The sequence below is a fragment of the Enterococcus sp. VV15 genome (assembly GCF_005236045.1).
GTDB classification, from domain to species: domain Bacteria; phylum Bacillota; class Bacilli; order Lactobacillales; family Enterococcaceae; genus Enterococcus_B; species Enterococcus_B durans.
In genome coordinates this window covers 57,672-115,342 of record NZ_QPTY01000002.1, presented here as the reverse complement: position 1 = coordinate 115,342, position 57,671 = coordinate 57,672, and the positions used below count along the sequence as shown (strand labels likewise).

Genomic DNA, 57,671 nt, shown 5'->3' with positions numbered 1-57,671 from the left:
ACATTTGGGATTGGTTCAGGAGATGTCGATGCCACTGTTGAAAAAGAAGAAAAGACAGAAACAAACTTTAAAGTAGCAAACGACTACTTTATGATCCCTCTTCCAGGTAGTTATAATGTGACCAATGCGCTGATTGCTTATACAGTAGGCCGCTTTTTTGGGTTATCTATTGAAGAAATCCGTCTTGGTTTAGCAAATGTCTCTGTGACACAAAACCGTACAGAATGGCTGATAGCAGGTAATGGTGCCTCCATTTTAAGTGATGTCTACAATGCCAATCCAACCGCCATGGGCTTAGTTCTGGATACTTTTGGTCAACTCCCCTCTGAAGGCAGACGAATCGCTGTGCTTGCAGACATGCTTGAGTTGGGACCAGATTCCTTGCAGATGAATGCAAGCATGAGTGAACATATCAAGCCCGATAAGTATGCTGTAGTCTTTTTGTATGGGCAACAGATGCGCGCATTGAAAGAAGCCTTAGAAAAACAATATCCCACATTATCAGTCGTTTATGTTGAAAAAGAAAAAGAAGAATTGATCAAAGCAATCAAAGAAGAATTGCACCCTGAGGATAGTATTCTATTAAAGGGGAGCAATAGTATGAAACTGAATGAAGTCGTTCAACAGCTATTGGAAATGAAATGATGAACTGTAAACTTGCAGAAAATGAAAAATCATGCTAAAATAACCTATTGCCGAAAGATGAAGAGAAATTGGACTGGTTTTATCATAATGTAAATTGCTAGAGCCAGATGTCATAATAATGATAAAGCTGAACGCGACCCGTTTGGCTTTTCTAATGCCTAAACTTCGCAAAGTGATTTTTCGGTGGTGCCACAGGGGCTAAGAATGGATAAAAACGTGCGTGGCCACTGTCAAAAAGAACCAAACACTTTGACCGAACAATCGACGGGGTAGCAAAAATTAAGCTACATCCTCAGTTAACAAACATATAGGAGGATTCATTTGAAATTTAAAGAACTAGAATTATCACCAGAATTATTGAAATCAGTAGAGCGTGCAGGCTTTGAAGAAGCAACACCAATCCAGTCAGAAACAATTCCTTTAGCATTGTCTGGAAAAGACGTGATCGGACAGGCACAAACAGGAACTGGTAAAACGGCTGCTTTTGGTTTGCCAATGTTAGAAAAAATCGATACAAATCGTAACGAACTACAAGGATTAGTTATTTCACCAACTCGTGAATTGGCAATCCAAACACAAGAAGAACTTTACCGTCTTGGCCGCGACAAACGCGTACGCGTGCAAGCTGTCTATGGTGGAGCAGATATCGGCCGTCAAATCCGTGGATTAAAAGATCGTCCACATATCGTTGTCGGTACACCAGGACGTATGTTAGACCACATCAACCGTCACACATTGAAATTAGGGACTGTTGAAACACTAGTATTAGACGAAGCAGACGAAATGCTGAATATGGGCTTCTTAGAAGATATCGAAAGTATCATCTCTAGAGTGCCTGACCAAAGACAAACATTATTGTTCTCAGCAACGATGCCTCCAGCGATCAAAAATATCGGCGTGAAATTCATGAAAGATCCAGTGCACGTGAAAATCAAAACAAAAGAAATGACTGCTGATTTGATCGATCAATACTATGTACGTGCAAAAGAATATGAAAAATTTGACATCATGACTCGTTTGTTTGATGTACAATCACCTGAATTAACGATTGTTTTCGGGCGTACAAAACGACGTGTGGATGAGTTAGCTCGTGGACTAGAAGCTCGTGGCTATCGTGCAGAGGGAATTCACGGAGATCTTTCACAACAAAAACGTATGAGTGTATTACGCTCATTCAAAGGCGGACATCTAGACATTTTAGTTGCCACAGACGTTGCGGCTCGTGGACTAGACATCTCAGGTGTGACGCACGTGTACAACTATGATATCCCTCAAGATCCAGAAAGTTATGTTCACCGTATCGGTCGTACAGGGCGTGCCGGAAAAGGCGGAATGTCAGTAACTTTTGTTACACCAAACGAGATGGATTATCTTCATGTCATTGAAAACTTAACGAAAAAACGTATGACTACATTGCGTCCTCCTACTGAAAAAGAAGCATTCAAAGGACAACTAGGCGCAGCAATCGAACAAATCGAAGCAAAATTGGAAGAAAATGGGTTAGACAAATATCTTCAAACAGCTGATAAGCTTTTAGAAGAATATTCTGCTCAAGATCTAGTAGCGTTGTTATTAAAAACAATAGCAAAAGATCCTTCAGACGCAGTCCCAGTTAAAATCACACCAGAACGTCCATTGCCTATGCAGAAAAAAGGCTACAACAAGAATGGTAAACGTGGTGGCGGTAATAACCGTAATCGCCGTGATAATGGGAATTATCGTGGAAACAAATCTAAAGGTGGATATAACAAAAACAGTAGCCACCAAAAAGATGGCGGTAAACGTCAAAACGATAAAAAACGTGGTTTTGTGATTCGTACAAATAATGATTAATAACAAAATGAAAGTTTCTCTTTTTTAAGAGAAGCTTTCATTTTTATTATTTCTATACATATTGGTGGTAAAATAGCGAGAATTTGGTAGAATGAGAGTGTTCTAGAATTTTTGAAAAGAGAAAAGTATATGATAAAAGGAATTGGTATTGACGCAGTTGAATTACCTAGGATTGCGAAGATCATCAAAGAAAAACAAAAATTTATTGACCGTGTGCTAACGTCTAACGAAATCGTTCAATTTCGTGAATTGCCTTTTCATCGGCAGGTAGAATTTTTAGGTGGGCGATATGCTTGCAAAGAAGCATTTTCCAAAGCTTGGGGAACTGGCATTGGAAAAGTGACCTTTCAAGAAATCGAAATCTTAAAAAATGATGCAGGACAGCCCGTAGTGACAAAATCACCTTATAGTGGGAAAGTTTGGGTCAGTATCACGCATACGGATGAAGTCGCCTATGCACAAATTATTTTAGAAGAGTAGAAAGAAGGAAAAAATATGGTTGTCGCTTGGCACCGTCCTACAAGAGCAGTTATACATACAAAAGCTATTACTGAAAACGTGAAAAATGAAGTAGATCGATTACCTAAAGGGAAAGAATTATTTGCTGTTGTCAAAGCAAATGGTTATGGACATGGAGCAATCCAGACAGCTGAAGCTGCTGTTGCTGGCGGAGCTACCGGTTTTTGTGTATCTAACTTGGATGAAGGAATCGAATTGAGAGAAGCCGGCTTTACACAGCCGATTCTAGTATTGAACATGATTCCAATCGATGCACTGACATTAGCTGTTGCTCACGATCTATCTATCACTGTAGGAAACCAAGAATGGTTGAATGAGGCGGCAGAGTTCCTGTCTGATCGTGGAATAAACCATCCTCTTTCACTGCACCTAAAAGTAGATACTGGGATGGGCAGAATCGGCTTTACGACTCCAAAAGATGCCGTAAGCGCTGTGACGTTCATTCACCATAGTTCTGTGCTAAACTGGGAAGGAATCTATACCCATTTCTCAACAGCTGATCAAGCTGACGATACTTATTGGAAGCTACAACAAAAGAGATTTATCGAAATGCTCGATGCAATGTCTGAATTACCGAGATATATCCATGTCAGCAATAGTGCCACAGCACTATGGCATGATGAACAAATCGGCAATATGATTCGTTTTGGGGTGGCGATGTATGGACTGAACCCTTCTGGTCATGCGTTGGCTGAAACATATCCTTTACAGCCCGCACTTGAATTAGTATCAGAGTTGATCCAAGTGAAACAATTGGCTAAAGGAGAAGGTATTGGTTATGGCAAGACCTATACGACTAGTGAAGCAGAATGGATCGGAACGATCCCTATTGGTTATGCAGACGGTTGGTTGCGAAAAATGCAAGGATTTTCAGTTTTAGTAGAAGGGAATTTTTGTGAAATCGTTGGTCGTGTCTGTATGGATCAAATTATGGTGCGTCTACCTCATGAATTTTCTATTGGAACAAAAGTAACCTTGATCGGTAAGAATCATGGACAAGAAGTAACAATGCAAGCAGTGGCGGATCATATCGATACGATCCATTATGAAGTAGCCTGTGTACTAGGAACACGGATTCCTAGAGAATATCAAGATTAAGGAGAATCCTATGGTTAAAAGAGGAGATATTTATTTTGCTGATCTTTCTCCAGTCGTGGGATCAGAACAGGGCGGGACCCGTCCCGTTTTAGTCATCCAAAATAATTTAGGCAATCACTTTAGTCCTACGATTATTGTTGCGGCAATCACGGCAAAAATGGCAAAGCCTAAATTACCTACGCATATAGGGATCAAAGCAACGGGGACAGGAATTGAACGTGATTCCGTCATTTTACTCGAGCAAATCAGAACAATCGACAAATCAAGACTGAAAGAAAAAGTCTGTCATTTAGATCGTGGGATCATGACAGATGTTGATCGTGCATTGAAAATCAGTGTAGGCATCGAAGCATTGGCGCCTGTCACTAAATAAAAGCATTACGCCTTTACATATAAAAAGATTGATGAAGCTCAGTCGTGCGTATGTTTTACCAAACGGATAAAATAAAAATAGAAGAAAAAAAAGAAATCTAGATCCAAACACACGAGAAAGTGTCCTGAATCTAGGTTTCTTTGTTTACTTACTGCAAGATTGGCTTACCAACTTGCTTTTTTTACGCCAGGGATCAATCCTTGATGCGCTAATTCACGGAATTTGATCCGAGACATGCCAAACTTACGCATGTAGCCGCGTGGACGTCCATCAATCAAGTCACGATTTTTTAAGCGTTCCGGACGAGCGTCTAAAGGAAGTTGTCTTAATCCTTCATAGTCCTTATTGGCTTTTAATTCTTGGCGTAAAGCGGCATAGCGCTCAATCGTAGCTTGTTGTTTTTTTACTTTGGCGATTTTTGATTTTTTTGCCATATTCTTTCCTCCATTTTTATAAATCGTAAAGATTTCGTTTTCGGAAATGCAACTTTAACATAAACAGTAGATAAACGCAATTTATTTGGATTTATTCAAAATAAGGCGCATTTTTTGTCAAATGGAACGAGGGAACGTAAACTAAAAGTAAAAAGGGGTGCAAAGAAGATGGAAAGATTAGGGATTACAGGGTATGGACCAGCAATAGAAGTGTTTAAACGTATCACTGCGGAACCAAGGGAATTGACCGCAAATCATATTCGGGTAAAAATGAAAGCGTTCGGAATCAACCCTTATGATATTGCTTTGCGTTCAGGTAGCATGCAAGAAGTACGCAAATTGACGTTTCCTTATGTCTTAGGAAATGATGGTGCGGGAATCGTAACGGAAGTAGCAGCGGATGTTCAATCTTTTAAAGTGGGGGACCGAGTGGCAGTTCACCCAATATCAGGAGCTTATGGAGAAGAAATCGTCTTACCAGTGGGGAAAGCGGCTAAAATCCCAGAAAAAATGAGTTGGTCAGAAGCGGCAGCAATCGTCACATCGGGGATTACCGCCTACAATCTAATCAATCACCTGCTAGATCTTCAACCAACCGATACAGTAATGATTGAAGGGGCATCGGGAGCGGTAGGAACTAGCTTGATTCAATTACTTCATATGAGAGGAATCCGAACACTCGCCAGTGCTTCTAAAAAGAATGAAGAAAAGATACGTCAACTTGGAGTTTCTGATTTTTCTGCATATGATCAAGAAAATCCTGGCATAAAATTCCAAAATCAGGCAGATACTGTGATTGATGCAACAAAAGGGAGCGTAAAAGGTGAATCTGGTATCCAAATCATGAAAGAGGGTGGGAGATACATCGCCTTGAATGATCTTCCTTCCCTAGAACTACGTCAAAAAAAGATAGGATTCTATGAACCTTTTATACCTAGAAAAGAATATCAGGACCAAGAAGCGTTTACTCACTTATTCAACGCATATCAAAATGGTGATTTTCATATTTTTGTGGGGAAAGAATTACCGGCTACGATAGAAAATGTGATTTGGGCACATCAACAATTAGAAGGGCACTCTACAACAGGCAAAATCATTTTGACTTTTGATTGAAATTTGCTGTTTTTAGGAATTTTATGAAAATTTGTTTATACCACCCTTAGACTTTTCATAATTCTAGTACTGTATTGGCGTAAAAATATCTTTCTTCTTCAATAAATGATAAAGTAAAACATGTAAAATTTAATCATTCGTTCATTTATGCAGGAGTAGAATAGGACAATTTCAGCTATGTGTCAAAATTATTGCTGTTTTTGAAAAAAGAGAATTGAAAATTACATGATTTACATGGTAAAGTAATTCAGCTGAAAAAAAGAAGAAGGGGATATTTATGCGTTCAATCAAAAATACATTGAAGTTATACCTACTTGATTGGAAAAGGATTTTTAAAAATCCAATTGCAACAATTTTGATCATTGCGATTATGATTATCCCTTCATTGTATGCATGGTTCAATATCAAAGCATTATGGGACCCATATGGAAATACAGGGGAGCTGCCAATCGCTGTCTACAGTGCAGACAAGCCGGCAGAATTCCAAGGGAAAGAAATTGCAATTGGCAAAGAAGTCATCAAGTCACTTCATGACAATAAACAACTTGGATGGCAATTCGTTGATTCAAAAAAAGAATTAGAAGACGGTGTACGTTCAGGAGAATATTATGCAGGTATCTATCTGCCAGAAGATTTCTCTGAGGACTTATTGAGTTTTACAACTGGAGACATCAATAAACCTAAAATCGAGTACACAGTGAACGAAAAGATCAATGCCATCGCTCCAAAAATCACAGATAAAGGAGCAACCGCGATCCAAACACAGATTTCAGATGAATTCATCAAGACAGCTAGTTCTACTTTGCTGAAAGTTTTCAATGAAATCGGCTATGACATTGATTCAAATCTTGTCAGCATCAACAAAGTAAAATCAATGATCCTGTCCACAGATGAAAATCTGGATACAATCGATGGGTATACGCAACAAGTGCTTGACTTGCAAAAGCAACTACCAGACATCAAAGAAAAATTGAATAAAGCCAATGAATTCATCGATTATTTACCAAAAGTCGATGAGATGGGGCAAAAAGTCGTTGAATTAAACGGCAAAATGCCTCAACTACAAGAGCAAACGAAAATCATTTTAGACTTGCAACAAAAAATTCCGGAAATCCAGAATGCTGGAAAACAATTAGCTGAAATTGATGGAGACTTTTCATCGATCCAAGAAACGATGAACCAAGGAATCAATGAAGCAAAACAAGGCTTGACGATCATTCAACAAGTCCAAGATATTTTGCCAGATGTCAAAAATCTGGAAGGGCAGGCCAATAACCTCGCTTCACAGACTAAAACTGGTGCAAATCAGCTGAAAGATGCGCTACCTGGTATTACCACAAGCGTCAAAACGACACTTGATTCGATTGGACAAGTAGCGACTACGACAAGTTCGTTAGCTTCAACAATCAATCAGGCAATTTCGGACAATCAGCTCACAGATGATGAAAAACAAAAAATTGGTGAAGTATTAACGAATTTTGCCAATAGCATTCCAGAACAACAAAATGCGATTGATCAATTAGTATCGTTCCTAACAAAATTACAAGAAAATGCTGGGAATACAAAGCTACAAAACATTATTGATGCGTTAAATAACGCAAAACCTGTGTTAAGCATTCTGCAAGAACGCGTGACAGCATTAAATCAAGCAATTCAAAGTGGGAATATCGATGATGTCAAAACATTATTAGGACAAGTTCAAGATGCTGCTAAAAACGTGAATAGTCTTGTATCGGTTATTGACCCAGCCCAAGCTAGTTCAACCGTTGAGTCTATCTTGAACCAAGTGATCAGTACGATCGAAACAGCACAAGGTGCATTAAGCAAAGCAGATCAAATCGACTTTGATTCATTGTTAAGTTCAACAAAAGCTACTGTGACGAATGCAGTAGCAATCTTAGAAAAATACCAAAAAGAAATGCCTGCTATCGGGCAAGAGATCCATGATGCCAATACCATGTTGAATGGCAATATGGCAGCAATCGTTGATGGAATCAACAAAGGCGCAGATCTATACAACAATGATCTGCCAGTATTAGCCAATAAACTAAATTTGGCTGCTGACTTCATCCAAAATGATTGGCCTACGGTGAAAAACGAAATTACCGGAACGATGTCGACAGTAAATGAAAAAATGCCTCAAGTGGAAACAGCTGTAAATGCCGCTGCTGACCTGATCACCAATGACTGGCCAAGTATCAAGGCAGGTATCCAAAAAGCCGCTGACGCGATCCGTAAAGGCGAACAAGAGGTAGATCTTGGAGAAGTAATCAAACTCTTGAAATTAGATGCAACAAAAGAGAGTGACTTCTTTACTAGTCCTGTAGAATTAAAAACCAATGCACTCTATCCAATCGCAAACAACGGTTCAGCAAGTACACCGTTTTATACAGCGTTATGTTTATGGGTCGGTGCGGTACTACTATCGAGTGTCGCTACAACAGATTATTATTTAGGGAAAAAAGATCGAAACAATTTTACAAAACGTGAACAATTCGTTGCTCGTATGTTGACATTCCTAACTATGGCGGTCGCACAAAGTTTGATCGTTACACTAGGAAATATCTTCTTATTAGGCGTAGATGTCCAAAATCCAGTTTACAGCGTCTTATTTGCTGTATTGATCGGCTTAGCCTTTATGATGATCGTCTATGTTTTAGCTGCCTTGTTCGACAATGTCGGGAAAGGATTAGCGATCATCATCTTAGTACTATCTATTTCCGGTGGTGGTGGGAACTACCCGATCCAAGTATCAGGTAAGTTCTTCCAAATGATCAATCCATTCTTGCCATTTACCCATGCGGTCAACCTATTGAGAGAATCAGCAGGCGGAATCTATTGGCCAAACGCCATCCCAGCCATTTGGATCATGATCGCACTATTCATAGTCTTTGGTATAGTAGGAACAGCCGTAGCACCATACGTACAAGAAAAAATGCTCAAATTCAAAGAAGCAGCACATAAGAGCCATATATTCCATTAGGCCGTTTCAACGCTGCTCTGCATCAAGTAATAAGCCCCACCAGACGAAAATAGTTCCTCATATTTTTGTTTGGTGGGGCTTATTATTGTAGATGCAAGCGTTGAAACACCGATTATCGGAGAAGATACAGGGACAGAGCAGATAGAAATTGTAAGCCAGACGAAAATAGTTCCTCATATTTTGAAAAACGGGGGCTTCGTTCAAAGAGTTGTTTTATGGATATTGATTATCAGAAATATGAAGAAAATTATTGGATTTCGAGCGAAGAAGACGGTATTTTTCAATTGCTTTTTCCAAGTGTGATGAATGAAGAGTAGCCTAGTCATCTGCTTATTGAAAGTTAGCCATGTTACATATTTTAACAAGAAAGGTGTAACGATGTATATCAGCTGGGCGCTTTTCACTTTAAGGTACGATTGAAAAAAACTATTGATTTTTTTCTGCTTTTTTCCAATTATTTTTAATAAACTTTATTGACTTTTATATTTTGTGAGCGTACTATAACATCTTGTTTAATATAAAACTTCGATAATAATCATTTGAAGCAAATATGTGTGTAAAGGAGTAAAAAAATTGGATTACTTAAAAAGGTTGTTAGTAGGTAAGCCGTTAAAATCAGCTGACAATGATGACCAAAAATTGACTCGATTTGCGGCGCTTGCTCTGCTTTCATCAGATGCGCTATCTTCCATTGCATATGGGACAGAACAGATCGTAGTGGTTTTAGTTGCATTGTCGACCGCAGCTATCTGGTATTCGTTACCAATCGCAGCATTTGTCATTATTCTATTGATTTCATTAACGTTATCCTATCGTCAAATTATCCATGCCTATCCCCATGGTGGAGGCGCTTATGTCGTAAGCAGTGAGAACCTTGGTAAAAACGCAGGGTTGATCGCTGGTGGGTCTTTATTGATCGACTATATGTTGACGGTCGCAGTTTCCGTTTCAGCCGGTGCAGAAGCAATTACTTCGGCGATCCCAGCTCTATATGAGCATCAAGTGGGAATTTCTGTGGCAATCGTGCTACTTTTGATGATGTTGAATTTACGCGGGTTAAGGGAGTCGGCTTCGTTCTTGCTCTTCCCAGTGTATACGTTCATTATCGTCATCACGTTATTGATTGCTGTTGGTTTGTTTAATATATTAACAGGTGCGATGCCGTTACATGCAACAGCTTTACCAGGTGCTGCTGTACCAGGTGTGTCCATTGCCTTGATTTTACGAGCATTTTCTTCTGGTTCATCTTCACTGACAGGGGTTGAAGCAATTAGTAATGCTGTACCTTTCTTCAAGAAACCACGGGCGAAAAACGCCGCTGGAACTTTGACAATGATGGCGTTGATTCTAGGATTCTTCTTTGTAGGAATTACCTTTATCAACTATTGGTACGGAATTGTCCCTGAAAAAGAAGTAACTGTATTATCTCAAATCGGCCAAGCTGTTTTTGGTCATGGGATCTTATATTACATTTTACAATTTGCTACTGCGTTGATTTTAGCTGTAGCTGCGAATACTGGTTTTTCAGCTTTTCCTGTTTTAGCTTTTAACTTGGCAAAAGATAAATTCATGCCTCATATGTACCAAGATCGTGGAGATCGTTTAGGGTACTCTAACGGGATCATGACTTTAGCATTTGGATCAATCATCTTGCTATTCATTTTCCATGGTTCAACAGAGCGCTTGATTCCATTGTATTCAATCGGCGTATTTATTCCATTTGCGTTATCACAAACAGGGATGGTCATCAAATGGAAAAAAGAAGGCAAAAAGTGGTTAGGAAAATCAATTGCAAATATCGTAGGAGCATTTATCTCATACGCCATCATTGCAATTTTGTTTGTTTATCGTCTAGGTGATATATGGCCGTTCTTTATCATTATGCCGATCGTCATTTTCATTTTCTATAAGATCCACGATCATTATAAAAAAGTAGCTGAGCAACTTCGTTTAGAAACGGATGCAAAATTACATGATTTCGATGGGAATACAGTGCTTGTATTAGTTGGAAATGTGACTCGAGTAAATATCGGTGCGTTGAATTATGCGCGTTCAATCGGTGATTATGTTGTAGCGATGCACGTTTCCTTGGATGAAGATTTGGAAAAGGAAAAAGAGATCGAAACGGAATTTAAGAAGCATTTTCCAGATGTTCGTTTCTCCGTAGTCCATTCGTCTTATCGTTCGATCGAAAATCCGATCATCCGCTATGTGGATCTTGTAAGTAAGAATGCTGCAAAACAAAACTATACAACGACTGTCTTGATTCCACAGTTTGTACCGAACCGTAGATGGCAAAATATCTTGCATAACCAAACAAGCTTACGTTTACGTCTGCGTTTGTCATGGCGAGAAAATATCGTGATCAGTACGTATAGTTATCATTTGAAAAAATAATTGAAAAAAGTGTGGGGAAAGTAAAAAATACTTTCAGCCCACACTTTTTGTTTAGAAATACTTTATCCTTGATTATTCGATGTCTTCGCAGCTGGATCAAGTCGACGTTCTAGGATTCCTAAGACCCAATCGGTAATGATAGCCATCAAAGCAGTTGGCAACGCACCGGATAGTATGATCGATGTTCCATCTGTTGCATTGGTCCCACGAATGATGATATCCCCTAAGCCACCTGCACCAACGAAGGCACCAATAGCAGTGATCCCGATGGCTACAACTAAGGCATTTCTGATTCCAGCCATGATAACAGACACAGAAAGGGGAAGTTCGACCATAAATAGCCGTTGTGTAGCTGTCATCCCCATTCCTTTTCCAACATCAAGGATCCCTTTATCTACTTGGATCATCCCAGTGTAAGTATTTTTGATGATCGGTAATAGAGAATAAAGAAAGACGGTCACGATCACTACATTGACACCTAATCCAAGGCCAATCATCAAAATAGAGATCATTGCCAATGAAGGCACCGTTTGGATGATATTTGCCAAGCGAATCACCCAGTTAGCTAATTTTCGTTTGCGAGAAACCATGATCCCAATTGGAATTCCGATGACTGCTGCAAATAATACACCGTAAATCGAAATCAGAAAGTGGCGGATGAATTGTGAAAAGACATAGGCGCCGTTTTCTTGAAAATAAACGATGAATTGTTGAAACCAGTTCATATTTTCCATTACGCTTACTTCCCTTCAAAATAGTGATTTTCTTTTAAAAATCGTTCAGCTACAACAGAAGGTTCAACAAGGTTGTTGTCTGCTTCATAGTTCAACTGCTGCATTTTTGCCGTACTGATGGTGTTGCCTAATTTATTCAATGCTTCTTCTAATCCAGGGGTATTCTTCAATACCTGATTGTCAACAACAGGAGCAGCATCATAAGGAGGGAAGAAGTTGCGATCATCTTCTAACATGACTAAGTCATAGCTTGCAATCCGTCCATCGGTGGAATATCCTAGAACGATATCCATTTTTCCGGCTTCTACAGCGTCGTAAACTAGACCGATCTGCATAGGCAGGATCGAATCAAAAGAGAAGCCATAGGTTGTTTGAAACCCATCGTATCCATCTCCTTTACGAGTGATCCAAGAGGTATCTACACCAGCGACAAGTTGGTCAGCAACATCTTTTAAATCACTGACTTTTTTTAGATTGTATTTTTCAGCCGTATCTTTTCGCACAAGAAAAACGTAGGTGTTTTCAAAACCGTAAGAAGGGAACCATGTTTGATCGTATCGTTTTTCAAATTCTTGTTTCACGATAGCAAAAGCTTTCTTAGGATCTTTTTCTGGTGGTAAGTTCAAGGTAGTTGTTAAATCTGTTCCAGTATAACGTGCTGCAGAGATAGAGGCATCGCCATTCATCATCGCTTGATGATTGATCGTAGTTGTTGCCAAGTTGTTGATGATAGCAGTATTTTTATCTGTATAGTGTTCCACCATCCCAGCAACTAAACTAGCCAAAATTTGCGCTTCAGAAGTAATTCCTCCGGTGATGGAGATCGTCTCTTCATCGGTGTTGCTGGCTAAACCAGGAAAAGAACAGCTTGCCAAAAGAAGAGCCGTGACTACAAGTAAGAGACTATTTAGTAATCGCTTCATTCGTCATTCTCCTCTCTTAAGGCAATAGGGGTAAGATGATTTTCTAATAGCCCTAGTAAGAAATCTGCCAGTAGTGCTAGGATCGTTACAGGAATTGTTCCAGCGAAGATCAAATCTGGCTGATAGTTATTCAAGCCACTAAAAATCAGATCACCTAAACCGCCAGCACCGATATAAGAGGCAAGCGTTGCCCAAGCGATGACATAAACGGCAGCTAAACGAATTCCTGCCATGATCGTTGGCATAGCAATCGGCAATTCTACAGAAATAATAGACTGGATATTTGTCATACCCATCCCTTTTGCAACGTCACGATAGTTCCAGTCAACGTTTTTCATGCCAATAAACGTATTTCGCAAAATCGGTAGTAGAGAATAAATAAATAGTGCAATAATGGCCGGTGTTTTTCCGACACCAAAGAGTGGGATCATCAAAGCTAACAAAGCAAGAGAAGGGACCGTTTGTAGCGCACTAGTGATACCGATTACGATATTGGCGATTTTAGGCAGACGAGTTAAGGCTACGCCAAGTGGCACAGCGACTGCGACCCCGAGAATCAAAGCTACAACGGAGATGTAGATGTGTTCGATACTCTTGTTTAAAATTTCAGCGCCATATTGTTGAAAAAATTCAGTCATCAGTTACTCCTCCTTTGTGTCAACGGAGGTGGATGAACCAATCGCATCGGTGATCGAGTGTTCTTCTCCCCAGATGACATCATAGACGATATCCACCAGAGAAGCTCTTGTCAAAATACCTACGACTTTGTTGTTTTCATCCACAACAGGGACGTATTTCAATCCGCGTTTCAAGATCCGTTGTAAGGTATCACGTAGATAGGCGGATTCTTTTACATAAAAAACATGTTTGTTCAAAATATCACCGACACTTGATACTTTGCCACGTTTTTTATCAAGCGTTTCAACATCGATAAATCCTTTTAGAACATTTGAATTGTCTGTAACTAATAATGTATCGACACGTTTTTCCCGCATGAGTTTGATTGCTTCTTGTAATGATTTTTCAGGCGTGATCGTAATGGCTTTATTCAACATTACTTCGCCTACTCGTGTGGTGTCGGGTTTCGCTTGGAGTAGTCGATCTTCACCGATCAATTCTTCGACAAATTCATTTGCAGGATTGCGTAGAATGTTTTGAGGGGTGTCGTATTGGATCACTTTTCCTTCACTCATGATAGCGATCCGGCTCGCTAATTTGATGGCTTCATCCATATCATGGGTAACAAAGACAATCGTTTTCCCTAAACGTTCTTGCAGATCCTTGACTAAATCTTGTAAAGAATCACGAGTAATGGGATCAAGTGCGCCAAATGGCTCGTCCATCAAGATGATATCTTGGTTAGCTGCAAGCGCTCTCACTACACCGATCCGCTGTTGTTGACCACCAGACAACTCATGAGGATAACGGTCAAGCATTTCACGTGGTAGTTCAACCAGGTCGATCATTTTTTCCGCAGTTTTATTGCGTTCTTCTTGGCTGACTTTCAGGAGTTTTTGCACGAGGGTGATATTCTCACGAATCGTCATATGAGGCATCAACCCGATACTTTGGATCACGTAACCGATTTGTCTGCGTAGCTCTACAGGATTGATATCTTGGATCGATCGACCATCGATCAATATTTTTCCTTTCGTCGGATCAGTCATTCGGTTTATCATCCGCATCGTCGTTGTTTTACCGCTTCCGCTGGTACCTATAAAGCAAATAAATTCACCTTTTTCGAACGAAAGATTGACATTATCGACGGCTATTTTTCCACCTTTGTAGATTTTTGATACATTTTGGAATTCAATCATGATGCCACCTCTTCTTCACTTTCTATAAAGACTGTTACTAATAACAGTATGCCTAAAATAACGTAGGAATACAAATGTTGCAGCTGTCATTTGTTCTTAGGTTTTTGCCAATCCGCTGGTAAAAATGGTAGAATGATGGGGCACAAGATAGAAAGTGAGTGACGATATGTTAACAACAGAAGATTTTGATTTTGACTTACCAGAAGAATTGATTGCTCAGACACCGTTAAAAGACCGTGACCAATCACGTTTACTTGTTTTAGATCGAACAACAGGTGAAATGAAGGATAAACATTTTCATGATATCATTGAAGAATTAAATCCTGGTGATGCACTAGTAATGAATAATACGCGAGTGTTGCCAGCACGTCTATACGGAGAAAAGCCAGAAACAGGCGCACACTTGGAAGTTCTTCTTTTGACAAATACAGAAGGTGATACATGGGAAACGCTGATCAAACCAGCGAAACGTGCGAAAGTAGGCACACGGATTTCTTTTGGAGATGGACGATTGCAAGCGGTGGTCAAAGAAGAATTAGAACATGGTGGCCGCATCATCACATTTGAGTACGAAGGGATTTTCTTAGAAATCCTTGAATCATTAGGTGAAATGCCTTTGCCGCCTTATATCAAGGAACGCTTAGAAGACCCAGATCGTTACCAAACCGTTTATGCTAAGGAGAACGGCTCGGCAGCAGCACCAACAGCAGGCTTGCATTTCACGAAAGAATTATTGGCTGAAATCGAAGCAAAAGGGGTAGAACTAGTCTATCTTACGTTACATGTTGGTTTAGGAACATTCAGACCTGTAAGTGTGGACAAAATCGAAGAGCATCACATGCACAGTGAATTTTATCGCCTAACGGAAGAGGCAGCTGAACGACTAAATCAAGTGCGTCAAAATGGCGGGAAAATCGTAGCCGTGGGAACAACATCTATTCGAACACTAGAAACGATCGGTACGAAATTTGATGGAGAAATCAAAGCGGATAGCGGTTGGACTGATATTTTTATTACGCCAGGTTACCAATTTAAAATCGTTGAGGCGTTCTCGACTAACTTTCATTTACCAAAATCAACATTGGTCATGTTAGTTAGTGCATTTGCTGGGAGAGAGCTGACGTTAGCGGCGTATCAACATGCAATTGCTGAACGCTATCGTTTCTTTAGCTTTGGCGATGCAATGTTCGTGAAATGATTTTAATAAAGAGCATGAAGCAAAAAAAATTGAAATAATCAAAAAACAGTGGTCACAGCAGAATTTTCCTGCTTGGATCACTGTTTTTTGCTGTTGCTCAGTTTTCTGGCTGATCAACATATCTTTTTAAAGGAATAATATTTAACACTTTTTGTGCATTAGGATAAGTTGCTTGGATAGCGGTCAAAATCGATTGATTTTTCGGATGAACAACATTTCGAACGATTTTTTTCCTCCCCACAGATTCGAAATAGATTTGATGAACATCCGCGTCAGTAAAAATGATTTTTTTTCGTAACAACTTTCTTTGAAAAGGCGGGGCGACATGTCCCCAGTCGAAGAAATCAAGTTGTGTTTGTTGCTGATCGAAATGAATCTTTCGCTTTAATTCGTTTTCCGTCACACAATCGTCTGTAAAGATGAATTGTTTGAACAGATAGTGATTCCCCAATGAATCCGTTTTTTTGTCATATTGAATATAAATTTTACAGTCTAATAAATGCATCTTGCTTCCCCCTGAAGAAAAGATAGCACAAATTAGGGTGAAGAAATATCGATATTTTAGTTAATTTAAAAATTTTTTGAACAAAAAAAGAGCCAAGCTCTCGATAAGCTCAGCTCTCTCGTATTCGGAAGGAATCGAATAAACAGAAATAAGTGTAACTTTCCATGATTCATGCAAAGTACGGTGTTGAATTTCTTCTTGATAAACAAAAAATCTTGTTTTCGTTACATCTTCAACAGTTGAAATGTTGAAACATCTCTTGTTCCTATTCAATTTTCAGACGTTCATGTTATCCATTTGTTACGTATCTTGTTACTTCTTGTTTTGGAGACTCGATCATCCAAACATCCATACGCATTCACTATTTATAAAGGTATACTTTACATGTAATCAGTGGTGAAACCTGTACTTCTAACAACTTTGTTTGCCTATTCTAATCTATCGAGAAATTCTTCTGTTTATTTGATGTTATCCTCCTTCCTTACACCTATATAATAGCATGGTTTGACAGCGTTTGCAAAAGAAAAGCATTTTTTTCTACCTATCTAATTTGGATACCATTAAGCGCTATACTTGAATGGATCAAAAAAAAGATGTTATAGTAAAATTAGTACCTTTTTTGTGCGTACAATATTAAAGGAGGAATAGGATGGACAAATACAAGCAGACGGTGAAAGAAGTAGAGCAGGAAACAAAGACAGATATTGAGCAAGGGCTGACGACGGGGGAAGCAGAAAAACGAAGTCAGCAGCAAGGAAAAAATCAATTTGATGAAGCACCAAAAGAATCGATTGCAAAAAAATTTCTGCGGAGTTTATCTGATTTTACAACGATCATTTTACTTATAGCAGCAGTCATTTCGTTTTATACAGCGTTCGCAACAGAACATGGCGATTTATTTGAAGGGCTTTTGATCATTGCTATTGTCATCATTAACTCAGTGTTAGCAATCGTGCAAGAAGGAAATGCAGAAAAAGCGTTAGAGTCATTGCAAGATATGAACAAGCAGACGGCAACAGTTATCCGCGATGGAAAAGTAGAAAAAGTTGATGCAGAAAATCTGGTAGTAGGCGATGTCTTAGTTTTAGAATCGGGTTCTGCTATTGCCGCTGATGCTCGTTTAGTTGAAACATCACAGTTGCGAGTAGAGGAATCGGCACTGACAGGTGAAAGTGAAGCGGTCGAAAAAGAGGCAGATTACATCACTAAAGAAGATGAGTCGCTTGGTGATCAGTTGAATATGGTCTTTAAAGGATGTACTGTAGCGGCTGGTCGAGGAAAAGCAATCGTTACGGCTATTGGGATGGACACAGAAATGGGTAAGATCGCTGGTCTTTTGAATGACCATACAGCCCAAAAAACACCTTTACAAATACGGTTGAATCAACTAGGAAAACGGATCAGCATGATTGCACTAGCTGCTGCTGTATTCGTTTTCATTATCGGTGAACTTCAAGGTGAACCATTGTTAGAAATGTTTATGACGTCAGTTTCTTTAGCAGTAGCCGCTGTACCGGAAACATTGACTGTTATCGTTACGCTGACATTGGCATATGGTGTGCAGAAAATGGCTAAAAAGCACGCGATTATCCGTCAATTACCAGCCGTTGAAACCTTAGGGACAGCCAATGTCATCTGTTCCGATAAAACAGGTACATTGACCCAAAATAAAATGCGCGTTCGTCGGGTTTGGAGCAAAGAAGATGAAGTAACGGATATCGAGGACTCCATGACAAACAGCGCGATGGAAATCTTGAAAATGGCGGCGCTTTGTACTGACGTTACAGTAGAAAAAGAAAACGATGATCTTATCGTGAAAGGAAATCCGACTGAAGCAGCAATTGTACGTGCTGTAGAAGAAAATTATCATACAAAAGAGGAATTAGAAGAAAAATACCCACGAATTGATGAACTTCCATTTGATTCTGATCGTAAGATGATGACGACGGTTCATCGAATGGGGGAGAAATACATCTCAATTACTAAGGGAGCCTTTGATGTTTTATCTGAGCGCTTTACTTCAGGTGATGTGGAGCAAGCGACTGCTGTCAATGATCGTTTTGGTAAAAATGCGTTACGTGTGATTGCGGTTGGCTATCGAACATATGACGAAGAGCCGCAAGAAATCACCTCCGAAGCGTTGGAAAACGATCTTCGCTTGATTGGTTTGATCGGGATGATCGATCCACCACGACCAGAAAGTAAAGGGGCAATCAAACGCGCGAAAAAAGCGGGCATCAAAACGGTGATGATCACAGGGGACCATGTCGTGACTGCCAGCGCTATTGCAAAAGAATTAGGGATCTTATCTCATCCATCGGAGGCGCTTTCCGGTTCTGAATTACAAGCATTGTCAGATGAAGAACTAGATGAACGGGTACAGGAACTTTCGGTTTATGCTCGTGTGACTCCAGAAGATAAGATTCGTATCGTAAAATCATGGCAACGAACAGGTGCTGTAGTAGCAATGACTGGAGATGGGGTCAATGATGCTCCAGCTTTAAAGGCAAGTGATGTTGGCTGTGCGATGGGCATTGCAGGGACAGATGTTGCGCAAAGTGCTTCGGATATGATTTTGACAGATGATAATTTTGCTACGATCGTTGATGCGGTAAGCCAAGGGCGCTCGGTTTATCAAAATATCCGTAAGGCAATCAATTTTCTATTGAGTTGTAATATTTCTGAGATTTTCATTGTGTTGATTGCGATGTTATTAGGTTGGGGAGCGCCATTCACGGCTGTTCAGTTGCTATTTGTCAATGTCGTAGCAGATGGATTGCCAGGATTCGCTTTAGGAAGAGAGCCTGCTGAGAAAGGGATCATGGATGAAGCACCGATTCCTAAAAATGAGGGGATATTTGCTCGTGGTCTGATGCAGAAGATCGCCATCAATGCGAGTGTTTTTACAGTCGTTACTTTATTTGGTTACTATTTAGGAACATTTGTAAATACGATCAGTCCATGGGTAGAGGCAAGTCAAGAAGTAGGGCAAACAGTTGCTTTCTTGGTATTGGCGTATTCGTCAATCTTACATGTCTTCAATGTGCGCAGTAGCCAGTCAATCTTCAAAGTGAATCTAGCAACGAATAAATCGTTACTAGAAATGGCTGTTCTATCGATTGTCATCACTACGGCTGTTGCTTTGTTACCATTTACGCAGACACTATTCAATTTAGTCCACATTAGTTTAAATCACTGGCTGTTAGTGGGATTATTATCGATCGTACCGATTGCGGTTGTCGAGTTGATCAAATTCCATCAATTACCAGAAGCAGAAGAAGAGGAAGAATGATAAATAAAAAAGGTTACTGCTTGGGGCAGTAACCTTTTTTGCTTTATCTAGAACGTTTAAACTTCTTTTGGTAGTTCATTATAAAATGCTGCTTTTGTTGCAGAGATGTAAGGATTCAACCATAGATAGCCGATTCCAAGTGTTAACATCGCTAAAATGTGCCAGCCGATAAAGGTAAGATCCAACCAGAATAATTTTCCTTTATAGCCATCCATCAATTTACGACTTGCTGTGATCGTATCTAAGACGCCAGGTTTTTCTCCAGTATCTGTGACGATATCATAATAGATAAAGTAACTTTGAGAATAAGAATAACTTTTGATGATCCCAGGAATAACCAAAAGTAACGCCCACAAGGTAGTAAAGATTGCTGTTAAAAGTGCTAATAAAATGATCCCGCCGATGAACAAACCAGAAAATCCGCGAAAAGCATCTTTAAACGGTTCGATCTGTGTCTTAGTTCCACGTAAGAGATCTAAGTATGTCCAAGAGATCCCACTCATGAACAATGCACTGATGATAGAAGAGATGATCCCGCCACCACTACTTGCCCCACCACCGGTATTGTTTGCCGCCATATCTTGGACCGCTGTAGGATCACTATAGAAATTGACAAATAGCAAAGCAGTAGGGACAGCAATGATAATGATAATAGCAATGGCAATCAATGTTGGAATCAGATTCAATAAGACTGCTTGCCCCCAACGACCTCTTAAACTGTTTTTTGCCTGTTGTTTCAGTTCTTTTGAAGATAACATATTTTTCACTCCTTTTTTAATTGATATGAACAGTATAACAAAGAAGAATCATTTTGGCTTTTAAAAAAGTTAGGAGTTATTAAAAAAAAAAAAATTAAAAAAAGGGATATTAAATAAAAGCAGAATAAAGGAAGAGGCCTTGCAAAAAGTAGGTGAAACGATTATGATGGTGGGAGTTGTCATTGCGATTATTTTTAAAGAAAGTAGGGAATTGAATGTCACAACCTGCCATTCGTTATCGTTTAATCAAAAAAGAAAAACACACGGGTGCCCGTCTTGGTGAATTGATTACCCCTCACGGGACATTTCCCACACCAATGTTCATGCCTGTGGGTACATTAGCAACAGTAAAAACAATGTCACCGGAAGAGTTAAAAGCAATGGGTGCGGGGGTCATTTTAAGTAATACCTACCATTTGTGGCTACGTCCTGGCGAAGACCTAGTAGAAGAAGCTGGTGGCTTGCATAAATTTATGAATTGGGATCAGCCGATTTTAACTGATTCAGGAGGCTTCCAAGTCTTCTCATTAAGCGATATGCGAAACATCGAGGAAGAAGGCGTACATTTCAAAAACCATTTGAATGGTTCAAAAATGTTCCTATCTCCAGAAAAAGCAATCAATATCCAAAATAAACTTGGTTCAGACATCATGATGAGTTTTGATGAATGTCCTCCGTTTGATGAAAGTTATGACTATGTCAAAAAATCAGTGGAACGGACATCTCGTTGGGCAGAAAGAGGTTTGAAGGCACATGCCAATCCAGATCGACAAGGATTATTTGGAATCATCCAAGGAGCGGGCTTTGAAGACCTACGTCGCCAAAGTGCAAAAGACTTAGTCGGCATGGATTTCCCTGGTTATTCAATCGGCGGATTATCTGTTGGTGAACCTAAAGCAGAAATGAATCGAGTGTTAGAATTTACGACACCATTGATTCCAGAAAATAAACCGCGCTATCTAATGGGTGTTGGCGCAGCTGACTCATTGATCGATGGAGTGATCCGTGGTGTGGATATGTTCGATTGCGTGTTACCTACACGTATTGCTAGAAATGGAACATGTATGACTTCACAAGGTCGATTAGTTGTTAAAAACGCGCAATATGCACGTGATTTTCGTCCGATCGATGAAAAATGCGATTGCTATACATGTAAGAACTATACGCGTGCGTATATACGTCATCTGATCAAATGTGATGAAACATTTGGCATCCGTTTGACTTCTTACCACAATCTATACTTCTTGTTGAATTTGATGAAACAGGTTCGTCAAGCGATTATGGATGATAACTTATTGGAATTTCGTGCAGCCTTTTTCGAAGAATATGGCTTTAATAAAGAAAATGCCAAAAGTTTCTAATATTTTTATCTAAATTTATGTAAAAAACTAGTGTCTAGCAGGTTTTTCTGCTAAAGTTGAGTTTGTAGATACATGTTAGCGAGGTGAAAAAAATGGGCTCATTACCAATGTTAGTGATGTTCGTGGTTATTTTAGGAATGTGGTTTTTTATGTCACGCTCACAAAAGAAACAACAACAAGAACGTCAAAGTTTGCTAGATAGTATGAAACAAGGCGATGAAGTAGTGACTATTGGCGGATTGCATGGTGTTGTTTCAGAAGTCGATAATGAAAAACGCACAGTTGTTTTAGACTGTGAAGGGATTTTCTTAGAGTACGATCGAGCAGCAATCAAGACGGTGAAACCTGGGACTATCGTGGCAAACGATACTGTCGTTACACCAGTAGAAGAACCAGTTGAACCTAAAGATGCCGAAACAGCTGAAACAGTAGAAGTGAAAGAAGAAATCACTACCACTGTAGAAGAACCAGAGGCTCACAAAGAAGTTGAATAAGCAGTTTCACAAAAAATTGTGAAAGAAGCACTTCGCCTTGAGTAGAAAGAGGTCGAGACAAAAGTCGTTTAGGTTTGAGAAATTGGAGAGAAAAACGAACAATATGCTTTTTGTATTACTCGTTTTCTTGAAATTTCCGAAAAACCTGACTTTTGGACGCCGTTTATTCGAGATTCTGTAGCAAATCTGATGTTTAGATTTGTCCCACATTTATCTTATCGCTGAGGCGAGGCTTCTTAAATACAGCTTATTCGAGAGTGTAGGACGCAAGAGATTTTTTACTTGTATCCTACACTTTTTTTAGAAAAATAAGTTTGTTAATAGTTGAATAAGATTTTTTTGTGGGGATGTATACATAGGAAGTTGGAAAAAAACTAATACCTCTCTCTTTTTTATTGAATTAATAGGGGTTTATACATATTTTTAAAACTGTGAAAAAAATCACAAAAAAGTGTTTACATAAGAAAAGTTTTATTGTATGATGTACATGTGAAATAATTAACAAATAACCAGGACCTAGTAGGAGGACTATAATGGCTAAAGTAATGGAAAAAGAACAACCAAAAACGATCGATGTCCAAGCAATGATCGATGAGTTAGCAACCAAAGCAAATGTCGCGTTAAAAGAAATGGAAAATTTTGATCAAGAAAAAGTGGACCATATCGTACATGAAATGGCAATGGCAGCCTTAGACCAACATATGCCCCTTGCCAAAATGGCAGTTGAAGAAACAGGCCGTGGAATCTATGAAGATAAAGCTATCAAAAATATGTATGCTTCTGAATACATTTGGAACAATATCAAACATGACAAAACAGTGGGTGTCATCAACGAAGATACCCAAAAAGGATTGATTGAGATTGCTGAACCAGTTGGTGTCGTTTGTGGGGTAACACCGACAACGAATCCTACTTCAACGACAATCTTCAAATCGATGATCGCTTTGAAAACAAGAAATCCGATCGTATTCGCATTCCATCCAAGTGCTCAAAAGTCTTCTGCTGAAGCAGCACGTGTAGTACGTGATGCAGCAATTGCAGCTGGCGCGCCAGAAAATTGCATCCAATGGATCGAACATCCATCAATTGATGCGACATCTGCATTAATGAATCATCCGGGTATTGCAATTGTATTAGCGACTGGTGGAGCAGGCATGGTCAAATCAGCTTACTCAACAGGAAAACCAGCATTAGGCGTAGGACCTGGTAATGTACCTGCCTACATTGAAAAAACAGCAAAAATCAAACGTGCAGTAAATGATTTGATCGTTTCAAAAACATTTGACAACGGTATGATCTGTGCTTCTGAACAAGCAGTGATCGTTGACAAAGAAATTTATGCAGCTGTAAAAGCAGAATTCCAAGCGCATCAAGTGTACTTCGTGAAACCTACAGAACTTTCACAATTAGAAGATGCAGTGATGAATGAAGGAAAATACGCAGTCAATCCAGCAATCGTTGGTCATTCTGCTGTAGAAATCGCAAAATTAGCAGGTATCAAAGTACCTGAAGGAACAAAAATGTTAGTAGCGGAACTAGCAGGTGTTGGTGCAGATTATCCGTTATCTCGCGAAAAGCTTTCGCCAGTCTTAGCAATGGTCAAAGCAAATAGTACGGAACACGCTTTTGAATTATGTGAAGGAATGCTTAATTTGGGCGGATTAGGACATACAGCAGTTATTCACTCAGAAGATGAAGATCTACATGTGAAATTTGGGTTACGTATGAAAGCTTGCCGTATCTTAGTGAATACACCATCAGCAGAAGGCGGAATCGGAAATATTTACAATGAAATGATTCCATCTCTAACATTAGGCTGTGGTTCATATGGGAAGAACTCTGTATCTAGAAACGTCTCAGCGGTGAACTTAATCAATGTCAAAACTGTAGCGAAACGGAGAAATAATATGCAATGGTTCAAATTACCACCAAAAATCTTCTTTGAAAAGAACTCTTTGCTTTATTTAGAAAAAATGGAAAATGTGGAACGCGTGATGATCGTTTGTGATCCAGGTATGGTTCAGTTTGGTTATTGCGATACGGTTCGAGAAGTATTGGCACGTCGTAAGAATGATGTGAAAATCGAAGTCTTCTCAGATGTTGAACCAAACCCTTCAACAAATACCGTCTATGCGGGAACAAAACTAATGGCTGATTTCAAACCAGATACAGTGATCGCTTTGGGTGGAGGATCTGCAATGGATGCGGCTAAAGGCATGTGGATGTTCTATGAACACCCAGATACTTCTTTCTTTGGCGCCAAACAAAAATTCTTAGATATCCGTAAACGTACGTATAAAATTGATAAACCAGAAAAAACTCAATTTGTATGTATCCCGACAACTTCAGGAACGGGTTCAGAAGTGACACCATTTGCCGTTATCACAGACAGTGAAACACATGTGAAATATCCATTAGCTGATTATGCATTGACACCAGATGTGGCAATCGTTGACCCACAGTTTGTAATGTCAGTTCCAGCATCAGTTACTGCAGATACAGGTATGGACGTGTTGACACATGCAATCGAATCGTATGTTTCAGTAATGGCCTCAGATTATACAAGAGGATTAAGTTTACAAGCAATCAAAATAGTCTTTGACTATTTAGAAAAATCAGTGAAAACACCAGATATGGAATCACGTGAAAAAATGCATAACGCTTCTACAATGGCTGGTATGGCGTTTGCCAATGCGTTCCTAGGTATTTGTCACTCAGTCGCACATAAAATCGGTGGAGAATATGGTATCCCACATGGTCGTACGAATGCGATCTTGTTACCACATATCATCCGTTACAATGCAAAAGATCCACAAAAACATGCAATGTTCCCTAAATATGATTATTTCCGTGCAGATACAGATTATGCAGATATTGCGAGATTCTTAGGTCTAAAAGGAAATACAACGGAAGAACTAGTGGAAGCTTTAGCAACAGCTGTTTATGAATTAGGACAAGCTGTAGGAATCGATATGAATTTGAAAGCACAAGGTGTGACACAAGAAATATTAGATTCAACAGTTGATCGTATGGCAGAACTTGCATACGAAGATCAATGTACGACAGCAAATCCAAAAGAACCGTTGATCAGCGAATTGAAACAAATCATTGTTGATGCGTATAACGGGTAATCAATAAGCAACCTAGTCAAATAAAAAAGTCTCTCGAATCAAAGGACGAATCCGAATAGAAATCAAGTTTCTCACCTGATTTCTATTATGGAAAACCGTTTCTCGATTGAGAGGCTTTTTTGTGTTTAGCACTGTTCTTACAATGATCGTTTTGCTATTTCCAATAAAGTTGTTTATAAGAAATAATAGTTTTATTTCACTAAGAATAGCATGATAAACTAATAGTCACGATAGGAAATGAAAAGGAGAAATGATATGGCTACAGAACCGAACTATGAAGAAATAAATGAGGGCAAACGAGAAGCAGAACTTGAAAAAAGAGAGAGCGAATTAGAGTCATTAGAAATATCAGAGCGACAGTTGTCAAAATTCGATGATAGTAAAAATGATCGAATCCAATACTTGAGACAGGAGATAACGGCTCTTAAAAATCCTGATCGAAATGTAGCGCATAAGGCACTTTATGAAATGGAAGTCTCTAGTTTAAAAAAGAAACGAACTAGCTTAGAAACGAAACTAAATGGTAGGCGTGTTGACCCTAGTAATGAAAGGAAGTGGAAATCAGAACTAATAAAAGTGAATGAAAAAATAAAAGAATTTAATAAACAATATACATATCTTATTCAGCAGAAACCGAAAGATGAAATTTCAAATAGGCTGGATCAGCTACTAGAAAGTGGAACGCAGAAAATGAAGTATTATGGTAAAGAGAATCAAAAAACGGATGAACTACTCACAGAAATAGCTAAATATCAAGGGAATGTACCGGAAAAACTATACAACCAATTGGAGGCTATCGTAACCAAAGGGCAGAGTGAATTACTTGAAGGTGTAAAGCAACTTAGTGAAAATGGCGTGGTTAAAATAAACAATCTCGATAAGTCTTTTGAGAAAACTGAAACAACTGATAATATTCTTTCTAATGCAGAAAAATATAAGAAAAATTGTGTAGCGATGGTGAATAAGTTTTCTCAACAGAATTATGTAGTAAAGGATGCATTAAAATATTACGGAGAGCACGTGAGGGAAAGTAGCATAGCAAATTCTGCTTCCATGAAAGCAATAACATTTGTATCCCGACTTCAAAAAGCTGTTAAAGAAAGAGAACAAACAAGTAATAAAATAGAAATGCCAGATAAAAATAATCAGAAAAAAGACCAGACATTTTATCAGGAAGTGCCAATTCTTAGTGGTCAAGGAACTACAAAAGACCAGGAAAGTTTTACACAAGCGTCAAATCCAAGTGTTAGTGGACGGGTCAATCTAGTATCGAATGACTTCGATGCTAGAGAAACATCTACGGATGTGGTAAAGGAAGACGTAGCAGTAAAAGTACCAGAGAGCCAGAGAATACCGAAAGAAGTGAAGGAACAAGAGGCTCCTTCGAAACGACGTGATACATTGTACGCAAAAGTGAACGGTCAGGTCATCACGGATGAAACAGGCCAATCTAAAAATGACAAAGAAATATTTAGATTGAATAGTTATATCTCTGACATTAAGACAAATCTTGGGAAAGCTACATCCCAGCGACAAGTATTCACAGATCGTGGGAAAACCCTTATAGGAAGGATACGTAATTTCTTTAGCAAAGGGACGATCAAACGGCTAGATAATACAATTAATTCTTGCAAAGAAAAAATCGAAAGCAAGCAAAACGAATTGGCACGACTCCAGAATCCAACAGATAGATCAAAGGAGAAACCACAGCAATCATTTGAGCAAGTGACGGATCGATCGAAAGAAGTAAGCAAAGATAAAAGCAACCACAAACCACAAGCGAAGGCTCGAAACAAGAAAGAAGTAGTAACAGAATTGGCATAAGATCGCTATCTAAAATGCAAGTATCGTAGCAGTACATATAATGGGATAGAACAAAACTTTAGAGAGAGCGGGAGGTATATTACTCCGAGAATAAGAAGAAATTCGCAGAAATTGCTTTTCTTATTTTTGTAAATTTTATTTGTTTTTCAAAAGAGTTGCGCTTCTCCTATCTTCCTTTGTTCATATTTAGAATGTGGTCAAGACAAAAGTTGTTTAGGTTTGAGAAATTGGAGAGAAAAACGAACAATACGTTTTTTGTATTGCTCGTTTTTTTTTAATTTCCGAAAAAACTGACTTTTGGACGCCGTTTATTCGAGAGTCTGTAGCAAAACTGATTTTAGATTTGTCCCGCACTCGGTCTTCTTTCCATAGAATGAGTATTTGTACTAGTTGTTTCTTTCGATTTGAGAAACGATATATAAGAATAACGGTAGGGTTACGAGAAAATCATGATGATCCCAAAATCATCTGCGAAACCTGTATTTTTTGATGCCGGGAAATATCGTTCAAATAACACAACGATTACATAGTAAGATAGATACCGTTAGTAATTTATAAGGAGGAATGAGCCTGTATGATTTGGCAGAGAAAAAATAAAAAAAGAAATGGTATCTGAAATAAAGTATCTAAAGAAAAACTACAGGTAGAATTGGATACATTAGCACGAACGAATCAATTAGTAGGGGCTGGTGAATATGAGAAGCGCCAAAAAATGATTATTAAAATCAGTTGATTAGAAGAGATGCTAAAAAATTGTAGAGTAAGGATGTGGTAATGAGACATGAGACTTTTTACTCTATATTAGAAAAAGAAAACAGTCTGAAATAGAAGCATTCCAAGTAACCGCAAATACTAGATAAAATAATAGCGCTTAACTCTAAGCTGGACGGACTTAAAATTGAGGAGCTTGTCTCCCTATCCAATTCAAAACTGCGAGCAAAACAGTCTGAAAATCCTGTGATGAAAACACGAGAGGACGGTATCAATGAGATTAACATGTATAAGAAAGAGTGTTGGATCGCCCAAAATGATCATGCAAAATATTATTCTTCTTTAGTTTCGCTTACTGCAGAGTATAAACAAATGGAGACTAAAAAAATGAGTATCTCTGAAAAAAATAGACAGACAGCGACCGTGAAGAGAGTCATATATAATCTTAAGAGTTATGACGAACGTAAAAGAGATCTTGTAGATTATCCATTCTATTTACCTATCATAGAGACATCAAATCCTGCTCTCACTGATTTTAAAAAAAGAGTAGAGGATTCCACAATAAATTAGGTGTAAATAAAGAGAGTGACTTATCTACAAGATTATCGATTATTTCTGAGGGATCATATGAAAGTGTAAGAGTTTTCGAAAATCAAGGGTCGACGACTAGCGAAATTCGTTCAACTGACAGTCAGATAGTCAGTGGTTCCGATTCTGAAAAGGGCAGGAATACAAAAGGATCTGGATTTGAAAAGAATGAAAAGAGTATCGCCCTTTCAGGAATAGAGAAGTCACAACAACATATGGATGGTCATGTGGAAGGCTCTAACTATGATGCAGCGGATAGTTGTTCCATTATTCTTGAAGCTGATCTTAATGAAATTCGGGAACTAACCAAGAAAAAATTGGGGGAAATGACGGATAAGATAAACAATTTTTCTCATATGCTGAAAGCAGTAGAAGAAGATATCAAAAAATCAGGTGAGAAGAATGCAAACAAACTGTTGCTTAAAAACAGATTCTACAAGCTCATATTGAAGTACATGAAGAATTATGTGAAAATTTCAAAACTAAATTAGAAAATTGTTAAAAATCAGCTATCATAAAGGCTGCTCAAGTAAGAAGTCTTCAACCTACAAATGAAAATAAAAAAAGTAGAGAGAGGGAACAAGTAGGAATGTATATCCGTTTTTTTGAAATCAGAGAGTATAAAGTAATTAGTCAGAAGTAATCAACTATAAGAATCTTGATGTATTTTCCAGAAAATTTGCGTTTAAAATGCCATTTATTCAAAAAAAGAGTGTGTCGAGAATTTTGTCACACTCTTTTTTTCAATTTTATTGAAGCAATTTATCATTTATTTTTAGGCTGAATTCTTTTTTTTTAATAGAAATCCCTTTCAATTTCCATATAATTTGATTATAATTTCCTATATAGAAATAGGAGGAAGCGATATGGAAAAAAAGAAACCTTATGGTACGGTGCTGATCAAAGCATCGATTATTTTAGATTTTCTGGCTGAGCAGCCAGACACTTCTTTGCAAGAAATTGCGAAAGGCACAGATATGACACCATCGACAGTATTGAAAATTTTAGATACATTACTGCTGATTGGTTATGTCAATAAGAGTACAGAGAAAAATTATCGCTTAGGCGGGAAACTTGTGCGCTATGCCAATAAAAATATCGATCAGATCGATTTAGTCGAAATCACACGACCATATTTAGAAAAATTACAGGAAACGATTGACGAAACGATTCACTTAGGTGTGTTGGACAACGAGGAAATATTATACGTCAATAAACTGGATCCCAAAAATCAGACAATCAGAATGTCTTCTAAAATAGGGATCACAAGGCCTTTATATAGCTCGGCTATGGGAAAAGCCGTATTAGCTGAGTTCGCTGAACCGCAGTATGAAAAGTATGTGGAGTCACACCAATTGATACCATATACAGAATATACAATAACAAATAGTTTAAAACTGAGAAAAGAACTTGATGAAGTAAAAATGACCCAGGTCGCTTTTGATGATGAAGAAGTCGAAAAGGATATTTTTTGTATCGGGGCTTCGATTGTTAAAGGAGAGGAACTCATCGGGGCTTTTAGCATTAGCATGCCTAAATATCGTTTGACACCTGAAGTAAAAGATAAAATCATCCAATCAATCAAGCAAACGAAAGAAGAAATTGAAAAAACACTCAAAAAAAAATGAAAAAGCGTTTGCATTTTTTCACCACTGTCGTATAATATGGATATATATTTCCGATTTATAAAACTAAATTTCTTTATAGGAAACGGGTGGAAAAATGAAAAAACTAGACATTTTGACACGTTTAAAAAAAGCTGGAGTAATCGCTGTTGTCCGTGGAGAGACGAAAGAAGAAGCACTCAGTGCTTGCCAAGCAATAGTCAAAGGTGGGCTAAAAGGGCTTGAACTGACATTTACTGTCCCACAAGCAGATCAAGTGATCAAAGAATTATTGTCGATCTACAAAGATCAAAAAGATGTGGTGATCGGTGCGGGAACTGTCTTAGATGCTGTAACAGCACGATTAGCTATTTTGGCAGGAGCTGAATATATTGTCAGTCCTTGTTTTGACAAAGAAACGGCTGAGCTATGTAATTTGTATCAGATACCTTACTTACCAGGATGCATGACGATCGATGAAATGAAAACAGCACTTAAATGTGGTGTGGATATCGTCAAATTATTTCCAGGTAGCGCCTATGGTCCTAGTATCGTTACTGCATTTAAAGCGCCAATGCCGCAACTCAATATCATGCCGACTGGTGGAGTCAGTTTAGATAATATGAAGGATTGGTTCGATGCCGGCGTGATCACTGTAGGTGTAGGAGGCAATTTATTGGCTCCTGCCGCAACAGGCGATTTTGCTAAAGTAACCGAAGTGGCTCAGCAATACGTCGCGAAATTACAAGAAATAAAGGGGTAGGTGCAATGGGGAAAGCAATCACATTAGGTGAAATCATGTTGCGTTTATCAACCGATCAGGGGAGAAGACTTGAAACCAGTGAAACTTTCCACGCGCATTACGGCGGTGGTGAAGCAAATGTGGCCATCTCATTAGCTAATTATGGACATGAGGTTGGTTTTGCTTCCAAGGTTCCTGACCATGCAATAGGGAAGGCCGTTAAAAAACATCTGCAAAGTTATGGTGTGGATACAGCACATCTTTTATTCGGTGGTCCGCGGTTAGGTTCTTATTATATGGAAACTGGAGTCGGGGAACGAGCGGCTTCCGTTATTTATGACCGAGCGGGTTCGAGCTTTGCACTGATGGAAGAAGATGAATGGAACGGCAAACAGCTGTTCCAAGGAGCAGAGATCTTCCATATTTCGGGAATTACACCGGCGTTGTCACAAGCTTGGCGAGTCATCACAAAGAAACTCATGCAAGAAGCGAAGAAAATGGGCTGCTTAGTCAGTTTTGATATCAATTATCGAGGAAAGCTTTGGACACCAAAAGAAGCAAGTGAAACAATCCAACAATTATTGCCGTATGTCGATATTTGTTCCGCTGGCGAACTAGATGCTCGTTATCTATTGGGTATCAAAGATGCTCCAGAAGAAGTGGAACAACCGTTGATTTATTATTACCAGAAAATGCAAGAAAAATATCCAAACATCAATGTTTTTTATTCGACGAAACGAAAAGTTCATTCCGCTAGTGACAATGAGTTACAAGGCACTTTATGGATGGATCATGGATATTTCGAATCACAAGTACATGAAATTACACCTATCGTGGACCGTGTGGGAGGTGGAGATGCTTTTGCCGGTGGGGTCTTACATGGCATTTTAGAAAAAAATACGCCACAAGAAATCATTGATTTCGCTACTGCTGCATCTGCTTTGAAACACACCGTCCATGGGGATTGTAACCAATTTGATCAATCAGAAGTCGCTCGCTTTTTAGCGTACGGCTCAGGAAAAATCGTAAGATAAAAAGGAGAAGATAAACATGCAGGAAATGGAAACACGTTATACACATAGTCCGGAAGATATTCGTTATTATTCAACAGAACAATTAAGAAAAGAATTTTTAGTGGAGAAAGTATTTGAACCTGGACAAATCAGTTTGACTTATACCCACAATGACCGCATGATTTTTGGCGGAGTAACACCAACAGAAAAAGAATTAGAAATCACGCTGGATAAAGAATTAGGTGTTGAATATTTCTTGGAACGTCGTGAATTAGGGGTAATCAATATTGGTGGACCTGGATTCATCGAAATCGAAGGAAAGAAAGAAGACATGAAAAAGCAAGATGGCTATTACATCGGCAAAGAAACAAAGCATGTCGTATTTTCTTCAAAAGATCCAGAAAATCCAGCAAAATTTTACATTAGTTCAGTACCAGCACACCATAAATATCCAAATGTCAAAATCAGCATCGATCAAGTGAAACCAATGGAAACAGGCGAAGGTTTGTCATTGAATGAACGCAAAATCTATCAATATATCCATCCGAATGTTTGCGAAAGCTGCCAGTTACAGATGGGTTACACTATTTTAGAGCCAGGTAGTTCTTGGAATACGATGCCATGTCATACACATGAACGCCGGATGGAAGCTTATGTTTACTTTGATTTTGCCAAAGAAGATACACGTGTCTTCCATATGATGGGTAAACCTGATGAAACCAAACACTTAGTTGTGGACAACGAGCAAGCAGTTATTTCTCCAAGCTGGTCGATTCACTCTGGTGTCGGAACGAGCAATTATTCATTTATTTGGGCAATGTGTGGGGAAAATATCACGTATACCGATATGGATATGGTACCAATGGATCAATTGAAATAAGAAGGGGGATAAAAAATGGAATTTACAATGGATCTGTTTCGCTTAGATGGAAAAGTAGCACTAGTAACTGGTGCTGTATACGGGATTGGGTTTGAGATCGCTCGTTCACTGGCAGCAGCAGGGGCAACGATCGTGTTCAATAATTTGTCACAAGAATCAGTAGATAAAGGGGTAGCGCACTACAAAGAAGCCGGGATCGAAGCAAAAGGGTATGTTTGTGACGTAACAGATGAACCTGCAGTTCAAGCGATGGTCAAACAAATCAAAGAAGAAGTTGGCTCTGTTGATATTTTGGTCAATAACGCAGGGATCATCAAGCGCACACCGATGATCGAGATGGACGCGGCAGATTTCCGTCAAGTGATCGATGTGGATCTAAATGCACCTTTTATCGTATCAAAAGCAGTTATTCCGGATATGATCGAAAAAGGTGGCGGTAAAATTATCAATATTTGTTCAATGATGAGTGAATTAGGTCGTGAAACAGTTAGTGCTTATGCTGCTTCTAAAGGCGGTTTGAAGATGTTGACAAAGAATATTGCTTCTGAATATGGTCAATACAACATCCAATGTAATGGCATCGGCCCTGGCTACATCGCCACACCACAAACAGCACCTTTGAGAGAAAAGCAAGAAAATGGAGAACGTCATCCATTTGATCAATTCATTGTTGGACGTACACCAGCAGCACGTTGGGGTGAACCAGTCGATTTAGCTGGTCCATCTGTATTCTTAGCGTCTAGCGCTTCTGATTTCGTCAATGGGCATATCCTTTATGTAGACGGCGGTATTCTTGCATATATCGGGAAACAACCTTAAACAACGTGTGAGCTAGAAGTAACAAAAAGAGTTCGGACAAAAGTGTTTAAAAAGTGGATCAAAAGTATTTCGTACTTTTGGTCTACTTTTTTTGTGATTTCTAGACCGAAGTGAGAAATCTCAAGAAATAAGAAAAAATCCACAAAAATTGAATTTACAATTTTTGTGGATTTCATTATGTTTTTCAGAGAAACTATTTCTGCCGTTTATTCGAGAGTATGCAGCAAACTTGATTTTTAGATTTGTCCCACATTCATTTATTTACGGTTTCCATATTTCGTCAGAGAGATTCCTCTTGCTTCGCACCAGACTTTGGTAGCCCCCGTCAAGATAACTGGGTGATGATGCAGCTGATCGATTGTTTCTGCACCAACCATCGTAAATAACAAACGAAGCTCATCCTGCCAATCTTCAAGTAATCGGATAGTATCTTCTACGCCATTACTCATCAAGGAATTCAGTACGGTTCCTGATATTCCTACGGCTTGAGCGCCAAGACAGAGAGCTTTAAAGATGTCAAAGGCATTTCGGATACCGCCAGATGCCAATACTTCAACAGGATATTTCGCTTCATTTGCTTCTAATAGTGAAGTAACCGTTGATTGTCCCCAATCAGCAAGATAGTTCAATTCTCTTTTAGGGCGACGTGCATTTTCGATCTGAGTGAAACTTGTGCCACTGCGACCACTGATATCGATTGTTTTGACGCCTAATGCAACCAATTCGTCAATCGTTTCTCTGGTCATCCCAAACCCTACTTCTTTGACAATCAAAGGTACCGAGATTTCTTCTCTGATTGCTTGGATCAACTCTTTCCAATTTGAAAAATCACGATCACCTTCAGGCATGACCAACTCTTGGGGTGCATTTAGATGGATTTGTAAGGCATCAGCCTCAAAAAGTTCAATTGCTTGTTTCGCCTTGATGACCGAAGTACCTGCGCCGACATTTGCTAAGATCTTTCCATTAGGATAAACGTCACGCATCACTTGGTATGTCTCAGCTAATGTCGGATCTTTTAAAGCGGCACTCACTGAACCTGTCGCAATCATTAAGTCTGTTTCTTTAGCGATTGTTGCTAATTCGCGGTTGATTTTTTTTGTTTTTTCGCTTCCGCCAGTCATTGCATTGATATAAAAAGGATAATGCAAATCTAAACCAGCTACGGAAGTATGAAGACTGACTTCTGAAACTGCAAGCTGCGGTAAAGCATTATGAACGATACGTACAGTATCAAATTCATTTTTTTGTTTGTTATGGAAGGCTTTCGCTAGTGAGACATGTTCATCTTTACGATTCATGCTTTTTCCTTTCTTCGATAGCTATAGACATGAAGAGGAAGTGGAGTGATCTCTGCGGCTTCCCACGCACTCATCAAAGGGAGAATACCTGATTTTTGATCAACGATCACGATCCCACAGTCGCCGCCACCAGCGCCTGATGATTTCGCTGCTCCCTCATATTCTTCTGCTAAACTGCATAATTTATTCAAAGCAGGTGTTTCGATCAATACACCAGTAATCGCGGAAAGATCATGTAATAGCTCACGGTTTTTTCGGATCATTTGTTGGATCAGTGATACATTGTTCTCTTTGAATCCTTTTATCATTTCATTGACACATTCTGTACTAGCTTGCAAAAACTGTTGATAAGCGGTCATTTTATCTGTTCGTGACCGATGGACTTGGTCTACTAGATCAGAAGTGGACGCTGGACTGCCAGTCCAACCGATCAATAAACGTAAATCTTTGGGGGTACAAAGCGACTCGATTGAAAGTCCTGGCCAATCCATCGCCAATAGTTCACTGATGGAATAATTTTTTTCTTGTTGTTGGAGCCAACGATGATCAAAAGTGGAAAAGGCGATCCAACCACCATAACAACTTGCGGCGATATCTCCGCATGAGCCGTTATCTTGAACGGCCAAATTTGCTAAAGCAGCAATTTTGAATATCTCCAATTGTGTTAGATTCAAGGCGTAAAAAATATTTAGTGCCTTAACTGTCGCAACAGTAACTGCACCACTAGAACCCAACCCATATTTGCGACCATTGGAACTATCGAGTTCACTTGTTACTTTCAAGTCATAGAAGGAAAGTAAGATATTGTTTTCTTGCGCATATTTCTCAGTCAATCGGATGGCTGCGAGAATATAATGAAATGGATTTTCACGAATATCTAGGACTAACTCGCCATGGCGCCGTGTCCAACGAACTGGCATTCCGCTATATTGAGCTGATTGGATACTGCCGACTTTTCGTGCGGCTTCTACGGTGACTGTCACAAATTGATCTACAGCAACGATGATTGCTGGATGACCGGTTTCAACAACTGCATATTCTCCAGCAATATAAAGTTTTCCTGGAGCAGATACTTCAATCATAAAAATCTCCCTTTATTCAATAATCTTGATTCCTGGACCAGCATGAGCTGTAATGACTTGCTGCGGGCTAAATAAATCGCTAAATGCTTGACGCACAATCTCTTCTTGTTTCTTTTCCACTAACACTTTCACATTTGGACCAGCATCCATTGTAAAGTAGCAAGGAATCCCTTCATTTCGTAAAGTACGGACGGCTTGCATCGCCTTTAGGCTATCAGCTGACCAATAAGTAAATGGAGGGAGAGCAGCTAATGTCGTGCCATGCATCTTCAATGCGTTTCTTTCCATCGTTTCTCCCAGTGCTTGAAAATCTTTTGTGTGAATTGCTTGTTTTAATTGATAAAGATCAGATTCGACAGTATCTAGCCAACCTTGATAAAAACTGGAAGTTGCTACAGTACGTCGCATGCCATCTCTGCTAGAGACATCTTTTTTTTGATCGTTGAGAAGCACAAAGACCATAGCTAACTCTTCTTCAAAATTATTTGAGGGTACGGGTTGAGCGTAGGAACTTTCATCATCATGTCCCTTTTCCCATTCGACAAATCCGCCGAAGATGCTGCGACAAGCAGAGCCAGAACCACGTCTAGCCAGTCTGGATAATTCTTTGTCATCTAAGCCTAAGTGCAATGCTTCATTACACGCACCAGCTAATGCAGCTAGTCCACTAGCAGAAGAAGCCAATCCAGCAGCAGTAGGGACAAAATTTTGACTCGTAATGGTTGCTTTATAGGCTACTCCTGCTTTTTTTCTAGCCAGATCTAAAAATGCACTTATTTTTTTTGTGGCTTTTTCATCTTGTAACTGATCGTCTAAGTAAAAACGATCTTCTGTAAATTCTTCAGAGAAGAGGACTTCAGTTTCTGTATAAAACGCATCAAGTGTCAATGACAAACTATTATTCATTGGGAGGATCAGCGTTTCATTTTTTTTGCCCCAATACTTGATTAGCGCAATATTCGTATACGCACGTGCTTTTCCTTTAAACATAGGTATGTACTCCTAATCCTTGAATCCAAGTTGTAGCAGCACCTGCTTGAAGAAGTGCATCGCTGATTTCTTGGGCTTTTGTTTTTGTTTGAGTAAGAGCAATCATACAACCGCCTCTGCCGCCACCTGTTAATTTGGCACCTAGCGCACCAGCGTCTTTCGCTGTCTCAATCAACAAATCTAAAAAGTCATTACTAATGGTCAAGCTTTTTAAGAGTTCTTGTGCTTCGTTCATTGCTTGAGCGAGGTGCAGCGGATCATTTTCGATGATTGCTTTTTTTGATTGCCTTGTTAAGTATCCTAGTTGTTGGATTTTTTGTCCAGTTTTCTGTTGATCTTTTTCAAATAAATGAGCGACATCTTTCACTGCTTCACGTGTTTGGCCCTTTATACCTGTGTCAGCTACAATTAAAAAAGCATCGATATTCAAAGAAAAATAATCAAAGGGATGACCTTTGACAAAATAGATGGGTTCTAAACTACTTGTTGCAGCAGCATCGATCCCACTAGGATTCCCATGAGCGATTTTTTCTGATATTTGCACATTTCTTAGTAGCTGTTCACGAGAAAGAGGTTGAGCAAGATAGTCATAGAAGGCACGTGTGACAGCAGTTGCTATGGCTGCACTAGACCCCATCCCACGCTCGGCGGGAATCGTACTATCAATCGTTAATTGAAAATTTGTACTGATGTGCTGTTCTTTTTTTAAACTAGCTACTAATTGTTTGATATTTTTCAACGTATGAGGAGCGCTAGTCAATTTTCCTGTATAATAAGAAGAAATCAATTGATCGGCTAACGAAAAAGGTAACTCTTCAAAAGAAGCAGTCGCTTTAGTCGCGTAAAAAGGAAAAGCAATGGCTGGTTCGCCGTAGACGACTGCATGCTCTCCCATCAAAATGATTTTCCCATTTGATTCTCCTTGGCCATAGTTTGCCATAATCTAACTCCTTCTATATGTTACGCTAACTTTTTGAGCAAAAAATAAAGCGCCGTGTATCATTTGCGCTATCGAATGATTTTTTACATGTAAGTTCAAAAAAACAATCCATCTTTATTTTACTAAATCCAACGCAGAAGTAAAATAAAGAATACGTTTTTCTGCAAAAAAACATTTTTTTCTTAAGAAATTTTTGGGTTTTTAATTTAGTGAAAAGGGGAGATTTCTATTTGACACTACCAGATATTGGGGGTATATTTAGAAAGAATTGGAAAAAGACACTATATTTAGTGATGAAGTGAGTTGGAGGTAAATGAGCGTGATCGTTTTAGCAGGTACGATTGGTGCCGGTAAATCAAGTTTAACAGAAATGTTGGCTGAACACTTGGGCAGTCAAGCTTTTTATGAATCAATCGATGATAATGAAGTACTACCCTTATTTTATGCCAATCCTGAGCAGTACGCATTTTTGCTACAAATATATTTTTTGAATAAACGTTTTGCAAGTATCAAGCAAGCAATGGAAGAAGATAACAATGTTTTGGATCGTTCTATTTATGAAGATTCATTGCTGTTCCACCTAAATGCTGATCTAGGTAGAGCAACGGAGACTGAAGTTCGCGTCTATGATGAATTGCTTGAGAATATGATGGAAGAACTCCCATATGCTGCACACAAAAAGCATCCTGATCTACTTGTTCACATTCGAGTGTCATTTGAGACGATGCTTGAACGGATCGAAAAAAGAGGACGTTCATATGAACAACTTTCTTTTGACCCTACATTATATGACTATTACAAAGAATTGAACCGTCGTTATGATCAGTGGTATGAGGAGTATAAAGAAAGCCCTAAAATCCAGATCGATGGGGATCAGTTTAATTTCGTGGAAGATCCTGAAGCTAAAGAGGCGGTATTGAAAATAATCGAAGAGAAACTAGCAGAAATTCGAAAAGAAGTCATCGTTTCTTAATTTTTTTTATAGAAATGATAGAATGAGGTCGAGACACAAGTTGTTTAGGTTTGAGAAATTGGAGAGAAGAACGAACAATACGTTTTTTGTATTGCTCGTTTTTTTTGAAATTTCCGAAAAAACTGGCTTTTGGACGTCGTTTATTCAGAATTAAAGTCTGTAGCAAAACTGATTTTTAGTTTTGACCCACATTCATTTTTGTGTACAAGTAAAGGGGGAGCTAAAGTGAGAGAAAAAATTTTTTTTAACCACGATCAAAATTTTTGGATGAATGTTTCAAGCGATGATGCCATCGCGGTTAAAAATCTAAAAGAAGAGTATGGGATAAGTGATGAAATGCTGACTTACTCACTCGATAAAAATGAACGGGCACGTGTAGAATATGATAGCTTAGATGATGCACTATTATTAGTAACGAATGTTCCACATCAACAAAAAATCGAAAATCATTATGAGACTAGTCCAGTAGCATTTATTTTAAAAGATGGAGGGCTGTTTACCTTTACGACTAAAAATACGGAGTATGTTATTCGATTGATCAATGCTCTGCTAGAAAGAGACTCAGAAGTTTCTGTTTATAGCTTGCTATTTAGAACGTTATTTCTGATTTCGGGTTCTTTCTTCCCACTTATTGAAGAGGTTAACAGTGAACGTCAACGATTGAATATGCGACTGCGAGAAAAAACAACAAATAAAAATCTGTTGGCTTTATCTGACTTAGAAGTCGGTTTGGTCTATCTAGTCACTGGGACAAAACAAAATGTCGTTTTACTTGAGCAAATCAAAGCTCTCGCTATTTTTCGGAAATTAACAGAGAAAGAAAAAGAACAGTTGGATGATGCACTCATTGAAGCCAAACAGGCAGTTGAGATGACTAATTTAGCTTCTCAAATTTTAGACCAGTTATCAGGAACTTATAATAATCTATTGAATAATAATTTGAATGATACGATGAAATTTCTAACTGTCTGGTCATTGATTTTAACGGTGCCGACCATCGTTACCGGATTTTTTGGGATGAATTTACAATTACCCTTTACACATTCCGTCTTTGGATGGGGAATCGCCTTGATCATCAGCTTACTTTTATCGATCTGGATGTTAGTGGCATTATGGCGAAGAATCCGCTGAACTTGAAATAGTGAAAGAATTCTGTCGGAAGTTATTCGAAATTGAAACAACAGAAAACAATTGCTGGAAAAATCGTGAATGGATGTTTAAAAATTATCCCTACAAAAAGAGGACGAGACAAAAGTGTTTATTACTTTTGTCCCACGCTCGTTTTTTTGAAATTTCTGAAAAAACCTGACTTATGGACGTCGTTTATTCGGAATCAGAGTCTGTAGCAAACCTGATTTTTAGATTTGTCCCAGACTCTTTTTTTGGTTGGAATGTCTTTCCTAGCTGCTTTTTTAGTTTAAATGGAATAATGTATCTGCCTGATCAGGGGCCCAAGTCGTATCGCCATAATTAATATGTGTTTGTAATGTTACGTACAGTTTTCCTTGATAAACCACTTTTTCATGTTTTGTATAAAGCTGTGGAGAAGAGAATGTTCCTAAGATCCATTGTCTGCCTTCTACTTCTGTGCCACCTTCTTCCTTTTTATCTGTGGTCACAGTCAAAACATTGCTAGCATCAGAGACTTCATTAGAATTACTGATTGCTTTGACCATATAAGTATAAGTTGTATTCGCTTTTAAGTTCGTATCATCAAACGTTGTTTTTGTAGTTGAACCAATTAGAGAACCGTTTCGGTAAATATCATATTGCTTGATTCCTTGCGTATGAGAAGAACGTCCCCACATAAGTGAAACACTTGAACTAGTGGTTCCCATCGAATGCAGGCTTTTAGGTGCAGTTGGTTTTTCTTGGCTTGTTTGGGACAACGTCGTCACTGAAATAGCTGTTTTAGGTGAAGTTAATCCATTTTGTCCAACCGCTTCGATCTCATAACGATAAGTGGTTTTTTCTTTAAGCTTACTATCTGCAAACTCAGCATTGGCTGTATTACCGATAAATGTGCCATTTCGATAAACATTGTAAGAAGCTGTATTTGCTTGACCGTTCCAAGTTAGTGCGATAGAACTTGCTGTCACATTAGCTGTACGGACATTTTGTGGCGCAGATGGTGCTACTGGAATACCAGCATCGCCTTTTACATTGACATCGATTACGTTATAAAAGGCATTTGGTGTATCTGCAACATCCCAGACCGCTAAGATCACATGGTAACCCAAGCGATTGCTTGGAATAGTAATGTTATGTTTTGGATTATTTGTTGCTGCCGAGCCATCGTGGTTGATCGTACCAATCAACTCAAAGTCACCGCGATCTAAAGAATCATTTGGATTCCAATCAGCTTTTGTCATGTAATAATGCCATTTAGCTGTTGCATGTGAAGCCGTATAATGCCATGTGATGTTCATAGCGCCTTGTTTCACTTCTTGTTTTGTCCAACGACTCGCTGTTTGATTGTCCAAGACAAAATCACCGATTTGGCCCAAGCCACCTTCCGCAGAGGCAATTCGTCCATCCGCAGGACCAGCTTGTGGAAATCCTTTTTTGGCTTCAAGTGATTGAGGGTTTGTAATAACTGCTCCGTATTTTTCCCAAGCAGCTGAATACCCAAGCGTATTCCGTTCAATGGCACCTTGATAGCCTCGGCTAGGTGGTGATTCCACATACCCATGAGCAGAAGCAGAAATTTGGTTGATCATTAGGCTACCGAAAAGAGCTGTAGAGCAGAATAGAGTGGCTAAAAGTTGTTTTTTCATCATATTCCTCCAAAATTTTTAATTTTTTGATAACGATCATCTTAATTTACAATCAGTTTCAAATTAAAATAATTGTTATTTGAATATAGAATATCAAAAATGGAAACGTTATCCTAATCAAGAATTACCTAGCGCTAGGTAACTATAGTTTCCTATGTGAAGATTAGAATATTAGAATCAATTTGATTTTAGAAATAACGTTCATGTAAAGTTTGCGCTAAGGATACAACAAATGGCTATAAAAATGAAAACCATCATTTATAAGAATTCCATTGACAAAGTAACGAGGATTTGCTATACTATTTAAGTTGAGAAATAAAAGCAGAAGCACCCGCTTCTCGCCTTAGTTGACACAGTCACTGGGCTAGATAGTTTTCATCTACTTGATTAGGTGAATGACGTGCGGGTTCTGGAAGAGAACTCGTTTTTTTATTGCCGTTTATCCGGCAAGCTTTTCTTTCTCTCATAATATTTGGAGGTGAATGACCATAGCAAAGGATATGATGGTTAACGACGGCATTCGTGCGCGTGAGTTACGATTGATCGGTTCAGATGGTGAGCAATTAGGGGTTAAAACAAAAGCAGAAGCATTGAAGATTGCAGAACAAGCAAATTTAGATCTTGTGTTAGTTGCACCAGGTGCGAAACCACCAGTTGCGCGAATCATGGACTACGGGAAATACCGTTTCGAGCAACAAAAGAAAGACCGCGAGGCGCGTAAAAAACAAAAAGTGATCAATGTAAAAGAAGTTCGTTTAAGTCCAACAATCGATTTGAATGACTTCAATACAAAACTTCGTAATGCACGTAAGTTCTTAGAGAAGGGCGATAAAGTAAAAGCTTCTATCCGCTTCAAAGGCCGTGCCATTACCCATAAAGAAATTGGTCAAAAAGTCTTAGATCGCTTAGCTGAAGAAACTGCTGATATTGCAACAGTGGAACAAAAAGCGAAAATGGACGGACGCAGCATGTTCTTGACGCTGGCACCGAAAAACGACAGTAAGTAATTTGAATGACTAACTGGCTGTTGGACAGTCGATAGTCGGATAACGAAAGATTTTGAGGAGGAAATATAGTCATGCCAAAACAAAAAACACACCGCGGATCAGCAAAACGTTTCAAACGTACTGGTAAAGGCGGATTAAAACGTTTCCGTGCGTTTACAAGTCACCGTTTCCACGGTAAAACTAAAAAACAACGCCGTCAATTGCGTAAAGCAAGCATGGTTTCTAGTGGCGATTTCAAACGTATTCGTCAACAACTAGCAAAAATGAAATAAAAAACACAAACAAACGAAATTTGAAGATTTATTTTTATTAGGAGGAATTATACATGGCACGTGTTAAAGGTGGAACAGTAACTCGTAAACGTCGTAAAAGAATGCTAAAACTAGCAAAAGGTTACTACGGTTCAAAACACACTTTATTTAAAACAGCAAAAGAACAAGTAATGAATTCATACAACTACGCATATCGCGATCGTCGTCAAAAGAAACGCGACTTCCGTAAATTGTGGATCGCTCGTATCAACGCAGCGGCTCGTATGAATGGCTTGAGCTACTCAAAATTGATGCACGGTTTGAAATTAGCTGAAATCGACATCAACCGTAAAATGTTAGCTGACTTGGCTGTCAACGATGCAGCGGCATTTACTGCATTGGCTGACCAAGCTAAAGACGCTTTAAGCAAATAAGCTTATAAAGCAATATAGCAAAGTGGATTCTGGGACAATAGTCCTTCTTAAAAAGAATATACGCCTGATTTTGATGTACAAGATCAAAATCAGGCGTATTTTTTCTATTTTAGACACTTTTTCCTTCATATATGTTGCTAATTTTATTAAATTTAGTGCCATGAGTGCCAACCCAATATCAATTTTCGCTCCTTCTTTTCCACGCAAATGAAAACGATGGAACGCTAATTGAGCCTTTAGATGGCCATACACTGATTCGACTTCTATTTTTCGTTTCCGATAAATCGAACCGGTTTTTTCTTCTAAAAGCTTTTTCTTGCAGTCCGCTTTAAAATAGCGCCAATTATTATTTACTTGAATTTGTCGATTTCGCTCACTTTTCATTTTCGTACATTGTGAACGGAGGGGACACCCTTGACAATCCTCACACTCATAGATTTTGAAATCCCGTACAAACCCACCTTTATCTTTTCTTCGACTATATTATTTAAATGGAACAGGGCGTTTTACTGGGCAAATATATGAATCTTGTTCTTCGAGATACAACCAATTTTCCACGTGAAATGGTTGGTTCCTATACTTTTCTTTCTTTATAATAACCACTATAAGTGATCAAGGGTGTTTTATGTAGGATGTCATAGATATACATGTAATTCTCTTCGCTACCATAACTAGCATCTGCCACAATACACTCTGGGAGTTCTTTGTGCTGGTCTAAAAATGATCTAAAAATGGATTGAATGTGTTGGTATCGTTTGGATTTGGGAATAAGTCATACGCTAAGACATATTGATTTTCTATTGCGATTTGTAAATTGTAGCCTGGTTTTAGCTGTCCGTTCCCTATGTAGTCGTCTTTCATTCTCAATGACTTGATTGGTAATCAATTGACGTCGAAATAAGACAAATGCTTCCACTAAAAGATGAGCAGTTGTCTCATGACTTCGGAATCGATTGCTGGTGCGATAGCTGACTTGTTCATGATTCGTTAACCAATGCATATAATAACTATCATCCAATAGAAACTCAATTTTTCTTCCAGAAAGTACTCGTTGGGTATACGCATAAAGAATAATTTTTAACATCATTTTTGGATGATAGGCTGGACGACCAAGTTCGTATTCCAATTGATGAAAGAGGTGGGATTGATTCGACTAAGGCATTGACTGTAAAGGCGACATCCGTTTCTGGAATATATTGTTCCGTAAAGTGGTTTGATTGATGGTATAATTTTTAAACATAAGGCACACTCCTTTGATTTTTGTTTAGTCACTTTAATCATACAAGGTTGTGTGCTTTTTGTGTACCTTAAAATCAAAAAAGCGGGACAAAAATCAGAAAAAAACTGATTTTTATCCCACTCTCGTTTTTTTGAAATTCCCGAAAAACCTGACTTTTGGACGCCGTTTATTCGAGAGTCTGTAGTAAACCTGGTTTTTAGATTTGCCTCATACGCTCTTCTATTTCTATATTGGCTCCTATTTTTCGTAAGAGAACATAGATGATTCCCAACAGCAAAATATTTTTAGAGATACAATAATTAGTGTTTTCTAATCTTATCCACAATGATTATACGTTTATTTTAATGTAAGCGATTACTTAATTCGTTAGAATGAGGTTTCTGATATATCAGAGTGATCTGTTGATTTAGTTAAAAAGAAAATGGAGGGGCAGTATGAGTGATATTATTATAGGTATTTTATTAGTTATTTCGTTTTTCTTTATGGTTTGGTATTGTGTGAAGGGTTACAACTTGATGATTGGTTTAGCGATCATGGCAACGGTTTGGATGAGTTTGGCGTTAGTAGGTAATTACTTTTCTCCTAACCCAGCAATGGAAGGTCAAGGATTGATCGATGTATTGACACATATCTATGCAACGGGCCCTGCAGAATATGCGAAATCGATTTTAGTAAATGTATTTTTTGGTGCTTTCTTTGGTCGAGTGTTGGTGGATAGTGGTATAGCAGCTACATTGATCCGAAAAGTAGTGGAACTTGGTGGGGATAAACCACGGATCACGATGAGTTTGCTTTGCATCGTAACTGCTATTATCTTTATGTCTATGACAGGGATCGGGCCAGTTATCTCGATTGCAGTAATTGTTTTACCTATCTTGATGTCATTAGGGATTTCGGCTCCGATTGCATTGTTTTCATTCATGGGTTCGATCATGGCAGGGATTTTTGCGAACATTGTGAACTTCAAGCAATATCAAACGATCTACGCTGGATTCAATCCGGCAGCAGAAAGCTACACATATAACGATTATTTCCAAATCGGAATGATTGGTATGGTTGTAAGCTTGGTAGTTGTTTTAGTTGTGTCTAATATATCAATGAATAAAAAGAAGCGTTACGCAATGGCTGCTGAAATGCAAAGTGATGGCGGTGATGCACCGATGATTTCTTGGTTAGCAGTACTTATCCCAGTTTTAGGTGTCGTGTTATTAGATGTTCCGATCATTTTAGGATTTATGATTGCTGGAATCTGGGCATTATTTTTTACTGGGAAACTACGTGGAGGATATAAAGAAATCTGCCGTCAATTCGCTAAATTATTTACAGATGGAGCGACAGATGTTGCGCCGATGGTTGGCTTTTTAATGACTTTGGCAATGTTCAATAATTCTGCTGCGTATGCTTCTTCTTATTTCTCAGCAATTTTTGGGGACTTTATTCCAAAAACGCCTTTAGTTTTGGCTATAGCATTTGCCATATTGATACCACTTGGGTTTTTCCGTGGTCCTTTAAGTTTAGTGGGTTCTGGTTCAGCCATTCTAGCAGTTGTTTTAGCAGTGAATCCAACAATGCCCGTTGCCTTCTTATTTCCGCTATTTGCAACAACGACGATTGCGCCACAGCATTTAGATATTACGCAATCATGGGTAGCTTGGGGCTTAGGCTATACAAAAGTATCTTCAAGAGAGTATATGAAAAAATCAATTCCAACTGGTTGGATAATCGGGGCAATTGTCTGTATGATCACGTTCTTATTGTACGGTAACTTCTAACAGATTGTGACAATAGAAATGAAATGGAGGAATGACGGATGAAACGGTTTGTACGAATGGGGATCGACGTTGGCGGGACACATACAAAAGCGGTAGCAATCGATAATGCCACACATGAAATTATTGGGAAGTCTTCAGTGAAGACGACACATGATCATTTGAATGGGGTGGCAGCAGGAGTGGTGCAGTCTTTTCAAAACTGTTTGCAAGAAAATCAAATCAGTCCAGATGATGTTGTTTTCGTGGCTCACTCGACAACGCAAGCAACGAATGCATTGATCGAAGGAGATGTAGCCAAAGTTGGAGTAATCGGCATGTCGAAAGGTGGTCTTGAAGGGTTCTTAGCCAAAAGACAAACACGATTGAACGATATTGATCTAGGGAACAAGAAAAAAATCGAAATCGTCAATGCTTTTTTACCAGTAAAACATTTGAACGTGGACCGAGTGGCTGAAACGATTTCTAATTTAGAAAAAGAAAAAGCGGAGGTACTAGTATCTTCGATGGCCTTTGGGGTAGATAATGGTGAGCCAGAACGTGTTGTTTATGAAGCTGCTTCTTGTAAAGCCATTCCAACAACGATGGCATCTGATATCACTAAATTATATGGACTGACTAGAAGAACGAGAACGGCAGCAATCAATGCCTCTATTCTGCCTAAAATGCTAGATACTGCTACTTCTACAGAAAATTCAGTGCGTGAAGCAGGGGTCAACGTTTCTTTGATGATCATGCGTGGCGATGGGGGCGTTATGGAAATCAACGAGATGAAAAAACGTCCAGTATTGACAATGCTTTCTGGACCAGCAGCTTCTGTGATGGGATCATTGATGTATTTGCGGGCATCCAACGGAGTCTATTTTGAAGTGGGGGGCACGACAACTAATATCGGTGTCATCAAAAACGGCCGTCCGGCAATCGATTATTCGATCGTTGGTGGACATCCAACCTATATTTCTTCATTAGATGTTCGAGTGTTAGGAGTAGCAGGTGGTTCGATGGTTCGCGCCAATCAAGTAGGGATCATTGATGTAGGCCCACGTTCTGCGCATATTGCAGGTTTGGACTATGCTGTATTTACACCGACAGAAGAAATCAAAGGACCGAAAGTAGTATTCTTTTCACCAAAAGAAGGCGATCCGGCAGACTACGTTAAAGTCGTGATGGAGGATGGCCAAGAAGTAACGATCACAAATACTTGTGCAGCAAATGTATTGGGATTAGTGCAAGAAGAGCATTTTTCTTATGGAAATGGCCCTTCTGCCCGTAAAGCGCTACAAGTTTTAGCAGATTATTGTCAAACTACAGTAGAAGATATTGCGGAACAGATCATGGCAAAATCGTATGCTAAAATCGAACCAGTTATCTTGGAGTTAGCTGAAAAATACCATTTAGAAAAAGATCAGATTTCATTGGTAGGTGTAGGCGGCGGAGCTGCTTCACTGATTACTTATTTTAGTAATAAAATGGGCGTAAAATATTCGATCCCTGAAAATGCGGAAGTGATTTCGTCAATCGGTGTTGCATTAGCGATGGTACGAGATGTTGTAGAACGGATCATCCCATCTCCAAGTAAAGAAGATATTCGTGCATTGAAGAATGAGGCAATGAATAAAGCAATCGAATCAGGAGCAACACCGGAATCAATTGAGATCCATGTTGAAATTGATCCTCAAACATCAAAAGTCACAGCTATTGCTACGGGGTCGACAGAAGTGAAAGCAACTGATTTAACAAAAGAGATCACGCTGTCAGAAGCGTTGGAGTTAGCTGCTGAAGATATGCGAGTTTCTACAGCGGAAGTCGAGGTAATGGAAAGCACACCGTTCTTTTATGTGGTGGGTGAAAAAAAACGTCCGAAAAATGCCGGAGCGATCCGAATCGTAGACCAAAAGGGCTTTATCAAAGTACAGCGAGGGAATGCTGCTTGCTTAAAAACGACTGCTGGCAATTATTTATCTGCGGTAGAAAAACTATGGGAAGAGATGGCAGTTTATCAAACGGAACTGATCGCTCGTCCAGAATTTTATCTCTGTCTGGGGGCAAGGATCTCTGACTTTACTGCAACGGATCTTGAACAGCTACAATTATTGATGGATCTAGAAATCTCTACTTTGGAACCAGGGGAAGAAGTGATTGTTGTTGCTGGAAACATCAAGCAAACATAAACTAAATCGATTGCTCAATGAGTTGTTTACTATCTCAGAGGAAAGTTGGGGGTATTATCAATTCCAAAGAGACATTTTAAGAAAAAAAGTCTCTTTGGAGCAACAAAAAGAATTTATTCAACAAGCCATCATGTGTGGGAAACAAACGGCACGGGCCTTGCGGAAAAAATATCCCCATAAGAACATCATGGAGCTTTGTGGAATATTAGGCACTAACGTAGTGCACTGTAAATCAGAAGCAACAGCTGAACGTGTAACTTTTGCCACCTATGACAAAGAAGAGGGTATCCGATCGATGTTGGAACCTATCCAACGTTTTGTACAAGAAAGTGAACATCCAGATCTAACAACGACCAAAATCACTGATTCGATTTTGGCCCATGAATTATTCCATCATATCGAGATGAGTTATCCATTGATCTATACACAACAAACGAAAATCGAACTATGGCATATCTTTTCTTACAAATATTATTCAACGATTCGTTCCCTGAGCGAAATCGCCGCAATGAGTTTTTCACAGGAAATCAATCAGTTTGGTTTTCATCCATATATATTGGAGGTAGCGATGGTTTGGCCGTACGATCCAGAGCGAAGTGAAAAATTATCGGCAGAATTACAAGAGATCGAACAAAGAAAAATCGAATCTTGAAATAATAAAAAGTTAGCTAGACAGGATAGTTCGATTTTTGGCTATTAAAAAAGACAGTTACTCTCAAAATTAGCGCTGCTATTTTGGGATCATCTGTCTTTTTTAGTGATTTTTTTGTCTGATAGTATTTGCGAGCTAAAGAGGTTGATGTGAGTTTTTAAGGTTTGATGAACCATCTAAAAGGAAATTCAATTGTTCAATAGAATTGACCGATTCTTCTTCTCACATCTCTCGATCTAATCTTTCTCAAAATAATCTGGGTAAGCCTGTCGTACATATTCCTGTTCTTCAATGATCATATGCATATGCATGCTGCAAAGAAAACTCACTTCATCAAGGTTATGATCGATCATGGATTGAAGGAGTGTTTGGTGCTCATCTAAAACACGACCCCAACCCAGTTCTGTAATACTCAACCGTAACCATCTGAATCGGTCAAGATGTGTACTGTAGCTTTCGATCCAATTCCAGATTTCTGATTTTTCAGCAACTTTATAACAGGTACGGTGGAACGCTTTATCTAAATAGAAAAATAATTTTTTATCTTGAGTCGTGATTGCATGATCGGTTTGTTCCAAAATATCTTCTAATATCAGTTGATCCTGTGGGGTCATTTTAGCGCTGCATTCTTGAAGAATAGGATTTTCTAGCTTTTCTCGAGTATAGAGAGCTAAGGATGCAGAACGAATATCGATCTTTGACACGAAGGTTCCAGATTGTGGGATCGTTTTGATCAATTCTTGGTTGCGTAACTGGATCAACGCTTCTCGTATCGGTGTGCGACCGATGGCAAGTTGTTCTTCTAAGACTTTGTCTGAGATTCTGCTTCCAGGTGCTAACTCAGAATAAATAATCTGCTTACGTATTGTTTCGTAAGCCTGTTGTTGTAAGTTTGTGCCAGCCATAAATGCTCCTTTCTACACAATGTTTTACAAGTATTATAACATAAATCGTTTACAGGAAAGAGAGGAGCGAAATAGGTCCAAACAAAAAAATCCAAACATCAAAGATGGACTGATGTTTGGAACAAGAGACTCAATTTTTTAACAAAATGATCAATCAGGTCGTATCTCATGCAGTTGTTTGACACGGCCACCGATCTGTTTAGCAAATGCTTCAGAGTCTTTTTTCTCTTTGAAAATCAACAAGTTATCAGGGTTCTTTTCTCGTGTGCGGCAGCCAGTTTTATCAATGTAACCATGCAATACTTTGACAACATACATGATGATCACCTGCTTTTTTCTCTTTATTATACAAATTGCCCTATATAACACAAGAAAAAAGTCTCTGATTTTCTTAAATAAAAGGAAAGTTTTTTGCGTAGAGAGAAATCATCCGTTCGCCAACTGCGCGTAGTCTTTGAATAGTTGATCCAACTGTGTATCAAAACGACTGAGTTTGACTAATCGTTGCGTATCGGCAGTTAAAAAGCAATGTTTGCTCAAGCCAGTAGTTCGTAACTGATTATCTGCTAAACCATAGATTTCATAGGTGAAATCTAAACGAGTGCCCGTATACTTCGCGATTTTCGGTAAGATACGGACGGTTTCGCCATAGCGAACCATTTCCTTGTATTGGCAAGTGACCTCAAGTACGGGAATGATCAGTCCTAATTCTTCGATTTTTTTATAACTGAACCCTAAATAATCGAGTAATGCCACACGCGATTCTTCTAACCAACGAATGTAATTGCTATGATGGATGATTCCTATCTGATCAGTTTCATAATAAAAAGGTTCTCGAATATATCCAGTAAACAGTTCCATAAAATAACTCCTTGATCTTAATTTTTTTGACTGAAATGATGCATCCATTGTGGTAAGTGCTGACTGATTTGCGTAGGGAGCACAACGTATTGTGATTTGGCTAATTGATCTCCGATATAGCTATGAAGATAGACAGCCGCTGCGATTGTCTGGTCATTCTTGGGGAATTGGGCGAGAAAACCAGCAATCGTACCTGCCAAAGTATCCCCCATTCCACCAGTTGCCATTGCAGCAGAACCTACGGTATTTTGATAAATCATTTTTTGACCATAAATAGTCGTCTGGTGACTTTTTAGTACGACAGTCGTTCCTAGTTCTCGCTGTTTCATGCTATTTTTTTCTTTCGTTTGATCAGCGATCGTTAATGAGGTGAGTCTCTGCCATTCCATTTGATGTGGTGTGAAAACTGTTTGTTTAGGATAAGGAAGTTCTAGCTGTTCCTTTGCAAATAAAGTTAGAGCGGAACCATCCATGATCAGCCATTGTTTTTTAGTTTGATGAGCTAAAATCAACTCAAGTAGATTGAAACTTTCAGGAGTAGTGCCGAGTCCAGGACCTATCAATAAAATGTCAGCTGTTTCAAGTACGGAAAGAATCATTTTTTTATCATGCCAATCGACACACATTGCTTCTGGCAAATGGGCATGAAGAGGGGCTTGATTTTTAGTAGCGGTGATGACAGTTGTCAAACCAGCGCCGCTATTGACTGTAGCTAAAGCGCTCATGATGATTGCGCCGCCGTATTGTTCATTGCCGCCAATTAAAACTGTCCGACCGTATGTCCCTTTATGTGATTCAGCTGGACGTGGAGTAATGACTTTTTGTACCAAACGTTCATCTATTAACATCGAAATGCCTCCTTTCTTGTATTATAGCGTAGATATTTTTGTTGGAAAACTCTTTGGACTAGGAATTGTCAGATTTTTTGAACTATTTTTTTCTTCGATTTATGGTATGATGAACAGGTAGACTTAATGAGTGGAGGATTAACTTTATGACAATCAATTGGCAAAAAGAAGTAGAAGCACGTAAAGAAGACTTGCTTGAAGACTTAAAAAATCTTTTACGTGTCAGCAGTGAACGTGATGATTCAAAAGTAACACCGGATGCACCCTTTGGACCTGGTCCTCGTGATGCGTTGAAACACATGTTAGCATATGGCGAACGTGATGGCTTTGTTGTCAAAAACGTAGATAATTATGCAGGACATATCGATCTTGGTGAAGGTGATGAAACATTAGGGATTTTTGGCCATATGGATGTTGTACCTGCTGGTGATGGTTGGGATACTGATCCTTATGAACCAGTAATCAAAGATGGCAAAATCTTTGCGCGTGGTTCAAGTGATGACAAAGGCCCAAGTATGGCAGCTTATTATGCAATGAAAATCATTAAAGAACTAGATTTGAAATTGTCTAAAAAAGTTCGTTTCGTTATCGGTAGTGATGAAGAAAGTGGCTGGGGCGACATGGCTTATTATTTCCAACATGAAGAAGAACCTGACTTTGGTTTTTCTCCTGATGCTGAGTTTCCAATCATCAATGGTGAAAAAGGAAATGTATCACTTGCTTTGAGATTCCAAGGCGATAACGAAGGTGACTACGTATTGAAATCCTTTGTTTCAGGTTTGCGTGAAAATATGGTCCCTGGTACAGCTACTGCAACTCTTCAAGTACCAGATGCGGATGCAGCGATTGCAATGGAAGAAGCATTCTATAAATTTACTGAAGCAAATCCAGTTAGTGGTTCGATCGAAGCAGACAATACGTATGTAAAAATCGACTTAATCGGAAAAGGCGCTCATGGAGCAAGTCCTCAAGCAGGAATCAATGCAGGGACATTCTTAGCTCTTTTCCTAGATAACTATGAATTTATTGGTTCGGCAAAACAATTTATCCATGTTGCAGCAGCGTATGTCCATGAAGATTTCTATGGTGAAAAACTTGGCGTGGCATATGAAGATGAAAAAATGGGTAAATTAACAATGAACGCTGGCTTATTTACCTTTAAAGAAAATGGAACAGAAGACGATAACTTCATCAACATGAACTTCCGTTTCCCACAAGGTGTGACTGTTGACGGTTTAGAAAGTGATATCTTAGCAACAGTCAAAGAAGAAGGAGCTTCAATTACTCGTGGTGCACGTGTAATGGAACCTCACTATGTACCAATGGATGATCCATTGGTTGCAACATTGTTACAAGTCTATAAAGATCACACAGGTGAAGAAGGTTATGAACAAATCATCGGTGGCGGAACTTATGGACGTCTATTGAAACGTGGTGTTGCTTACGGTGCGATGTTCCCAGGCTACACAGATACAATGCACCAAGCAAATGAATTTATGAGTTTAGACGATCTATTCAGAGCAACGGCTATTTATGCAGATGCCATCTATCGTTTGGCTAAATAATCATTGATTAAAAGCAAAAAGAAACGAATCGTTACGGTTCGTTTCTTTTTTTTGTGCATCAAGTTGATGTCAGTTTATTCGTTTTTTCAAGAATATGCCAAGTGTTACAAAAAGTATACCAATAGTAGGTAAAAGAATTGGTGAACTTGTTTCGTTTGTTTTTGGCAAGGATTTTGCAGAGGCGTTTTGTTGTTCGCTGGCTACTTTTACCGTACTAGTTGCTTGTGGTGCTTCACTTGTTGCTGATTGAGAAAAATCTGTTCCGACATTGTTCAACGTTTCTTTTATCCGTTTGATGCTTGCTTGTAGATCTGTTTTTTTAGAGTCAAAATCAGCCATGACTGCTTTTGCGTCAGTGATTTTTGAATGGATGTCTGCACTAGCTGTTTCGATCTCTGTTTGGACATTGTTTATGGAAGCAGCAGCAGATTGCCCGAAAGCATTCAATTCATCTTGGAGTGCTTTTGCTTGTTGGATCTTTGCATCTATATCATTTTTGGCAAGTTCAGCTTTCGCTTTTGCATCTGCTAGATCTTGTTGGATTTGTGCGTGATCTTTATCTGCTTGGTCTTTTAATGCAGATAAGTCTTGCTCGATTTGTTGATGATGTTCAGCTAATTGATTTTTTGCTTCTTCTAAGGCCTGTTCGATTTCTTTTCTGCGATTTTCTAAATCTTGTAATGTATCCCTGCTTGAAGAAGTTTCTGTAGCCGAGCTATCCGTTTCTGACCCAGTGCTGGAAGTTGTTTCGCTAGTTGGCTGACTGTCCGTAGTTGCCGAAGAAGAATCTTCCGCAATAGTTGTGGTTGTTTCTATAATTTGACTATCAGACGTTGTATCTGCTTGTACTTCTTGTTGAAGAAAAAAGCAGCGGAAAGTCAAGAAGGCTAGTGATACAATAACTATTTTTTTCATAATTTCCCCACTCTCGATACTGTTTACTAACTTATGATTATAGTAAAAAAGGCAACAAATAACTATGAACAATCTTAAGAGTTTGTCTAATTATTACCAAATCATGTTAATGTAAAAAATTTGATTTTAGTATTAAATGCAGAGAATTCCTCTCTTATGATTGAAATATATAAAATTGGTATATAATATCACCGTGTGATATTTTTTCTTCTTTTTACTTTTATTATACTATTTAGACAGTATTTTTTATAAATTTAAAAAAATATGTTCATTTTTATTTTAAAGTGGTATACTCATTTTATTGATTTTTAGATAATTTCTTGAAAGTTTTCAAAAAAGAAATATTTATCAATGATTATTGCATTCATTTAGATGGATGATTGTTCTAGGAGGAAGAAGATGAAAGCTTATATGCAACGAATGGGACGCTCTCTGATGTTACCAGTTGCCGTTTTACCAGCAGCTTCATTGTTGGTGGGAATTGCAAACTGGATCGTTGGAATGGGTGTCAGTAATGCTGGTACTACATTTTTGATGAATGCAGGACTAGCAATTTTAAATCACTTGGCATTATTGTTTGCCGTAGGATTAGCTTTAGGAATGTCTAAAGATAAAGATGGTTCAGCAGCACTTGCTGGACTAGTGGCGTACTTAGTCCCACAAACGGTCTTATCATCTACGTCTGTGCAAGGCCTATTGGGCTTGGAAAAGCTGAGCGATGTGAATCCTGCGTTCAGTACAATGGATAACAATGTATTTATTGGGATCATCGCCGGTTTGACCGCAGCAACGATGTATAATCGGTTTAGTCAAGTTAAATTACCGATGGCGCTATCGTTCTTTAGTGGGAAACGGTTAGTGCCTATCATGTCGGCATTAGCGATGTTGGTTATATCTGGCGTTCTTTTATTCATCTGGCCAAGTGTTTATGATGTATTAGTGGCATTTGGTAAAGGAATCTCACGCTTAGGCTTTGTAGGGGCTGGCTTATATGGCTTTTTCAATCGCTTGCTGATTCCAACAGGGCTTCACCACGCGCTGAACTCTGTTTTTTGGTTTGGTGTAGCTGGTATCAATGATATCGGGAATTTCTTAGCAGGTCAGCAAGCCTTAGATAGTGGCCAAGCAATCGTTGGTCAAACAGGGATGTATCAAGCGGGCTTCTTCCCAGTCATGATGTTCGGCTTACCTGCTGGAGCATTAGCAATCTATCAATGTGCACGACCAGAAAAGAAAAAGCAAACTGCTTCTTTGATGTTGGCAGCAGCTTTTGCATCATTTTTCACTGGTGTGACTGAGCCATTGGAATTCTCATTTATGTTTGTGGCTTGGCCATTATATGTTTTGCATGCTGTTTTTACTGGTATCTCATTAGCTGTCAGCGCCTTTTTCCATTGGACGGCTGGATTTGCTTTTAGTGCTGGTTTTGTAGATTACTTTTTGTCGCTGAAAAATCCTGTAGCAAATCAACCTTTGATGCTTTTAGTTCAAGGAGCTGTATTTGCGGTTATCTATTACTTCGGCTTCCGCTTTGCTATTCAAAAATTCAATCTGATGACACCAGGAAGAGAAGAAGCAGCAGGGGAAGAAACACCTGATATTGCCACGGGTGATGATAAATTTGCTATTTTAGCAACACAGATCTACCAGGCGTTAGGTGGAAAAGAAAATGTACGTGTCATCGATAACTGTACGACGCGTTTGCGCCTTCAAGTTCAAGACACTGACAAAGTCGATCAAGAAAGAATCAAACAGACAGGTGTCCCTGGAGTGAAAGTGATCGATAAAACAAATATCCAAGTAGTCGTAGGTACACAAGTCCAATTCGTTGCTGATGAAATGAGTCGTTTGCAACAAGGTGGAACAAACACAGGCGAATCTATAGCTAAGCCTATGATCGTAGAAGAAAAAACAAACTTACCTGGACAGCAGCTAGCTATTTATGCGCCTTCAAAAGGCGAATTGATTCCAATCAGCGAAGTAGCTGATCCTGTATTCTCTGAAAAAATGATGGGAGACGGTTTTGCAGTTTTACCTGAAGCGAATGAAGTATTTGCTCCTATTTCTGGAACGATCTTAAATGTCTTTCCGACAAAACATGCGATCGGTATTCAAACAGATAATGGACTCGAAGTATTACTGCATATGGGGATCAACACGGTCGATCTTAAAGGCGAACCATTTACGCTTTATGTTGAAGAAGGACAACGAATTGCTCGCGGACAATTGATTGCGGTAGTCGATTTAGAAATGCTTGAAGAAGCAGGTAAAAAATCAGATATGATCGTTGTTTTCACAAACGGAGCAGCAGTCAAGGAACTGGCTATTCGCTCAAATGCACTCGTGCAAGCCAATGAAGTGGTTGGACAGGTAAAAGGATAATTTTAAGAAAAAAAGTGCGAATGACGAGCCATTTCTGGCTGTATTCGCACTTTTTTCTGTAGTATCAGGAACTACGAGCGTGGGACAAAAGTAAGAGACATTTTTGTCTCATTCTTTAAAAACGGATAAACGGTGGTAGCAGAAGCAACTCCTTGGGAAATAAGCCGAAATTCACAAAAATTTGAAAAGCAATTTTCGTTGATTTCTTCTTATTTCTCGGAGTTAAACACTTCTGTCCCAGCCTTTTAGCGTCTAGCGGTTTAACTTAACGGCTGTACCACTACAAGTAACCATTAGCATTCCATTGTCGCTACCTAATACCTCATAATCCATTTTGACACCAATGATTGCGTCTGCTCCAAGGGATTTTCCACGGTCTTCCATTTCTCGGAGTGCTTCTTCACGAGCAGTCATCAATTCGTCTTCATAACTTTTTGAGCGACCTCCAAAAACATTGCGTAAACCAGCACCTAAGTCTTTCAATACATTGATCCCTGTGATTACTTCACCAAATACGATTCCTTGGTAGGACTCGACTGTTCTATCTTCAACACTGTTTGTTGTTGTAATGATCATTCAATCACTCCTTTCTTTAAAATTAGTATACCAGAATATATGGCAAGAACAGAGAGGAATGGAAAATAAAAATCAAAAATTTAGTGATAAGTACAGCGCATCATTTCCCAAAAAAGCCGATTTTATTATATACTGAGAATGTAGGAAAAAACGGGGGATATACAGAAGCTTGTCTTCAAAAAATGAAAGCGGAAACAAACGTACCTGAAGATGAAAGAAGGCGAACGTAAATGAAAAAAAGTA

At 38.9% G+C, this 57,671-nt stretch carries 49 protein-coding genes, 1 pseudogene and 1 other annotated feature (2 of these 51 cut by a window edge); of the genes and pseudogenes, 31 read left to right on the top strand and 19 right to left on the bottom strand.

All coding sequences use genetic code 11. The features are described from left to right. The 5 genes from DVW83_RS01555 to DVW83_RS01535 all read left to right on the top strand — a co-directional run. Nucleotides 1-645: the 3' end of a UDP-N-acetylmuramoyl-tripeptide--D-alanyl-D-alanine ligase gene (locus DVW83_RS01555; protein ID WP_137238928.1), read on the top strand. Its footprint begins 708 nt before the window's first position; the window shows 645 of its 1,353 coding nt (coding positions 709-1,353); its start codon lies off the left edge, out of view; its stop codon occupies nucleotides 643-645. A gap of 321 nt (nucleotides 646-966) precedes the next feature. Beyond that, nucleotides 967-2,478 (top strand): degradosome RNA helicase CshA, encoded by a 1,512-nt coding sequence (gene cshA, locus DVW83_RS01550; protein WP_104661319.1) that lies wholly within the window; start codon nucleotides 967-969, stop codon nucleotides 2,476-2,478. A gap of 129 nt (nucleotides 2,479-2,607) precedes the next feature. Then, a complete protein-coding gene (gene acpS, locus DVW83_RS01545) occupies nucleotides 2,608-2,958 on the top strand; it encodes a holo-ACP synthase (RefSeq protein WP_104661318.1) in 351 nt (116 codons plus the stop codon). Between the two features lie 15 nt (nucleotides 2,959-2,973). Continuing rightward, nucleotides 2,974-4,095, top strand: coding sequence for an alanine racemase (alr, locus tag DVW83_RS01540; protein WP_104661317.1), 1,122 nt, complete (start codon nucleotides 2,974-2,976; stop codon nucleotides 4,093-4,095). A gap of 10 nt (nucleotides 4,096-4,105) precedes the next feature. Continuing rightward, nucleotides 4,106-4,468: a type II toxin-antitoxin system PemK/MazF family toxin gene (locus tag DVW83_RS01535; RefSeq protein WP_005875364.1), complete on the top strand. Its 363-nt coding sequence runs from the start codon at nucleotides 4,106-4,108 to the stop codon at nucleotides 4,466-4,468. A gap of 164 nt (nucleotides 4,469-4,632) precedes the next feature. Here the strand turns inward: DVW83_RS01535 and rpsN are convergent, their stop codons facing one another. Continuing rightward, complete coding sequence (rpsN, locus tag DVW83_RS01530) at nucleotides 4,633-4,902, bottom strand: 30S ribosomal protein S14 (RefSeq protein ID WP_005875366.1); 270 nt, start codon at nucleotides 4,900-4,902, stop codon at nucleotides 4,633-4,635. A 168-nt stretch (nucleotides 4,903-5,070) separates the two neighbouring features. On the opposite strand from rpsN, the gene DVW83_RS01525 reads away from it, so the two are divergent. From DVW83_RS01525 to DVW83_RS01515, 3 genes are all read left to right on the top strand, one after another. Further along, the gene (locus tag DVW83_RS01525) at nucleotides 5,071-6,015 is read left to right on the top strand and encodes an NADP-dependent oxidoreductase (protein WP_104661315.1); all 945 of its coding nucleotides are present in this window, start codon (nucleotides 5,071-5,073) and stop codon (nucleotides 6,013-6,015) included. 277 nt (nucleotides 6,016-6,292) lie between these two features. Beyond that, complete coding sequence (locus DVW83_RS01520) at nucleotides 6,293-8,998, top strand: YhgE/Pip domain-containing protein (RefSeq protein ID WP_104661314.1); 2,706 nt, start codon at nucleotides 6,293-6,295, stop codon at nucleotides 8,996-8,998. A 573-nt stretch (nucleotides 8,999-9,571) separates the two neighbouring features. Next, nucleotides 9,572-11,395: an amino acid permease gene (locus DVW83_RS01515; RefSeq protein ID WP_104661313.1), complete on the top strand. Its 1,824-nt coding sequence runs from the start codon at nucleotides 9,572-9,574 to the stop codon at nucleotides 11,393-11,395. A 62-nt stretch (nucleotides 11,396-11,457) separates the two neighbouring features. On the opposite strand, the gene DVW83_RS01510 is transcribed toward DVW83_RS01515, so the two are convergent. Genes DVW83_RS01510 through DVW83_RS01495 form a run of 4 tightly spaced genes read right to left on the bottom strand, consistent with a single transcriptional unit; the run spans nucleotide 11,458 to nucleotide 14,869 of the window. Then, a complete protein-coding gene (locus DVW83_RS01510; RefSeq protein ID WP_104661312.1) occupies nucleotides 11,458-12,129 on the bottom strand; it encodes an ABC transporter permease in 672 nt (223 codons plus the stop codon). A 5-nt stretch (nucleotides 12,130-12,134) separates the two neighbouring features. Further along, nucleotides 12,135-13,052 (bottom strand): osmoprotectant ABC transporter substrate-binding protein, encoded by a 918-nt coding sequence (locus DVW83_RS01505; protein ID WP_104661311.1) that lies wholly within the window; start codon nucleotides 13,050-13,052, stop codon nucleotides 12,135-12,137. Continuing rightward, nucleotides 13,049-13,690, bottom strand: coding sequence for an ABC transporter permease (locus DVW83_RS01500; RefSeq protein WP_104661310.1), 642 nt, complete (start codon nucleotides 13,688-13,690; stop codon nucleotides 13,049-13,051). The genes DVW83_RS01505 and DVW83_RS01500 overlap by 4 nt, the downstream gene beginning before the upstream one ends. Before the next feature lie 3 nt (nucleotides 13,691-13,693). Then, nucleotides 13,694-14,869 (bottom strand): betaine/proline/choline family ABC transporter ATP-binding protein, encoded by a 1,176-nt coding sequence (locus tag DVW83_RS01495; RefSeq protein ID WP_104661309.1) that lies wholly within the window; start codon nucleotides 14,867-14,869, stop codon nucleotides 13,694-13,696. Between the two features lie 166 nt (nucleotides 14,870-15,035). Between DVW83_RS01495 and queA the strand changes: the two genes are divergently transcribed. After that, the gene (gene queA, locus DVW83_RS01490) at nucleotides 15,036-16,067 is read left to right on the top strand and encodes a tRNA preQ1(34) S-adenosylmethionine ribosyltransferase-isomerase QueA (RefSeq protein ID WP_123862705.1); all 1,032 of its coding nucleotides are present in this window, start codon (nucleotides 15,036-15,038) and stop codon (nucleotides 16,065-16,067) included. Between the two features lie 97 nt (nucleotides 16,068-16,164). On the opposite strand, the gene DVW83_RS01485 is transcribed toward queA, so the two are convergent. Further along, nucleotides 16,165-16,572: a hypothetical protein gene (locus DVW83_RS01485; protein WP_104661307.1), complete on the bottom strand. Its 408-nt coding sequence runs from the start codon at nucleotides 16,570-16,572 to the stop codon at nucleotides 16,165-16,167. A gap of 649 nt (nucleotides 16,573-17,221) precedes the next feature. Between DVW83_RS01485 and DVW83_RS01480 the strand changes: the two genes are divergently transcribed. Beyond that, on the top strand, nucleotides 17,222-19,864 hold the full coding sequence (locus DVW83_RS01480) for a calcium-translocating P-type ATPase, PMCA-type (RefSeq protein ID WP_104661306.1): 2,643 nt from the start codon (nucleotides 17,222-17,224) through the stop codon (nucleotides 19,862-19,864). Nucleotides 19,865-19,920: 56 nt separating this feature from the next. On the opposite strand, the gene DVW83_RS01475 is transcribed toward DVW83_RS01480, so the two are convergent. Beyond that, a complete protein-coding gene (locus DVW83_RS01475; RefSeq protein WP_104661305.1) occupies nucleotides 19,921-20,622 on the bottom strand; it encodes a DUF975 family protein in 702 nt (233 codons plus the stop codon). 215 nt (nucleotides 20,623-20,837) lie between these two features. Between DVW83_RS01475 and tgt the strand changes: the two genes are divergently transcribed. From tgt to DVW83_RS01425, 10 genes are all read left to right on the top strand, one after another. Then, a complete protein-coding gene (gene tgt / locus DVW83_RS01470; protein WP_081133788.1) occupies nucleotides 20,838-21,983 on the top strand; it encodes a tRNA guanosine(34) transglycosylase Tgt in 1,146 nt (381 codons plus the stop codon). Nucleotides 21,984-22,075: 92 nt separating this feature from the next. After that, on the top strand, nucleotides 22,076-22,477 hold the full coding sequence (yajC, locus tag DVW83_RS01465) for a preprotein translocase subunit YajC (protein WP_104661304.1): 402 nt from the start codon (nucleotides 22,076-22,078) through the stop codon (nucleotides 22,475-22,477). 533 nt (nucleotides 22,478-23,010) lie between these two features. After that, nucleotides 23,011-25,608 carry a bifunctional acetaldehyde-CoA/alcohol dehydrogenase gene (gene adhE, locus DVW83_RS01460; RefSeq protein WP_104660077.1) on the top strand — a complete coding sequence of 866 codons (2,598 nt, stop codon included), beginning with the start codon at nucleotides 23,011-23,013 and terminating at the stop codon, nucleotides 25,606-25,608. A gap of 255 nt (nucleotides 25,609-25,863) precedes the next feature. Further along, a complete protein-coding gene (locus DVW83_RS01455) occupies nucleotides 25,864-27,432 on the top strand; it encodes a hypothetical protein (protein ID WP_137238926.1) in 1,569 nt (522 codons plus the stop codon). Nucleotides 27,433-28,958: 1,526 nt separating this feature from the next. Next, entirely contained in the window at nucleotides 28,959-29,222 is a 264-nt protein-coding gene (locus DVW83_RS15330) for a hypothetical protein (RefSeq protein ID WP_238699322.1), read from the top strand. A 375-nt stretch (nucleotides 29,223-29,597) separates the two neighbouring features. Further along, the gene (locus tag DVW83_RS01445; protein ID WP_104660896.1) at nucleotides 29,598-30,359 is read left to right on the top strand and encodes an IclR family transcriptional regulator; all 762 of its coding nucleotides are present in this window, start codon (nucleotides 29,598-29,600) and stop codon (nucleotides 30,357-30,359) included. A gap of 94 nt (nucleotides 30,360-30,453) precedes the next feature. Beyond that, the gene (locus DVW83_RS01440; RefSeq protein ID WP_104660897.1) at nucleotides 30,454-31,098 is read left to right on the top strand and encodes a bifunctional 4-hydroxy-2-oxoglutarate aldolase/2-dehydro-3-deoxy-phosphogluconate aldolase; all 645 of its coding nucleotides are present in this window, start codon (nucleotides 30,454-30,456) and stop codon (nucleotides 31,096-31,098) included. A 5-nt stretch (nucleotides 31,099-31,103) separates the two neighbouring features. Further along, nucleotides 31,104-32,111, top strand: a complete 1,008-nt coding sequence (locus DVW83_RS01435) for a sugar kinase (protein WP_104660898.1) — start codon at nucleotides 31,104-31,106, stop codon at nucleotides 32,109-32,111. 16 nt (nucleotides 32,112-32,127) lie between these two features. Then, on the top strand, nucleotides 32,128-32,970 hold the full coding sequence (kduI, locus tag DVW83_RS01430; protein WP_162500755.1) for a 5-dehydro-4-deoxy-D-glucuronate isomerase: 843 nt from the start codon (nucleotides 32,128-32,130) through the stop codon (nucleotides 32,968-32,970). Nucleotides 32,971-32,985: 15 nt separating this feature from the next. Next, a complete protein-coding gene (locus tag DVW83_RS01425) occupies nucleotides 32,986-33,789 on the top strand; it encodes a gluconate 5-dehydrogenase (RefSeq protein ID WP_104660899.1) in 804 nt (267 codons plus the stop codon). Between the two features lie 257 nt (nucleotides 33,790-34,046). On the opposite strand, the gene fni is transcribed toward DVW83_RS01425, so the two are convergent. Genes fni through mvk form a run of 4 tightly spaced genes read right to left on the bottom strand, consistent with a single transcriptional unit; the run spans nucleotide 34,047 to nucleotide 38,102 of the window. Continuing rightward, nucleotides 34,047-35,090 carry a type 2 isopentenyl-diphosphate Delta-isomerase gene (gene fni, locus DVW83_RS01420; protein ID WP_104660900.1) on the bottom strand — a complete coding sequence of 348 codons (1,044 nt, stop codon included), beginning with the start codon at nucleotides 35,088-35,090 and terminating at the stop codon, nucleotides 34,047-34,049. After that, entirely contained in the window at nucleotides 35,087-36,172 is a 1,086-nt protein-coding gene (locus DVW83_RS01415; RefSeq protein WP_104660901.1) for a phosphomevalonate kinase, read from the bottom strand. Before DVW83_RS01415 ends, fni begins: the two co-directional genes overlap by 4 nt. Nucleotides 36,173-36,184: 12 nt before the next feature. After that, a complete protein-coding gene (gene mvaD, locus DVW83_RS01410; RefSeq protein WP_104660902.1) occupies nucleotides 36,185-37,162 on the bottom strand; it encodes a diphosphomevalonate decarboxylase in 978 nt (325 codons plus the stop codon). Further along, a complete protein-coding gene (gene mvk, locus DVW83_RS01405) occupies nucleotides 37,155-38,102 on the bottom strand; it encodes a mevalonate kinase (protein ID WP_104660903.1) in 948 nt (315 codons plus the stop codon). Before mvk ends, mvaD begins: the two co-directional genes overlap by 8 nt. A 313-nt stretch (nucleotides 38,103-38,415) precedes the next feature. Here mvk and DVW83_RS01400 point away from each other — a divergent pair, with 313 nt between their 5' ends. Continuing rightward, nucleotides 38,416-39,075, top strand: a complete 660-nt coding sequence (locus DVW83_RS01400) for a deoxynucleoside kinase (protein WP_174784242.1) — start codon at nucleotides 38,416-38,418, stop codon at nucleotides 39,073-39,075. Between the two features lie 225 nt (nucleotides 39,076-39,300). Beyond that, entirely contained in the window at nucleotides 39,301-40,206 is a 906-nt protein-coding gene (locus tag DVW83_RS01395) for a magnesium transporter CorA family protein (protein WP_104660304.1), read from the top strand. A gap of 281 nt (nucleotides 40,207-40,487) precedes the next feature. Here DVW83_RS01395 and DVW83_RS01390 read toward each other — a convergent pair whose 3' ends face one another. Further along, a complete protein-coding gene (locus DVW83_RS01390; protein ID WP_104660305.1) occupies nucleotides 40,488-41,852 on the bottom strand; it encodes a lytic polysaccharide monooxygenase in 1,365 nt (454 codons plus the stop codon). Nucleotides 41,853-42,165: 313 nt separating this feature from the next. After that, nucleotides 42,166-42,291, top strand: a sequence feature (ribosomal protein L20 leader region). Between the two features lie 43 nt (nucleotides 42,292-42,334). On the opposite strand from DVW83_RS01390, the gene infC reads away from it, so the two are divergent. The 3 genes from infC (at nucleotide 42,335) to rplT (ending at nucleotide 43,544) form a co-directional block, all read left to right on the top strand. Then, nucleotides 42,335-42,859 carry a translation initiation factor IF-3 gene (gene infC / locus DVW83_RS01385; RefSeq protein ID WP_016177253.1) on the top strand — a complete coding sequence of 175 codons (525 nt, stop codon included), beginning with the start codon at nucleotides 42,335-42,337 and terminating at the stop codon, nucleotides 42,857-42,859. 71 nt (nucleotides 42,860-42,930) lie between these two features. Further along, nucleotides 42,931-43,131 carry a 50S ribosomal protein L35 gene (rpmI, locus tag DVW83_RS01380; RefSeq protein WP_002289309.1) on the top strand — a complete coding sequence of 67 codons (201 nt, stop codon included), beginning with the start codon at nucleotides 42,931-42,933 and terminating at the stop codon, nucleotides 43,129-43,131. Between the two features lie 53 nt (nucleotides 43,132-43,184). After that, nucleotides 43,185-43,544 carry a 50S ribosomal protein L20 gene (gene rplT, locus DVW83_RS01375; RefSeq protein WP_005875407.1) on the top strand — a complete coding sequence of 120 codons (360 nt, stop codon included), beginning with the start codon at nucleotides 43,185-43,187 and terminating at the stop codon, nucleotides 43,542-43,544. Here rplT and DVW83_RS01370 read toward each other — a convergent pair. Next, nucleotides 43,533-44,784 (bottom strand): annotated as a pseudogene (locus tag DVW83_RS01370) (transposase). The gene rplT and the pseudogene DVW83_RS01370 sit on opposite strands and share 12 nt — an antisense overlap. 434 nt (nucleotides 44,785-45,218) lie before the next feature. On the opposite strand from DVW83_RS01370, the gene DVW83_RS01365 reads away from it, so the two are divergent. Genes DVW83_RS01365 through DVW83_RS01355 form a run of 3 tightly spaced genes read left to right on the top strand, consistent with a single transcriptional unit; the run spans nucleotide 45,219 to nucleotide 49,376 of the window. Then, nucleotides 45,219-46,556 (top strand): citrate transporter, encoded by a 1,338-nt coding sequence (locus DVW83_RS01365; protein WP_104660306.1) that lies wholly within the window; start codon nucleotides 45,219-45,221, stop codon nucleotides 46,554-46,556. A 38-nt stretch (nucleotides 46,557-46,594) separates the two neighbouring features. Next, nucleotides 46,595-48,724: a hydantoinase/oxoprolinase family protein gene (locus tag DVW83_RS01360; protein ID WP_104660307.1), complete on the top strand. Its 2,130-nt coding sequence runs from the start codon at nucleotides 46,595-46,597 to the stop codon at nucleotides 48,722-48,724. Beyond that, nucleotides 48,693-49,376 (top strand): hypothetical protein, encoded by a 684-nt coding sequence (locus DVW83_RS01355; RefSeq protein ID WP_137238924.1) that lies wholly within the window; start codon nucleotides 48,693-48,695, stop codon nucleotides 49,374-49,376. Before DVW83_RS01360 ends, DVW83_RS01355 begins: the two co-directional genes overlap by 32 nt. A gap of 236 nt (nucleotides 49,377-49,612) precedes the next feature. On the opposite strand, the gene DVW83_RS01350 is transcribed toward DVW83_RS01355, so the two are convergent. The 4 genes from DVW83_RS01350 to DVW83_RS01340 all read right to left on the bottom strand — a co-directional run bounded on the left by DVW83_RS01350 (nucleotide 49,613) and on the right by DVW83_RS01340 (nucleotide 51,990). Further along, the gene (locus tag DVW83_RS01350) at nucleotides 49,613-50,281 is read right to left on the bottom strand and encodes a GntR family transcriptional regulator (protein WP_104660309.1); all 669 of its coding nucleotides are present in this window, start codon (nucleotides 50,279-50,281) and stop codon (nucleotides 49,613-49,615) included. Between the two features lie 150 nt (nucleotides 50,282-50,431). Beyond that, nucleotides 50,432-50,608, bottom strand: a complete 177-nt coding sequence (locus DVW83_RS15035; protein ID WP_005875420.1) for a hypothetical protein — start codon at nucleotides 50,606-50,608, stop codon at nucleotides 50,432-50,434. A gap of 99 nt (nucleotides 50,609-50,707) precedes the next feature. After that, complete coding sequence (locus DVW83_RS01345; RefSeq protein WP_104660310.1) at nucleotides 50,708-51,142, bottom strand: acyl-CoA thioesterase; 435 nt, start codon at nucleotides 51,140-51,142, stop codon at nucleotides 50,708-50,710. 17 nt (nucleotides 51,143-51,159) lie between these two features. Continuing rightward, nucleotides 51,160-51,990 (bottom strand): NAD(P)H-hydrate dehydratase, encoded by an 831-nt coding sequence (locus tag DVW83_RS01340; RefSeq protein ID WP_104660311.1) that lies wholly within the window; start codon nucleotides 51,988-51,990, stop codon nucleotides 51,160-51,162. 146 nt (nucleotides 51,991-52,136) lie between these two features. Between DVW83_RS01340 and pepV the strand changes: the two genes are divergently transcribed. Further along, nucleotides 52,137-53,555, top strand: coding sequence for a dipeptidase PepV (pepV, locus tag DVW83_RS01335; RefSeq protein WP_104660312.1), 1,419 nt, complete (start codon nucleotides 52,137-52,139; stop codon nucleotides 53,553-53,555). A 69-nt stretch (nucleotides 53,556-53,624) separates the two neighbouring features. Here pepV and DVW83_RS01330 read toward each other — a convergent pair whose 3' ends face one another. Next, nucleotides 53,625-54,470 (bottom strand): LPXTG cell wall anchor domain-containing protein, encoded by an 846-nt coding sequence (locus tag DVW83_RS01330; protein WP_104660313.1) that lies wholly within the window; start codon nucleotides 54,468-54,470, stop codon nucleotides 53,625-53,627. 399 nt (nucleotides 54,471-54,869) lie between these two features. Between DVW83_RS01330 and nagE the strand changes: the two genes are divergently transcribed. After that, nucleotides 54,870-56,852 (top strand): N-acetylglucosamine-specific PTS transporter subunit IIBC, encoded by a 1,983-nt coding sequence (gene nagE, locus DVW83_RS01325; RefSeq protein ID WP_123862715.1) that lies wholly within the window; start codon nucleotides 54,870-54,872, stop codon nucleotides 56,850-56,852. 252 nt (nucleotides 56,853-57,104) lie between these two features. Here nagE and DVW83_RS01315 read toward each other — a convergent pair whose 3' ends face one another. Beyond that, entirely contained in the window at nucleotides 57,105-57,428 is a 324-nt protein-coding gene (locus tag DVW83_RS01315; RefSeq protein ID WP_005875430.1) for a putative heavy metal-binding protein, read from the bottom strand. Between the two features lie 230 nt (nucleotides 57,429-57,658). Here DVW83_RS01315 and dhaM point away from each other — a divergent pair, with 230 nt between their 5' ends. After that, a protein-coding gene (gene dhaM / locus DVW83_RS01310; RefSeq protein ID WP_104661206.1) for a dihydroxyacetone kinase phosphoryl donor subunit DhaM crosses the window boundary here: on the top strand, nucleotides 57,659-57,671 show its beginning. Its footprint extends 383 nt past the window's final position; 13 of the gene's 396 nt are visible here — the first part of the coding sequence; the start codon lies at nucleotides 57,659-57,661; the stop codon falls past the right edge of the window.

What these genes read in the sequence shown, in the direction of transcription:
- acpS (WP_104661318.1), top strand. Translation starts at nt 2,608, where the DNA reads ATGATAAAAGGAATTGGTATTGACGCAGTTGAATTACCTAGGATTGCG.
- alr (WP_104661317.1), top strand. Translation starts at nt 2,974, where the DNA reads ATGGTTGTCGCTTGGCACCGTCCTACAAGAGCAGTTATACATACAAAA.
- DVW83_RS01535 (WP_005875364.1), top strand. Translation starts at nt 4,106, where the DNA reads ATGGTTAAAAGAGGAGATATTTATTTTGCTGATCTTTCTCCAGTCGTG.
- rpsN (WP_005875366.1), bottom strand. Translation starts at nt 4,902, where the DNA reads ATGGCAAAAAAATCAAAAATCGCCAAAGTAAAAAAACAACAAGCTACG.
- DVW83_RS01525 (WP_104661315.1), top strand. Translation starts at nt 5,071, where the DNA reads ATGGAAAGATTAGGGATTACAGGGTATGGACCAGCAATAGAAGTGTTT.
- DVW83_RS01520 (WP_104661314.1), top strand. Translation starts at nt 6,293, where the DNA reads ATGCGTTCAATCAAAAATACATTGAAGTTATACCTACTTGATTGGAAA.
- DVW83_RS01510 (WP_104661312.1), bottom strand. Translation starts at nt 12,129, where the DNA reads ATGGAAAATATGAACTGGTTTCAACAATTCATCGTTTATTTTCAAGAA.
- DVW83_RS01505 (WP_104661311.1), bottom strand. Translation starts at nt 13,052, where the DNA reads ATGAAGCGATTACTAAATAGTCTCTTACTTGTAGTCACGGCTCTTCTT.
- DVW83_RS01500 (WP_104661310.1), bottom strand. Translation starts at nt 13,690, where the DNA reads ATGACTGAATTTTTTCAACAATATGGCGCTGAAATTTTAAACAAGAGT.
- DVW83_RS01495 (WP_104661309.1), bottom strand. Translation starts at nt 14,869, where the DNA reads ATGATTGAATTCCAAAATGTATCAAAAATCTACAAAGGTGGAAAAATA.
- queA (WP_123862705.1), top strand. Translation starts at nt 15,036, where the DNA reads ATGTTAACAACAGAAGATTTTGATTTTGACTTACCAGAAGAATTGATT.
- DVW83_RS01485 (WP_104661307.1), bottom strand. Translation starts at nt 16,572, where the DNA reads ATGCATTTATTAGACTGTAAAATTTATATTCAATATGACAAAAAAACG.
- DVW83_RS01480 (WP_104661306.1), top strand. Translation starts at nt 17,222, where the DNA reads ATGGACAAATACAAGCAGACGGTGAAAGAAGTAGAGCAGGAAACAAAG.
- DVW83_RS01475 (WP_104661305.1), bottom strand. Translation starts at nt 20,622, where the DNA reads ATGTTATCTTCAAAAGAACTGAAACAACAGGCAAAAAACAGTTTAAGA.
- tgt (WP_081133788.1), top strand. Translation starts at nt 20,838, where the DNA reads ATGTCACAACCTGCCATTCGTTATCGTTTAATCAAAAAAGAAAAACAC.
- yajC (WP_104661304.1), top strand. Translation starts at nt 22,076, where the DNA reads ATGGGCTCATTACCAATGTTAGTGATGTTCGTGGTTATTTTAGGAATG.
- adhE (WP_104660077.1), top strand. Translation starts at nt 23,011, where the DNA reads ATGGCTAAAGTAATGGAAAAAGAACAACCAAAAACGATCGATGTCCAA.
- DVW83_RS01455 (WP_137238926.1), top strand. Translation starts at nt 25,864, where the DNA reads ATGGCTACAGAACCGAACTATGAAGAAATAAATGAGGGCAAACGAGAA.
- DVW83_RS01445 (WP_104660896.1), top strand. Translation starts at nt 29,598, where the DNA reads ATGGAAAAAAAGAAACCTTATGGTACGGTGCTGATCAAAGCATCGATT.
- DVW83_RS01440 (WP_104660897.1), top strand. Translation starts at nt 30,454, where the DNA reads ATGAAAAAACTAGACATTTTGACACGTTTAAAAAAAGCTGGAGTAATC.
- DVW83_RS01435 (WP_104660898.1), top strand. Translation starts at nt 31,104, where the DNA reads ATGGGGAAAGCAATCACATTAGGTGAAATCATGTTGCGTTTATCAACC.
- kduI (WP_162500755.1), top strand. Translation starts at nt 32,128, where the DNA reads ATGCAGGAAATGGAAACACGTTATACACATAGTCCGGAAGATATTCGT.
- DVW83_RS01425 (WP_104660899.1), top strand. Translation starts at nt 32,986, where the DNA reads ATGGAATTTACAATGGATCTGTTTCGCTTAGATGGAAAAGTAGCACTA.
- fni (WP_104660900.1), bottom strand. Translation starts at nt 35,090, where the DNA reads ATGAATCGTAAAGATGAACATGTCTCACTAGCGAAAGCCTTCCATAAC.
- DVW83_RS01415 (WP_104660901.1), bottom strand. Translation starts at nt 36,172, where the DNA reads ATGATTGAAGTATCTGCTCCAGGAAAACTTTATATTGCTGGAGAATAT.
- mvaD (WP_104660902.1), bottom strand. Translation starts at nt 37,162, where the DNA reads ATGTTTAAAGGAAAAGCACGTGCGTATACGAATATTGCGCTAATCAAG.
- mvk (WP_104660903.1), bottom strand. Translation starts at nt 38,102, where the DNA reads ATGGCAAACTATGGCCAAGGAGAATCAAATGGGAAAATCATTTTGATG.
- DVW83_RS01400 (WP_174784242.1), top strand. Translation starts at nt 38,416, where the DNA reads ATGAGCGTGATCGTTTTAGCAGGTACGATTGGTGCCGGTAAATCAAGT.
- DVW83_RS01390 (WP_104660305.1), bottom strand. Translation starts at nt 41,852, where the DNA reads ATGAAAAAACAACTTTTAGCCACTCTATTCTGCTCTACAGCTCTTTTC.
- infC (WP_016177253.1), top strand. Translation starts at nt 42,335, where the DNA reads ATGACCATAGCAAAGGATATGATGGTTAACGACGGCATTCGTGCGCGT.
- rpmI (WP_002289309.1), top strand. Translation starts at nt 42,931, where the DNA reads ATGCCAAAACAAAAAACACACCGCGGATCAGCAAAACGTTTCAAACGT.
- rplT (WP_005875407.1), top strand. Translation starts at nt 43,185, where the DNA reads ATGGCACGTGTTAAAGGTGGAACAGTAACTCGTAAACGTCGTAAAAGA.
- DVW83_RS01365 (WP_104660306.1), top strand. Translation starts at nt 45,219, where the DNA reads ATGAGTGATATTATTATAGGTATTTTATTAGTTATTTCGTTTTTCTTT.
- DVW83_RS01360 (WP_104660307.1), top strand. Translation starts at nt 46,595, where the DNA reads ATGAAACGGTTTGTACGAATGGGGATCGACGTTGGCGGGACACATACA.
- DVW83_RS01350 (WP_104660309.1), bottom strand. Translation starts at nt 50,281, where the DNA reads ATGGCTGGCACAAACTTACAACAACAGGCTTACGAAACAATACGTAAG.
- DVW83_RS01345 (WP_104660310.1), bottom strand. Translation starts at nt 51,142, where the DNA reads ATGGAACTGTTTACTGGATATATTCGAGAACCTTTTTATTATGAAACT.
- DVW83_RS01340 (WP_104660311.1), bottom strand. Translation starts at nt 51,990, where the DNA reads ATGTTAATAGATGAACGTTTGGTACAAAAAGTCATTACTCCACGTCCA.
- pepV (WP_104660312.1), top strand. Translation starts at nt 52,137, where the DNA reads ATGACAATCAATTGGCAAAAAGAAGTAGAAGCACGTAAAGAAGACTTG.
- DVW83_RS01330 (WP_104660313.1), bottom strand. Translation starts at nt 54,470, where the DNA reads ATGAAAAAAATAGTTATTGTATCACTAGCCTTCTTGACTTTCCGCTGC.
- nagE (WP_123862715.1), top strand. Translation starts at nt 54,870, where the DNA reads ATGAAAGCTTATATGCAACGAATGGGACGCTCTCTGATGTTACCAGTT.
- DVW83_RS01315 (WP_005875430.1), bottom strand. Translation starts at nt 57,428, where the DNA reads ATGATCATTACAACAACAAACAGTGTTGAAGATAGAACAGTCGAGTCC.